Source organism: Arthrobacter sp. P1_D4, assembly GCF_056406115.1.
Genome location: NZ_JBFUAU010000002.1, coordinates 283,313 through 340,983 on the forward strand (window position 1 = coordinate 283,313; position 57,671 = coordinate 340,983).

Sequence of the window (57,671 nt, forward strand, 5' to 3'; positions counted from 1 at the left end):
GGCGCGTACTACGTGCGCGCATCTACAATCCACAAAATCAGGATGACCCGGCGGAACGCTTGCTGTGACGCCGTGCTCTTGGCCTGCATTCCATAATGCCGGCGAAGCGGTTTGCCTGACCGACTCACTATCCACAACGGAGCCCCTACTACATGACCATCACCTCCACCGAGAAGCCCGGTACCCCCGTAGTCGCCATTAACGACATCGGTACCGCTGAGGACTTCCTCGCAGCTGTCGACGCCACCATCAAGTACTTCAACGACGGAGACCTCGTCGAAGGTACCGTCGTCAAGGTCGACCGCGACGAAGTCCTGCTCGACATCGGTTACAAGACCGAAGGTGTCATTCCCTCCCGCGAGCTTTCCATCAAGCACGACGTTGACCCCGGAGACGTCGTCTCCGTTGGCGATCAGGTCGAAGCCCTGGTGCTCACCAAGGAAGACAAAGAAGGCCGCCTGATCCTCTCCAAGAAGCGTGCTCAGTACGAGCGTGCCTGGGGCGACATCGAGAAGGTCAAGGAAGAAGACGGTGTTGTCACCGGTACCGTCATCGAGGTTGTCAAGGGTGGTCTTATCCTCGACATCGGTCTGCGCGGCTTCCTGCCCGCATCCCTCGTCGAGATGCGCCGTGTGCGCGACCTCGCTCCGTACATCGGTCAGCAGATCGAAGCCAAGATCATCGAGCTGGACAAGAACCGCAACAACGTTGTGCTGTCCCGCCGTGCATGGCTCGAGCAGACCCAGTCCGAGGTCCGCTCCACGTTCCTCAACAAGCTGGAAAAGGGCCAGGTCCGTCCCGGCGTCGTTTCCTCCATCGTCAACTTCGGTGCCTTCGTGGACCTGGGCGGCGTAGACGGCCTGGTTCACGTTTCCGAGCTGTCCTGGAAGCACATCGACCACCCGTCCGAGGTCGTCGAAGTTGGCCAGGAAGTCACCGTCGAGGTTCTCGAGGTCGACCTGGACCGCGAGCGCGTCTCCCTGTCGCTCAAGGCAACGCAGGAAGATCCGTGGCAGACCTTCGCCCGCACCCACGCCCTCGGCCAGGTTGTTCCGGGTAAGGTCACCAAGCTCGTTCCGTTCGGCGCGTTCGTTCGCGTTGAAGACGGCATCGAAGGCCTGGTCCACATCTCCGAGCTCGCCGTGCGCCACGTTGAGCTGGCCGAGCAGGTTGTCTCCGTTGGTGACGAGCTGTTCGTCAAGGTCATCGACATCGACCTCGAACGCCGCCGCATCTCGCTCTCCCTCAAGCAGGCCAACGAGGGCGTCGACGCCGACAGCACCGAATTCGATCCGGCTCTCTACGGCATGGCCGCAGAGTACGACGAAGAGGGCAACTACAAGTACCCGGAGGGCTTCGACCCGGAGTCCAACGAGTGGCTTGAAGGCTACGAGAACCAGCGCGCAGCCTGGGAGCAGCAGTACGCTGACGCCCAGACCCGCTGGGAAGCACACAAGAAGCAGGTTGCCCAGCACGCTGCCGACGACGCTGCAGCTGCAACGTCCGGCGAGAGCGATTCCGGCACCACCAGCTACTCCTCCGAGCCGGCTGCAACCGAGACCGGTGCAGGCACGCTTGCTTCGGACGAGGCTCTTGCCGCTCTGCGCGAGAAGCTGACCGGCAACTAATTGCCCGTGATCCTCAAGGAGTCCGCTCCCTGAGGCCAGGCAGTTTGTAGCTTGAAGGTGGCCGTCCCCTTGGGGGCGGCCACCTTTCTTTGTGGCCCGGGGGGACATGCCCATTTTTGAAGCCTTCCCTCCGGGGACATGTCCATTCTTGAAGCCCTCCCTCCGGGGGACATGCCCATTCTTAGAGCCGGGCCGTGGACATTTGTGGATTGTGCCCAGTCCTGGCCCCGTTCGCGGGACATGTCCAGTGCGGGGAGGCCCCGCCATGCCCTGGCGCCGGACATGAGCCGCGGTTGCCCGGACCACCGGACATGCCCATTATTGAAGCCCTCCCTCCGGGGACATGCCCACTTTTGAAGCCCTCCCTCCGGGGACATGCCCGTTTTTCGAGCCGGGCCGTGGACATTTGCGGATTCGGCCCAGTCCTGGCCCTGGGCGCGGGATATGTCCAGCGCCGGGTGCCCGCATCGTGCGTTGGCCGCCGGACATGCCCATTCCTGGCCCTGGGCACCGGGCTGCCGTTGCACGCGCTTCCTGCTTGTCAGGACAGGCACTGGGCCGCGCCATGGAATGTAGGCTCCGTGACGGCAGCCAGGCGCTGACGACGGAGGGCATGTCCAGTGGTGGGAGGGAGCCCGGAACCGGCCCCGGATGCCATGCCGTCAGCGCAGCGGGATCTTCGCTATGACCGGCACCGTATGCGTCTGCGAGGCGGCACCGGTCACCAGTTCGGCGCCCGCGTACTTCAGTAACGCGAGGGCTCCCACGTTGCCGGCCGTCGTCTCGGCCACCAGGACGGCTGCCCCGGCCGACGCGGCGCGAGCCTTTACGAGGCGCAGCGCCTCGCGGCCCACACCCCGGCCGCGGAAGCTCCGGGCGAGCCAGATGCCGGTTTCCAGCGCCCGGCCGCCACCTGCACCAGCTTCGGCGCCATCACTCGGCCCGGCGTAGCCGCCACCCCCCGCAACAGCCCCAGCGCCACCCCCTGGCCCAGCCCCGCCGCCACCTGGCCCAGCCCCGGCGGCACCAACAGCCCCGGCGCCACCCCCTGGCCCAGCCCCGCCGCCACCTGGCCCAGCCCCGGCGGCACCAACAGCCCCGGCGCCACCACCGGCCCAGCCCTCATCCGCTGCCGCCGGCTCAGGGTCCATCCGCCTGAGGCGCACGGACCCTGCCATCTGCCCGTCGCAGCTGATGGCCCACGTCTTCTGCCCCGCGGGACCGTCCAGGCCGGCTGAGGCGGCGCGGTGGAATTCGCGGAACCAGCTGATCCGGTCGGTGTTCCAGCCGGCGGTCGTGCCCAGCGGCGGGGTGACCTCGTCGGCGTCGGCGTCCCGGAGCGCAAGTTCCAGGAGCTGTTCGAGCACGTCCTCGCTGACGTCAAGCAGCGCGACCGCGGGCACGGGCTCAGCTGATGGGCACATCGATCCACTCCGTTTCTCCGGGCAGCAGCGACGCGCTGCCGGCCGACATGGCGGCCACGCGGTCCGCGGCCCGGACCAGTTCTTCCGGATCATCCGGCAGCGCCAGCCTCAGGACAGTAGTCTGCGCCTCGTAACGGGTTTCGGCCATGACATACCCCGCGGCGCGCAGATCGTTCTCGAGCCGCCCGGCCACGGCGTGCTGTACGGGCACAGAGCAAATGCGCAGCCGGCGGCGCTGGACGAGGGGAGCGAGGTCCAGCGCTCCGGACACCGATTCGGAATAGGCCCGCACCAGGCCGCCGGCACCCAGGAGAATGCCGCCGAAATAGCGCACGACGACGACGGCGACGTCGCTGAGATCGGCGACGCCGGGTGCGGTCTCCCGCTTCAGCAGCGCCTCGAGCATGGGGATGCCCGCGGTGCCGGACGGCTCGCCGTCGTCGTTGGACCGCTGGATGTCCCGGTCGGGGCCGAGCACGAAGGCGAAGCAGTGGTGCCGGGCGTCATGGAATTCCCGGCGCAAGCTGCCCAGGACGGCCCGGGCGGCGGCCTCGTCCGCCGTGCGGGCCAGCACGGTGATGAAACGGGACCGCTTGACCTCGATTTCGTGCCGAAACCCGGGCCCTGCGGCAGGGGTGGTGTAGACGGCCGTCCTGCTCTCGGGGGATTCCGCCGCATCTGCCACCGGTTCAGTTTAGTCTGGTGAGGTGTTGAAGATCGGGTTGACCGGCGGAATCGCCTCAGGGAAGTCCATGGTTGCCGCGCGCCTGCGCGACCTTGGAGCAGTGCTTGTCGACGCCGACGCGTTGGCCCGGGAGGTCGTGGAACCTGGTACGCCCGGGCTGGCCAGTGTGGTGGAGACCTTCGGTGCTGCCGTCCTGACCCCGGAAGGCCGGCTGGACCGGGCCCGGCTCGGTGCCCTGGTCTTCGGTGATCCGGAGCGCCTGGCCGTGCTGAACGGCATCGTCCACCCCTTGGTGCGGGAGCGCGCCGCGGCGATGGTCGCCGCCGCCCCGGCCGGCGCCGTCGTGGTCCAGGACATCCCGCTCCTGGTCGAAACCGGGCAAGGGAAGAACTTCCATCTGGTGGTCGTGGTGGATGCCCCCGACGACGTCCGGGTCCGCCGCATGGCCGAACACCGCAACATGACCGCCGACGAGGCGCGCGCCCGGATGGCAGCCCAGGCGGGCCGCGAGGACCGGCTGGCCGCCGCGGACGTCGTGCTGGACAACTCGGGCACCCCGGAGGACCTCCGGCACACGGTCGACGCGGTGTGGGAGGAGCGGCTGAGGCCGTTCGCACTGAACCTCAAGGAGCAAAGGATCGCCCCGCGGACGGCGGGGCCGGTCCTCGCCCCGGCCGATCCGGCCTGGGCAGCGCAGGCCGCCCGGCTGATCGCCCGGCTGCGGGCAGCGGTCCCGCAGGATGTCCTGGCCCTCGACCACCTCGGGTCCACGGCCGTCCCAGGCCTCGACGCCAAAGATGTGATCGACCTCCAACTCAGCGTCCGGGACCTCGACGCCGCGGACCGGATCGCGCCGCTGTTGGCCGACGCAGGATTCCCGCGCTGGCCCGGCATCATCGCCGACAACCCGAAGCCCTCGCACCCGGACCCTGCTGACTGGGGCAAGAGGCTGCACGGCAACGCCGACCCCGGCCGGCCGGTGAATCTCCACCTCCGCGCGGCCGGCTCGCCGGGCTGGCGGTACGCGCTGTGCTTCCGTGACTGGCTGCGCGCCGATCCCGAAGCCCGGGCGGACTATGTCGCCGAAAAGCAACGGGTCGCCGGGCTGCACGGCGTCGACAAGTCCACCGCCGGCTACGCGGCCGACAAGGAGGGCTGGTTCACCGAGTATGCCTGGCCCCGGATGGAAGCGTGGGTGCAGCGCACGGGATGGCAACCGCCGTCGTACGCGGACGACGCCGGAGCAGACGACGCCGGTGAAAGCACCGCCGGCGGCGCCACCGCAACGGCGCCTGCCGCCGACCCCGGTACTGCCCAAAGCTGAATCAGGGCATCCTGTCACAGCCCGGCGGTAGATTAGGTACATGAGTCTTGCCCAGGAAATCAACCGTGTCGTGGCGCCCTTCGAGGTGATCAGCGAGTTCCAGCCGGCGGGTGACCAGCCGGCTGCCATCGCCGAACTGACCGAGCGCATCAAGAACGGTGAAAAAGACGTCGTGCTGCTCGGCGCCACCGGTACCGGTAAGAGCGCGACCACAGCCTGGCTGATCGAGCAGGTCCAGCGCCCCACCCTGGTGATGGTGCAGAACAAGACCCTCGCCGCGCAGCTGGCCAACGAATTCCGTGAACTGCTGCCGAACAACGCGGTGGAATACTTCGTGTCCTACTACGACTACTACCAGCCGGAGGCCTACGTCGCCCAGACGGACACCTTCATCGAGAAGGACTCCTCCGTCAACGAGGAAGTCGAACGGCTCCGCCACTCCGCGACCAACGCGCTGCTGACCCGCCGCGACGTGATCGTGGTTGCCACCGTCTCCTGCATCTACGGCCTCGGCACCCCGGAAGAATACATCGCCGGGATGGTGACCCTCCGCAAGGGGGCTGAGATGAACCGTGACGACCTGCTCCGGAAGTTCGTCTCCATGCAGTACACCCGCAACGACATGGACTTCCACCGCGGCACGTTCCGGGTCCGCGGGGACACCGTGGAAATCATCCCGATGTACGAGGAACTGGCGATCCGGATCGAGTTTTTCGGTGACGAGATCGAAAATATCCAGACCCTGCACCCGCTGACCGGCGAGGTGCTCCGGGACGAGAACGAAATGTACGTCTTCCCCGCCTCGCACTACGTCGCCGGTCCGGAACGGATGGGCCGGGCGATCAAGCGGATCGAAGACGAACTGGCCGAGCGCCTCGCCGTGCTGGAAAGCCAGAACAAGCTGGTCGAGGCCCAACGGCTCCGGATGCGCACCACCTATGACCTGGAAATGATGCAGCAGATGGGGTTCTGCAATGGCATCGAGAACTATTCCTCGCACATCGACGGCCGGGCCCGCGGGACCGCGCCGCACTGCCTGATCGACTACTTCCCGGATGACTTCCTCCTGGTGATCGATGAGTCCCACGTCACCGTGCCGCAGATCGGCGCCATGTATGAGGGCGACATGTCCCGCAAACGGAACCTCGTGGACCACGGCTTCCGGCTGCCCTCGGCGATGGACAACCGCCCGCTCAAATGGGACGAGTTCCAGGACCGCGTGGGCCAGACGGTCTACCTCTCCGCGACGCCGGGCAAGTACGAGCTCGGCAAGTCCGACGGCTTCGTCCAGCAGATCATCCGCCCCACCGGCCTGATCGACCCCGAGGTTGTCGTCAAGCCCACGAAGGGGCAGATCGATGACCTGCTGGGCGAAATCCGGACCCGCACCGCGAAGAACGAACGGGTCCTGGTCACCACCCTGACCAAGCGGATGGCCGAGGACCTGACGGACTACCTGCTGGGCCATGGCGTGAAGGTGGAATACCTGCACTCCGACGTCGACACCCTCCGCCGCGTAGAACTCCTGCGCGAACTGCGGATGGGTGTCTTCGACGTCCTCGTCGGCATCAACCTGCTCCGTGAAGGCCTGGACCTCCCGGAGGTGTCGCTGGTCAGCATCCTGGACGCGGACAAGGAAGGCTTCCTGCGCTCCTCGACGTCCCTGATCCAGACCATCGGGCGTGCCGCCCGGAACGTCTCCGGCCAGGTGCACATGTACGCGGACCGGATCACCGACTCGATGGCCCATGCCATCGACGAGACCAACCGCCGCCGCGCCATCCAGGTGGCGTACAACACGGAGAACGGGATCGATCCCCAGCCGCTCCGGAAGAAGATCGCGGACATCACTGACCAGCTGGCCAAGGAAGACGCGGATACCCGCGAGCTGCTGGCCGCGGCCGGGAAGAACCGCGGGAAGGGCAAGGGCACCGCGCTCATCCGTGCGGACGGGCTCGCCGCCGCGCCAGCCGAGGACCTCGTCGGGCTGATCGAACAGCTGACCGAACAGATGCACGCCGCAGCGGGGGAGCTGCAGTTCGAACTGGCCGCCCGGTTGCGCGACGAGGTGGGGGAATTGAAGAAGGAACTGCGGCAAATGCAATCCGCGGGGCACGCCTAGGGTAAACTCGGTCAAACGTAGGGGAGTATCCCAAACGCTACGATCGTCAACACGCACGGCTACGATGCCGCGCCGGGCGTAGCGGGCAGCCAGGCAGCGTTATGCGGCGGCGGTCGGAGAGACTTACACCGCTGAGCTGTACCCTACGAAAGGTATTTCCCCCGTGCCCGAGCTTCCCCTGTGGTTCGAGATCGGCTCGTTTGTCGTCCTCGGCGTCATTCTGGCCATCGACCTGCTGATGGTCCTCAAACGCCCGCATGAGCCCTCCATGAAAGAAGCCGGACTGTGGGTCGCGTTTTACGTGGCCCTGGCCCTGGTCTTCGCCGGCGCCATGTTCGCCTTCACCGGCCCGGAATTCGGCGGCCAGTTCATCGCCGGCTGGGTGACCGAATACAGCCTGAGCATCGACAACCTGTTCGTCTTCATCATCATCATGGCGCGCTTCTCGGTACCGAGAAAGTATCAGCAGGAAGTGCTCATGGTGGGCATCATCATTGCCCTGATCCTCCGCGGCATCTTCATCATGCTCGGCGCGATCGTGATCGAGCAGTTCAGCTGGGTCTTCTACATCTTCGGCGCCTTCCTGCTCTGGACCGCCTGGAAGCAGGCCCAGGACGAGGGCGAGGACGAGGAAGACAAGGAAAACCCGCTGATCGCCCGGATCCGCCGGGTCCTGCCGATGTCCGAGAAGTTCGACGGCGGCAAGCTCCGCACCGTCGTCGACGGCAAGAAGGTGTTCACCCCGATGCTGATCGTCTTCGTGACCATCGGCATGACGGACCTGCTCTTCGCGGTCGACTCCATTCCGGCCATCTTCGGCCTCACCCAGAGCGCCTTCATCGTCTTCACCGCCAACATCTTTGCCCTCATGGGGCTGCGCCAGCTGTACTTCCTGCTCGGCGGCCTCATGAACCGGCTCATCTACCTCAAGCACGCCCTGTCCGTGATCCTCGCGTTCATCGGTGTGAAGCTCGTCCTGCACGCCATGCACGTCAACGAGCTGCCCTTTATCAACGGCGGCCAGCACATCGAATGGGCGCCCGAGATCCCCACCTACGTCTCGCTCGGTGTGATCATCGGCACCATCGTCGTCGCGGTGGTCGCCAGCCTGATGAGCTCCAAGGCGTCCAAGTCGAAGCTGGATGCCCGGCTGGAAGAGGACTCCCGCAAGAGTCTGAGCGACGTCGACTAGAACCAAACTGCCGGGGTGAGAGTGCAGGACACACCCCGCGGCGCATAGCAGTACGGCGCCGGACCCTCACGGGTCCGGCGCCGTACCTGTCTAAGCCGTACCTGCTAAGCCGGGCGCCATCGGCCCCGTGCCTGGCTGCGGCCGGGTCACCGTCGGGCGGAACGGGCCATCCCCAGCAGGCGCCCGAAGATCGCCTCGCCGTCGTCCGCGATGCCGTCGTGGTGGAAGTCTCCGGTTTCCCAGACCTGCAGGCCCCGGACCGCGGCCGCCGTCTCCAGGGACAGCTCCCGGTCCACGTAGATGTCGTCGGTGTAGACGGCCGCGGCGACGGGCACGGTGTTCAGCGCCAGTCGCTCCGGGTCGTAGAGGGGTGCCCAGTCGTCCTTTTCGGCCAGGAGCCGGGCCACGTCCTGCAGCGGGTGCAGGGCCGGGTCCTGCTCGAAATACCAGGGGTACACCATTTCCCCGGTCAGAAGCGGTTCGCCGGCGTCGGGGCGGAACTCGGGGAATTCCTCCAGCACGCGCCAGGCGGCCCAGTTCGTGGCACCGTCCTGGCCGTAAATGGATTCGTGCATCAACGCGTACAACGGGTTCGCGGCCCGGGACACGAGGCCCCTGACCTGCTCCAGGAAGGCGTCGGAGAGACGGTCGCCGCCCGGTGTGGCCACGAAGGCGTCCTCGAGCAGGTGGTGCAGTGCGTCCACCCGGGTGTTGCCGCCCAGGAACGAGCCCACCATCTGGAACCGTTCGACCGTGAGCCGGCCGCCGTCGGGCAGGACCTCCTCCGTTTCCCGCAGGTGCCGGGCGATCCGGGTGACGATGGCCCGGTCCTCGGGATACCAGTCAAAGTATTCGGCGTTCCGGGCCGCGACCCGCTGGAACGTGGCCCGGTACACACGGTCGGCGGAGCCGCCCAGCGGGGCCAGCCCGCCCGTCACGAGGACCTCGCGCAGCCCCTCGGGGGCGAAGGACAGGTAGCTGAGCGCGCAGAATCCGCCGTAGCTCTGGCCGTAGATGGTCCACGGGGCCGAGTCCAGGGCCGCCCGGATGGCTTCGGCGTCGGCGACGATCGAGTCGGCGCGGAAGTGCGTCAGGTAGTCAGCCTGCTCCGCGTCGGTGCCGCGCAGCGGCAGCGTGTTGCGGTCGACGGGCGAGGACAGGCCGGTGCCGCGCTGGTCCAGCATGAGGATCCGGAAGTCCTTGGCGGCGGCCTTGCTCCAGCCACCCAGCGACGGGAACCGGTTTCCACGCCCGCCGGGACCGCCCTGCAGGAAAAGCAGCCAGGGCAGCCCGGCGGCCTCTGCCTCGCTGTGTTCGGTGGACACGTATTCGCGGGCGAACACGGAGATGGTTTCGCCGCGGCGCCCCGCCTCGCTGAAGTGGTCCAGGGGGACCTGGAAGTAGTGTTCCGCGGTCCGCATTCCCCGGTAGGTGTGGCGCGCCCGGACGCTGTGCGGAATTTTGCGCCCGTCGCTGGAGGCAGTCTCCAGCAGGGAGGCTCCCATGAGCCCCGTCATTGGGAGATCAGCCACGGGTTGCCGCCTCGCGGGAACCCGAGCTGGAGCCGGCGGGGGAGCCGGCGCCGGCAACTTCCGGGCGGTCGCCGAAGGCCGTCAGCGCCGCTCCGGTGAGGCGGAAGGTGGACCATTCCTCCATCGGCAGGGCGCCAAGCTTCTTGTAGAAGTTGATGGAGGGCTCGTTCCAGTCCAGGACACTCCATTCGACGCGCGCGTAGCCCCGGTCAACGGCGGTCGCCGCCAGGTGCTGCAGCAGTGCCTTGCCGTGGCCCTCGCCGCGGGCCTCCGGCCGGACGTAGAGGTCCTCGAGGTAGATCCCGTGGACGCCCTCCCACGTGGAGTAGTTCAGGAACCAGAGGGCGAAGCCGCGGACCTCGCCCGCGGAGTTCTCCGCCATGGTGGCGAAGACCTTGGGATGCTCGCCAAAGAGGACCTCGGTAAGCATCCCGGGGGTGTTCCGGACGGCGTCCGGTTCCTTCTCGTAGAGGGCGAGGTCGTGGATCATCTGCAGGATGGCAGGAACGTCATGCGCCGTGGCAGGCCGGATTACACTCATTGTCCGAGTTTACCCGCGGCGCGATGGCCCAGGCTGGGGTACCGGCGCCGGCGACGGCCGCCCCCGTGCCGTCCCGCCCCCGTGCCGTCCCGCTTAGAGCCGGTTGACGTCCGTGACGCGGACGACGGCGGTCCCGGACTCGTCCGAGGCCGCCAGGTCGACGTCGGCGGAGATGCCCCAGTCGTGGTTGCGGGCGGGGTCATCGAAGATCTGCCGCACCTTCCACACCCCGGGTTCCTCGGTGATGATCAGCAGCCCGGGACCGCGGGCATCCGGTCCGGTGCCGATGTCGTTGTGCTCATCAAAGTAGTCATCGAGGGCATCTTCCCAGCGCTCGGCGTCCCAGCCGGAGCCGGCGTCGAGCTCGCCCAGGGCGGTGGCGGCCTCATCGGCGAACAGCTCCACGCGGCGGAACATCTCGTTGCGCACCATCACCCGGAAGGCCCGGATGTTGGAGGTCAGCGACGGCGGCGGGGGCGGGGGAGCGTCATGCGGTGTGGGCGCCGCGCCGGAAGTGAGCTCTTCCCATTCGTCCAGCAGGCTGGAGTCCACCTGCCGGACCAGTTCGCCCAGCCAGGCGATGAGGTCCTCCAGGTCCTCGCGGAGGGCATCCTGCGGGACCGTCTGGCGGAGCGCCTTGAAACCGTCGGCGAGGTAGCGCAGCACGATCCCCTCCGAGCGGGCGAGGCCGTAGAACTGGACGAACTCGCCGAAGTTCATGGCGCGCTCGTACATGTCCCGGACCACGGACTTGGGCGCGAGCTCGAAGTCGCCGATCCACGGCGCGGCCTTGCGGTAGACGTCGAAGGCCTCGCCGAGGATCTCGGCGAGCGGCTGCGGGTAGGTGACCTCCTCGAGCATCGCCATCCGCTGGTCGTACTCGATGCCGTCGGCCTTCATCGCCGCGATCGCCTCGCCGCGCGCCTTCTTCTGCTGTGCCGAGAGGATCTGCCGCGGCTTCTCCAGGGTGGCCTCGATCACCGACACCACGTCCAGGGCGTACGACGGCGACTCCGGGTCCAGCAGCTCCAGCGCCGCCAGCGCGAACGGGGACAGCGGCTGGTTGAGGGCAAAGTTTGCCTGCAGATGGACCGTGAGCCGGACCGTGCGGCCGTCGGCACCCTGCTCCGCGGCCGGGATCCGCTCCACGACGCCGGCCGCGAGCAGCTCGCGGTAGATTCCCAGGGCCTTCTTCATGAGCCGCAGCTGGGCCGGACGGGTCTCGTGGTTTTCGGTGAGCAGGCGGCGGGCGGCCTGGAACGGGTCGCCGGGGCGTTCCATCAGGTTCATCAGCATCGCATGCGTCACGGTGAAACTCGAGGTCAGCGGATCGGGAACGGACTCGACCAGCCGCTTGTACGTCGGTTCGCCCCAGGACACGAAGCCTTCCGGGGGCTTCTTCTTGACCACCTGGCGCAGCTTCTTCTGGTCGTCGCCGAACTTGGCCGTGGCCTTGGCCATCGCCTTCACGTTTTCCGTCACGTGCTCCGGGGCCTGGACCACAACGGTTCCTGCGGTGTCATAGCCGGCGCGGCCGGCGCGGCCGGCGATCTGGTGGAACTCACGGGAGTTCAGCAGCCGGGTGCGGACGCCGTCGTATTTGCTCAGTGCTGTGAGCAGCACGGTGCGGATGGGCACGTTGATGCCCACCCCGAGCGTATCCGTGCCGCAGATGACCTTCAGCAGGCCGGCCTGGGCAAGCTGTTCGACCAGCCGGCGGTACTTCGGCAGCATGCCGGCGTGGTGAACGCCGATCCCGTGCCGGACCAGGCGGTTGAGGGTCTTGCCGAAGCCTGCGGCGAAGCGGAACCCGGCAATGAGCTCGGCAATCTTGTCTTTTTCCTCGCGGGTGCAGACGTTGATGCTCATCAGGTTCTGGGCCCGGTCGATCGCCTCGACCTGGCTGAAGTGGACCACGTAGACCGGGACCTGCTTGGTGGCGAGCAGCTCCTCGAGGGTCTCGTGCACCGGCGCCTGTTCGTAGTAGTAGTGCAGCGGGATGGGGCGTTCCGCGGAACTGACGGTCGTCGTCGTGCGGCCGGTCAGGTCGCTGAGGCCGTCCTCGAACCGGCTGACATCGCCGAGCGTCGCCGACATCAGCAGGAACTGCGCCTGGGGCAGTTCAAGCAGCGGCACCTGCCACGCCCAGCCGCGCTGCGGGTCCGAGTAGAAGTGGAACTCGTCCATGATCACGGCACCGAGCTGCGCCGCAGAACCTTCACGCAGGGCGATGTTGGCCAGGATCTCGGCCGTGCAGCAGATTATCGGGGCGTCCTGGTTCACGCCGGAGTCGCCGGTGATCATGCCAACGTTGTCGGCGCCGAAGATCTCACAGAGGGCGAAGAACTTTTCCGAGACGAGGGCCTTGATCGGGGCGGTGTAGTAGCTCCGCTGCCCGCGGGCCATGGCCTGGAAGTGCGCGGCGATGGCAACGAGGGATTTCCCGGACCCGGTCGGGGTGGCCAGGATGACGTTTGAGCCGGCAGCCAGCTCCATGATCGCCTCGTCCTGGGCCGTGTACAGGGCAAGGCCGCGGGTCTCGGTCCACTCGACAAACCGGGTGTAGAGCTCGTCCGGGTCCAGGCCCGTCCTGCCGGGGATACGGGCGGCCGGGGCGGGGAGCTGATCAACGAGTTTCATTGCTGTCCAGCTTAGTGCCCGTGTGGTAGCCGCGGCACCGCACGCAGTGCAGGCGCGCGCCGTGAGCCGCCCGCAGCGCAGGCGGCTTCCTTGGCTGGCCCACGGGCCGGGACTAGGCTTCGGTTAGGACAATGTGCCGGGAACTGGAGGCAGCCATGAAGTGGGATCCGGAGAAATATGTGCAGTTCGGGGACTACCGGGACAGACCATTTTTTGATCTGACCGGTCGGATTCACGCCGAAGCCCCGCGGCACGTGGTGGACCTCGGCTGCGGTCCCGGCAACCTGACCGCGACGCTCGCGGACCGCTGGCCGGGCGCGCAGGTGGTGGGTCTGGATTCGTCGCCGGAAATGCTGGCCACTTCCAAGGACCACGCAGCCGCGGCGGCCAATCTTTCCTACGAGCTGGCCGACATTGAGCACTGGCTGCCGTCCGGGGACACGGACGTCGTCGTCACCAACGCGGCCCTGCAGTGGGTGCCCGGCCACCGAAAGCTCCTGCCCCTATGGCTCGATGCCCTCAAACCGGGCGCCTGGTTCGCGCTGCAGGTGCCGGGGAACTTCAACGCCCCGTCGCACACCCTGATGCGGGAGCTGGCCGATTCCCCGGCCTGGGCGGGGCGGCTCGCCGGGGTGCTCCGCCACGACGACGTGGTGGGGGAGGCAGCGGAATATCTGGAGATCATGCTCGACGCCGGTTGTGCCGCCGACGCCTGGGAGACCACGTACCTTCAGCTGCTCCCGGGCGCCAACCCCGTTTTGGAGTGGGTCCGCGGCACCGGACTCAGGCCGGTCCTCGCGGCCCTCCCCGACGACGAGGCCAGGAAGTTCGAGGCCGAGTATTCGGCACGGCTGGACGACGCATATCCGGCAGGCCGGCACGGGACGGTCTTCCCGTTCCGCCGCACGTTCGCGGTGGCGCAGAAAACCGGGTAGGCGGCGTGTCTGCCGCATGACACGAAGCACTCCTGAATGGGGCTTACAATGACGTGGCGGTGTGGGGCGGCCGTTAGGCTGATCACCATTCCGGGCCCTGGGCTAGTAATGGAGGTTCAGTGCTTATAGGCCTGATGTCGCGGCTGTTGTCCGCGCATAAGGGGACCGTGCTGGCCATCGTCGTGCTGCAGCTCGTGCAAGCCACCGCCAACCTGCTCCTGCCCACCCTGAATGCCGCGATCATCGACGACGGCATCATCGGCGGGGACACCGGGGAGATCCTCCACCTCGGGGCCTGGATGGCCGGAATCGCTGCCGTCCAGGTGATCACGGCCGTCGCGGCCGGATATCTGGGCGCCGTGGTCGCCATGGAGATCGGCGGCCAGCTGCGCGGGGAGCTCTTCGCGAAGGTGCAGTCCTTCTCATCCCAGGAGGTGGGCCTTTTCGGTGCGCCCAGCCTCGTGACCCGGGCCACCAACGACGTCGCCCAGATCCAAAACCTCGCTGTCCTAATATTCATCATGTTGATTGCCGCGCCGGCGATCTTCATCGGCGGCATCGTGCTGGCCGTGCACCAGGACGTGGTGCTGTCCTGGATTGTGGTCGTGGTGATCCCGGTCCTGACGGTGATCATGACGGTGATCGTCCGCCGCCTGATTCCCCTGTACCGCCAGGGCCAGGGCCTCCTGGACCGGATCGGCCGGGTGCTGCGGGAGCAGATCATCGGTGCGAATGTCATCCGCGGCTTTGTCCGGCAGGACCACGAGGTCCGCCGGTTCGATGAAGCCAACAAGGACCTCACCCGGAACAATCTGCAGTCCGCTCTCCTCGTGGCGGCGATGATGCCGATGATCATGTTCGTGGTCAACATCTCGTCCGTGTTCGTGGTGTGGTTCGGCGGCCATCGCATCGACGCCGGCGAAATGCGGCTGGGGGCGCTGACGGCGTTCATCGCCTACATCCTGCAGATCCTGATTGCCATCATGATGGCGATGTACGTCTTCATGACCGCCCCCCGGGCGGCGGCCTGCGCGGAACGGATCCGCGAGGTGCTGGACACGGAACCGGCCATCGCGGATCCGGCCGTTCCCGCCGGGGCCGGCCCTGCCACCATTCCACCCGGGGGGGCCGGTGTGGCGGGCACCGCCGGTGCGGCCGCCGTCGCCGGCGCCCCCGGCCGCTCCGGCGCTGTCGAGTTCCGGAACGTGTCCTTCGCCTACCCCGGCGCCGAAGCACCCGTGCTGGACGGCGTCTCCTTCACCGCCAGGGCCGGTACCACGACGGCGATCATCGGCGCGACCGGCAGCGGCAAGACGACACTCCTGAACCTGCTGCCCCGTTTCCTCGACACGACGGCCGGAGAGATCAGCATCGGCGGGGAGAACGTGCGGGCGATGCCCCTGGACGTCCTGCGCGGCCTGATCGCAATAGTCCCGCAGCAGTCCTACCTGTTCGCGGACACGGTCGCGGGGAACCTCCGGTTCGGGGCGCCCGCCGCGAACGAGCCCGAAATATGGCAGGCGCTCGAAGCTGCCCAGGCCGCCGACTTTGTCCGCGCCCTGCCGCTCGGGCTCGACACGCCCGTAAGCCAGGGCGGCACGAACTTCTCCGGCGGCGAACGGCAGCGCCTGTGCATCGCGCGGGCCCTGCTCAAGCGGGCCCCCGCCTACCTTTTCGATGACAGTTTCTCGGCTCTGGACTACGGCACCGACGTCAGGCTCCGGGCGGCGGTCGAGCCGCTGCTGCGCTCGGCGACCGTGCTGATCGTGGCCGAGCGGGTGTCAACAATCGTGGACGCCGGGCTGATCCTCGTACTGGAGGCCGGCCGGGTCGTCGCGCAGGGCACGCACAGCGAACTCATGGAGTCCTCGCCCAGCTACCAGGAAATTGCCGCGTCCCAGCTGGTGCTGGAGGAAGCCCCGTGAGCCGCGCGCGGGCACACCGCGCCGGGACCGTTGCGGGACCCGGCGTGCCGGAGCGCATCAAATGGCACACCGCCGCCCGACTGCTGGGCCTGCTGCTGCCGCTGAAGTGGCGGATGGCCGGCGTCATCGCCGCGACCTGCGCGTTCGTGACACTCAACGTAGCGGCGCCCAAGGTGCTGGGCGACGCCACCGACGTCGTCGTCGACGGCTTCCTGGGCGGCTCCCTCGACGAGCAACAGCTGGCCGAGCGGCTGCTGGCCGTTTCGGCCATGTACGTCGGGGCGTCGCTGTTCAGCTGGATTCAGGGCAGCCTGACCGCCACCGCGGTGCAGCGCCTCAGCTACGGCCTCCGCGGCTCCGTGGAACAAAAACTCCATGTGCTGCCGTCCAGCCATTTCGAGGAACAGCGCCGCGGCGACGTGCTCAGCCGGGCCACGAACGACGTCGACAATATCTCCCAGTCGCTCAACCAGCTCCTCAACCAGCTCATCATGGCCGTCCTGATGCTCTCGGCCGCTCTCGCCATGATGCTGTGGCTCTCGCCGCTGCTGGCACTGATCGCGATCCTCTCGGTGCCTGTGTCCACGATGATCACAGTGCTCGTGGCCCGGCACTCCCAGCCGCACTTCAAGGAGCAGTGGAGCAGCACGGGGGCACTGCACGCCCAACTCGAGGAATTCTTCACCGGGCATGAAGTCGTCAAGGCCTTCGGCCGGCAGGAAGAGTCGGCGGCAAGCTTCCGGGAGCGCAACGAGAAGCTCACGCGATCGAGCACCCGCGCCCAGTATTTGTCCGGCATCGTGCAGCCGCTGCTGGTGTTTGTCGCCAACCTCAACTACATCGCGATTGCTGTTGTGGGGGCGCTGCAGGTCACCGCGGGGCTCTTGACGATCGGCGGCATCCAGGCCTTTGTCCAGTTCTCCCGTCTCTTTAGCCAGCCGGTGAGCCAGATCGGCGGCATGCTGACCCTCGTGCAGTCCTGCCTGGCCTCGGCGGAGCGGGTGTTTGAGTTGCTGGACGCCCCGGAGATCCCTGCGGACAGCGCCGTGCCGGCGGTCTCGGCCAACGGCGCCGGCAAGCTGCAAGGCGCCACGGCCGCGCGAAAGCTCCATGTCCCGCGCAAATCCTCCAACGGACGCAAAGCCCCTGCCCCGGGCACGCCCGGCGACCTGCTGGATCCCGGCGCAGTGGCGGGCCGGGTCACGTTCGAGCACGTCAGCTTCAGCTACAGCCCCGGCACCCCCGTGGTGAAGGACCTCTCCTTCACGGTGGACCCGGGACAGACCGTGGCGATCGTGGGACACACCGGTGCCGGCAAGACCACCGTGGTCAACCTCCTGATGCGCTTCTACGAACTCGACTCCGGCCGGATCCTGGTGGACTCGACGGACATCGCCACCATCCCGCGGGACGAGCTGCGGCGCGCCTTCGGAATCGTCCTGCAGGATGCCTGGCTGTTTACCGGCAGCATCCGGGAGAACATCGAATACGGCCGGCCCGGCGCCACCGAAGCCGATATCGTCGCGGCGGCCCGCGCCAGCCACGTGGACCAGTTTGTCCGGTCCCTGCCGGCCGGCTACGCCACGATGCTCGGCAACGACGGCGACTCCCTGAGCCGGGGCCAGCGCCAGCTCGTCTCGATCGCACGGGCGCAGCTCGCCGGGCGCAGCATCATGGTGCTGGATGAGGCGACGAGCTCCGTCGACAGCCGCACTGAGGTGCAGATCCGGCATGCCATGGAGCGGCTGCGGCACGGTCACACAAGCTTCGTGATCGCGCACCGTTTGTCCACGGTCCGGGACGCTGATCTAATTCTCGTCATGGACCACGGACGAATCGTTGAACACGGCACCCACCAGCAGCTTGTGGCCCGGCAGGGGCTCTACAAGGATTTGTACGAGGCCCAGTTCGCCGGCCGCGAACAGGTCCCGGCCGTCCAGGAGGCCGAACAGTGAGCCCCGCGGACGCGGCGGGGGAGCGTTTTCCCGGATCCTGGCGGACCAATCCGGCCAGCTCCGTCCCGCTCTTCGAACAGCTGCGGCTCTACGTGATCGAACGCGCCGACAGCGGCACACTCGCGCCGGGCACCAGGCTTCCGGCCGTGCGGAGCCTCGCCGGCGAACTGGGCGTCGCCCCGCACACCGTGGCGCGGGCCTACAAGGAACTCGAGGCCGCCGGCGTCGTAGTGACGAAGGGCCGCAACGGGACCGTGGTGTGTGCCCGCGATGCCGCCTGGAGTTCGCTGTCCGCCGCCGCCGCCGAGTTCGCCGCCGCCGCCAAAGCCCAGGGCGCCAGTTTCGCCGAGGCCGTGCAGCTGCTGGCCGCCGCCTACGACCGCCAATAGCACATCCGGCGCCGCCCGTGGCGCGCGGAATAGTTTTTCGAAGAAGTTTTCGATTAGCATTAGATTCGTGCCTAAAGCTGTAGCTGAAGATCCAGCCGTTGAAGTCCATTCCGTCGTCGAGCCGCTGGCAGTCCGGGATGCGGCCCCGTCCCGCCCCGTCCTGAAGCGTCCGGACATGACGCGCCTCGTCGTCAAGGGCGCCCGCGAGCACAACCTGCGCAACGTGGACCTGGACCTGCCGCGTGATGCCATGATCGTGTTCACCGGCCTGTCCGGCTCCGGAAAGTCCTCCCTCGCGTTCGACACCATCTTCGCCGAGGGCCAGCGCCGCTACGTCGAATCCCTCTCCGCCTACGCCCGGCAGTTCCTGGGCCAGGTGGACAAGCCCGACGTCGACTTCATCGAGGGCCTCTCGCCGGCGGTGTCCATCGACCAGAAGTCCACGTCCAAGAACCCGCGCTCGACCGTGGGAACCATCACCGAGATTTACGACTACATGCGCCTGCTCTGGGCCCGTGTGGGCCGGCCGCACTGCCCCGTCTGCGGGGAGCCCGTGACCAAGCAGACCCCGCAGCAGATCGTCGACCAGCTGCTCGAACTCCCGGACGGCACCCGCTTCCAGGTGCTGGCACCCGTGGTCCGCGGCCGCAAGGGCGAATTCGTGGACCTCTTCAAGGAACTCACCGCCAAGGGCTACTCGCGGGCCCGGGTGGACGGCGAGCTCGTCCACCTGAGTGATCCGCCGAAGCTGGGCAAGCAGTTCAAGCACACCATCGAAGTGGTGGTGGACCGCCTCGTCGTCAAGGAAGGCATCAGCCAGCGCCTGACCGACTCGGTCGAAACCGCCCTCGGACTGGCGGAGGGCCGCATATTGGCCGAATTCGTCGACCTCGAAGCAGACGATCCCGAGCGGATCAGGGCGTTCTCAGAACACCTGGCTTGCCCCAACGAGCACCCCCTGGCGATCGATGAGATCGAGCCCCGCTCCTTCTCATTCAACAACCCTTTCGGCGCCTGCAGCGCGTGCAGCGGCATCGGCACCAAGCTGGAGGTCGACGAGGAACTCCTCATCCCCAACCCCGAGCTCTCGCTCTCCGAGGGGGCCATTGCGCCGTGGTCCCTGGGCACCGCCACCACGGAGTACTGGAACCGGCTGCTGGCCGGCCTGGCCGAGGAACTCGGCTTCTCCATGACGACGGCGTGGGAGAAGCTCGACACCGACGTCCGGCAGACCGTCCTGCACGGCAAGGACCACAAGGTGGTGGTGCAATACCGCAACCGCTTCGGCCGTGAACGCAAGTACAGCACCGGCTTTGAGGGCGTCGTGCAGTACGTCCACCGCAAGCATGGCGAGACCGATTCCGACTATGCGCGCGACCGCTACGAGGAATACATGCGCCAGGTCCCGTGCCCGGCCTGCAACGGTGCCCGGCTGAACCCTGCGTCGCTCTCGGTGCTGATCAACGGCAAGTCAATCGCCGAGGTCGCCGCGCTGCCCATGCGGGAATGCGCCGGCTTCCTCGAAAACCTCGTCCTCACCGGCCGCGAGGCCCAGATCGCCCACCAGGTCCTCAAGGAAATCCAGGCCCGCCTGACCTTCCTCCTCGACGTCGGACTCGAGTACCTGAACCTGGAGCGGCCCTCCGGCACCCTGTCCGGCGGCGAAGCCCAGCGCATCCGTCTGGCCACCCAGATCGGCTCCGGCCTCGTGGGCGTGCTGTACGTCCTCGACGAGCCCTCGATCGGCCTGCACCAGCGGGACAACCGCCGCCTGATCGAGACACTCACCCGGCTCCGGGACCTCGGCAACACCCTGATCGTCGTGGAGCATGACGAGGACACCATCCACGAGGCCGACTGGGTGGTGGACATCGGACCGGGCGCCGGCGAGCACGGCGGCATGGTGGTCCATTCCGGGTCCTACCAGGAGCTGCTGGAAAACACGGACTCGCTCACCGGCGACTACCTCTCCGGCCGGCGGAAAATCGAGATCCCGAAGAAGCGGCGCAAATACGACAAGAAGCGCGAGCTCAAGGTGGTCGGGGCGAAGGAGAACAACCTCCTGAACATCGACGCCAGTTTCCCGCTGGGCCTCTTCACCGCCGTCACCGGCGTCAGCGGCTCGGGCAAGTCCACCCTGGTCAACGAGATCCTCTACAAGGTCCTGGCCAACAAGCTCAACGGCGCCAAGCAGGTGGCCGGCAGGCACAAGTCCGTCCAGGGCCTCGAACACCTGGACAAGGTGGTGCACGTCGACCAGAGCCCCATCGGCCGCACCCCGCGCTCGAACCCGGCCACGTACACCGGCGTGTTCGACAACATCCGAAAGCTCTTCGCCGAAACCACCGAGGCCAAGGTCCGCGGCTACCTGCCGGGCCGGTTCTCATTCAACGTCAAGGGCGGCCGCTGCGAGGCCTGCTCCGGCGACGGCACCCTGAAGATCGAGATGAACTTCCTGCCGGACGTCTACGTCCCCTGCGAGGTCTGCCACGGCGCCCGGTATAACCGCGAAACCCTGGAGGTCCACTACAAGGGCAAGACCATCGCGGACGTGCTGAACATGCCCATCGAGGAAGGGGCCGAGTTCTTCGCGGCCTTCTCGCCGATCGCACGGCACCTCAACACGCTCGTCGACGTCGGCCTTGGCTACGTCCGGCTGGGCCAGCCCGCCACCACGCTCTCCGGCGGCGAGGCCCAGCGCGTGAAGCTCGCAGCCGAGCTCCAGAAACGTTCCAACGGCCGCAGCGTCTACGTCCTGGACGAGCCCACCACGGGCCTGCACTTCGAGGACATCCGCAAGCTCCTCATGGTGCTCCAGGGCCTCGTGGAGAAGGGCAACACGGTGATCACGATCGAACACAACCTCGACGTCATCAAGAGCGCCGACTGGATCGTGGACCTTGGCCCCGACGGCGGGTCCGGTGGCGGCCGTGTGGTCGCCTCCGGCACCCCCGAGCAGGTGGCCAAGTCGAGCGAGAGCCACACGGCCGCGTTCCTCGCCGAGCTCCTCGCCTGAACACCGGCCGCCAGGGACCGTGCGGCGGGGCAGGTAAGCTTCCGCCGCGCGCGTCCCCGCCCCACAGGGTTTTCACCGGATGTATCCGCTGATGTATCGCGTGATGTATTCCCGATGTATTCCCGTAGGAGCATGCGAATTTCTGGCAACAGCACACTCGTGAGAAACTAAGCCGGTGACGCATACAACAGTGCCCGTGATCTTCGACCTTGACGGCACTCTTGTCGATCCCGCCGGGGGTATTACCGACGGTATCGCCGCGGCCCTCATCGAGCTTGGCCTGCCGGTTCCGGACAAGTCCCGGATGGACGCCATGATTGGGCCCAAGCTCAGCCATTCCCTGACGGAAATCGCCGGCGTTCCGGCCGCACAGCTGGAAGACGCCATCCGCATCTACCGGGCGCACTACGCATCCACAGGAATAGCGCAGAGCAGGCTGTACCCGGGAATCCGCGGCCTCCTCGAGGACTTCGTCGCCGCGGGGCGGCCCATCGCCGTCGCGACCCAGAAGCCGGAAGGGCTTGCCCGCACTGTCCTGGCGCACCACGGCATCGCCGGACTCTTCCACAGCATCCGGGGCTCCGCCGCCGACGAGGCCGCCAGCCCGGGAGCGGGCTCGGTGCCCGACGGCTCCGTTCCCGCAGGCTCTGTTCCCGAAGGCAAGGCCGGCATCGTCGCCGCCGCGCTCTCGGACCTCGCTGCCGCGGACCCTGCGGCCGCCGGCCGGGCCGTGATGGTGGGGGACCGGGCGCAGGACGTCGCCGGGGCCGCTGCGAACGGACTGGCCTGCATCGGCGTAGGCTGGGGGTTTGCGCCCGACGGCGAACTGCACGCGGCCGGTGCCGTCGAGATCGTGCACAACACCGAGGCGCTTCACGCGACGATCAACCGGCTCTCCGAACGCCCGGGGACCACAGCCCTGAACGAGGTGCACACCGATGGCAATGTTTGACGCAATCCGCTGGACCACGCGGGGGCTGGTAACCACCACGTGCCGTCCCACGGTCATCGGCCTGGAAAACGTGCCCAAGGACGGACCGTTCATCGTGGCACCGAACCACCTCTCGTTCCTGGACAGCGTGATCGTCCAGGCGCTCATGCCGCGGCCCGTGGCCTTCTTCGCGAAGGCTGAGTACTTCACCACCGGCGGCATCAAAGGCAAAGCCATGAAGTCCTTCTTCGAGGCTGTGGGCTCCATTCCGGTGGAACGCGGCGAGCAGGCGGCGAGCGTCCAGGCGCTGAAGACGCTGCTGGACATCCTCGACTCCGGCAAGGGCGTGGGAATCTATCCAGAAGGCACCCGCTCCCGCGACGGCATCCTGTACCGCGGCCGCACCGGCGTCGGCTGGCTGGCCCTGACCACCGGCGCGCCCGTAATCCCGGTGGGCCTGATCGGCACCGAACACCTGCAGCCCGCGGACAGCAAGTCCGTCAAACCGCAGCACTTCACCATGAAGGTCGGCGAGCCGCTGTACTTCGAGAAGACCGGACCGGACCATTCCCTGCCGGCCCGCCGCCAGGTCACGGACCGCATCATGGACGCAATCGCGGACCTGAGCGGCCAGGAACGCTCCACCAGCTACAACCAGAGCAAGTCGGCCGAATAGCGCGCCTGCTCCCGGCGCCCGCCGGGCATGCTGCGGTGCACGTGCAACGGCACCGCCGGCGGCTCAGTAGACTTGATGTGTGGCAGATCCAGTGAGTTACCGACCCCAGACGGGTGAAATTCCGACCAATCCGGGCGTGTACCGCTTCCGCGATCCGCACGGCCGGGTCATCTACGTCGGTAAGGCCAAGAACCTCCGTGCCCGGCTGAACACCTATTTCGCCAATCCCGCCGGGCTCATGCCCAAAACCTATGCGATGGTCCACACGGCCAGCAGCGTTGAATGGACCGTGGTGGGCAGCGAACTCGAGTCGCTGCAGCTGGAATACACCTGGATCAAGGAATTCACGCCCCGCTTCAACGTGATGTTCAGGGACGACAAAAGCTACCCGTACCTCGCCGTGACGATGGGGGAGAAGTACCCGCGCGTCCAGGTGCTGCGCGGCGACCGGCGCAAGGGGACCCGGTACTTCGGCCCGTATACCGCCGGCGCGATCCGGGACACCATGGACACCCTGCTGCGCGTGTTCCCGGTCCGCAGCTGCAGCGCCGGGGTGCTGAAGCGCGCCGAAGCCAGCGGCCGGCCCTGCCTGCTCGGCTACATCGACAAATGTTCCGCGCCGTGCGTCGGCCGGATCTCCGCCGCCGACCACCGCGCCCTGGCCGAGGATTTCTGCACGTTCATGGGCGGCGAAGCCAAGCCCTTCGTCAACCGGCTGGAACGGGAGATGGCCGCGGCAGTCGCCGAGCTCGACTACGAACGCGCGGCCCGGCTGCGGGACGACATCGTGGCGCTGAAGAAGGTCTTCGAACGTAACGCCGTCGTCCTGGCCGAGGGCACGGACGCCGACGTCTTCGCCCTGCACGAAGACGAGCTCGAGGCCGCCGTGCAGGTCTTCCACGTCCGGGGCGGACGGATCCGTGGCCAACGCGGCTGGGTGGTGGAAAAAGTCGAGGACTCCACCACCCCGGAACTGGTCGAACACCTGCTCCAGCAGGTCTACGGCGAGGAAGCCGGGCTCCAGGGCAGGTTGCCCCGGGAAGTGCTGGTGCCTGTCGAGCCCAGCAACGCCCCGGAGCTCGCGCAATGGCTCAGCGGCCTGCGCGGGGCCCGGGTGGACATCCGCGTGCCCCAGCGCGGAGACAAGGCCGCCCTCCTGTCCACGGTCCGTGAAAACGCCGAGCACGCCCTCAAACTTCACAAGTCCCGGCGCGCCGGCGACCTCACCATGCGCTCCCAGGCCCTGCAGGAAATCCAGGAAGCGCTCGAGCTTCCTGTGGCGCTGCTGAGGATCGAGTGCTTCGACATCTCACACGTTCAGGGCACCAACGTGGTCGGCTCCATGGTGGTGGTCGAGGACGGCCTGCCGAAAAAGTCCGACTACCGGAAGTTCGCCGTGACCGGCGCCGCGGCCACTGACGACACGGCGGCCATGCATGATGTGCTGACCCGGCGGTTCCGGCACTATCTTCAAGAAAAAGACGAGCAGGCGGCGGCCGCGGCCAAACCGGCGCACCAGGCCGCTCTGGACGCGGCAACCGCCGCGGCGGTCGCGGACTCCACGACGCCAACACCGCGGAGCAAATTCGCCTACCCGCCCAACCTCGTCGTCGTCGACGGCGGCAAACCGCAGGTCAATGCCGCCGCAAGGGCGCTGGAAGAGCTCGGCATCGAGGACGTGTATGTGGTCGGCCTGGCCAAACGGCTCGAAGAGGTGTGGCTGCCGGACAGCGATTTCCCGGTGATCCTGCCACGCGCCTCGGCCGGCCTGTATCTGCTGCAGCGGATCCGCGATGAGGCCCACCGCTTCGCCATCACCTTCCACCGGCAAAAGCGCGGCAAGGCCATGACGGCCTCCGCCCTGGACAGCGTGCCCGGGCTGGGCGAATCCAAGCGCAAGGCCCTCCTGGCGGAGTTCGGCTCCGTCAAGGGGATCAAAGCCGCGACGCAGGACGAACTCACCGGCGCCAAGGGGATTGGCCCCTCCCTCGCCGCCGCGATCGTCCGGCACTTCGCTGGCGGCGGCGTCGAGGAAGCCGCCCCGGTTCCTGCCGTCAACATGACCACCGGCGAAATCCTCGACGCTTAGCTAGTGCCGCCAAACTTAGCTAGGGTAAAGACTTGGGTACGGCACGGCAGCGGCATCACCGCGGCCGGCGCGCAAACCTGACAAACAGCAAATCGCACAGGCAGAGATGGGGCTTCACTGATGGCAGAGTCGACGGCAGGATCCGAGACGGATGCGGACGGCATGACACCCGTCAAACCCGTCGAGGCTGAACTGCTCGTGGTGACCGGAATGTCGGGAGCCGGCCGCAGCACCGCCTCGGACGCCCTTGAGGACCATGGCTGGTATGTCGTGGAAAACCTGCCGCCGCAGATGCTCGGCACGCTCGCCGAACTGGTGTCCCGGACGCCGCACTCCATGTCCAAGCTCGCCGTCGTGATGGACGTCCGGAGCAAGGAACTGTTCGTCGACATGCGCGCGGCGCTCCGCGCCCTGGAAGCCACCGGCGTGAGCTTCCGCGTGCTGTTCCTCGACGCCAACGACGACGTCCTGGTGCGCCGCTTTGAGCAGGGCCGCAGGCCCCACCCGCTCCAGGGCGGCGGCCGGATCCTGGACGGCATCGCCGCCGAGCGCGAGCTGGTCCGTGAATTGAAGGACACCGCCGACATCGTCCTGGACACGTCCTCCCTCAACGTCCATGGCCTCGCCACCGCCATCACCGAGCTCTTCAGCGAGACCGGGCCGGTGGCGCTGCGGCTGAACGTCATGAGCTTTGGCTTTAAGTACGGGCTGCCGGTGGATGCCAACTTCGTGGCCGATGCCCGCTTCATCCCCAACCCGCACTGGGTGCCGCAGCTGCGCCCGCACACCGGACTGGACAAGGACGTCAGCGACTATGTGCTGGAGGCCCAGGGCGTCAGCGACTTCGTGGAACGCTACGTCCTGGCCCTTGAACCTGTCCTGGACGGGTACCGGCGGGAGAACAAGCACTACGCCACCATCGCCGTGGGCTGCACCGGCGGCAAGCACCGCTCCGTGGCGGTCGCCGTCGAGCTCTCCCGGAGGCTGGCGCAGTATCCGCGCGTCACGGTGACCACGACGCACCGGGACCTGGGCCGCGAGTAATGGCGCTGCTGACCGGCCCGCTGCCCCTTGTCCCGCCCGCCAGCGCGGCCTTCGCCAGCCAGCAGGACAAAGGCCCGTCCGTCGTCGCGCTCGGCGGCGGCCACGGCCTCTCCGCTTCGCTGTCGGCCCTGCGCCTGCTGACCTCCGAACTCACCGCGGTCGTCACGGTCGCGGACGACGGCGGATCCTCCGGCCGGCTCCGCGAAGAGTACGGCGTCCTTCCGCCCGGTGATCTCCGGATGGCCCTGTCCGCGCTGTGCGACGACACCGACTGGGGCCGCACGTGGCGCGACGTCATGCAGCACCGCTTCGCCCCCGGCAAAGGCCGCGGCGGCTCCCTCGATGAGCACGCGATGGGCAACCTCCTGATCGTCACGCTCTGGGAGCTCCTGGGCGACACCGTCGCAGGCCTGAAGTGGGCCGGCGCCCTGCTCGGCGCGCGCGGCGAAGTCCTGCCGATGTCCAGCGTCCCGCTGACCATCGAGGGCCAGGTCCGGGTCACCGCCCCGGACGGCGCCACGGCACTGCAGACGCTCACCGGCCAGGCCAAGTGCGCGGTGGCAGGGTCCCTGGAGCACGTCCGGCTCTTGCCTGAGAACGCTCCGGCCTGCACCGAGGCACTGACGGCGATCGAGCTGGCCGACTGGGTGATCCTCGGGCCGGGCTCCTGGTACACGTCCGTGCTGCCGCACCTGTTGCTGCCCGAAATGCGCGAGGCCCTCGCCAACACGGCTGCCCGCCGGTGCCTGACCATGAACCTGGCCACAGATACCAAGGAGACGGCCGGCATGTCCGCCGCCGACCACCTCCGGGTGCTGCGCGAATATGCGCCGGAGTTCACGATCGACGTCATCCTGGCCGACCCGGCGTCGGTGCAGAACCTGCCCGACTTCGAGGCGGCGGCAGGAATGCTCGGTGCCGAGGTGGTCTTGGGTAAAGTGGGGGCGTCTGGTCGCCGTCCGGTCCACGATCCGTTGCGGCTGGCGACGGCGTATCACGATATTTTCGGGAATAGTTAGGAAAGGTGCCATGGCACTGACAGCATCAGTCAAGGAAGAACTTTCCCGTCTGGATATCAAGAAGTCCTCAGTCCGCAAGGCCGAGGTATCGGCGATGCTCCGCTTCGCCGGCGGGCTGCACATCATCTCGGGCCGGATTGTGATCGAGGCCGAAGTCGACCTCGCATCGACCGCCCGGCGGCTGCGCGCCGCCATCGCCGAGGTGTACGGCCACCAGAGCGAGATCATCGTCGTCTCCGGCGGCGGCCTGCGCCGCGGCAGCCGCTACGTGGTGCGGGTGGTGCGCGACGGTGAGGCCCTCGCCCGCCAGACCGGACTCCTGGACGCGCGGGGGCGGCCCGTGCGCGGCCTTCCGTCGGTAGTGGTGAACGGCTCCGCCGCGGACGCCGAAGCTGTCTGGCGCGGTGCGTTCCTGGTCCACGGCTCGCTCACCGAGCCCGGCCGCTCCTCGGCCATGGAAGTCACCTGCCCCGGCCCCGAATCGGCCCTGGCCCTCGTCGGCGCCGCCCGCCGCCTGGGTATTCAGGCCAAGGCCCGCGAGGTCAGGGGAGTGGACCGCGTGGTGATCCGCGACGGCGACACGATCGCCGCGCTGCTGACGCGCATGGGTGCCCACGACGCGCTGATGGTCTGGGAAGAACGCCGCATGCGCAAGGAAGTCCGCGCCACGGCCAACCGGCTCGCCAACTTCGATGACGCGAACCTGCGCCGTTCCGCGCAGGCCGCCGTGGCCGCCGGTGCCCGGGTGGACCGCGCCCTGGAAATCCTGGGCGACGACGTCCCGGACCACCTGAAGTATGCCGGTGAGCTCCGGGTCGCGCACAAACAGGCCAGCCTGGACGAGCTGGGCCGGCTCGCCGACCCCGTCATGACCAAGGACGCCATCGCCGGCCGGATCCGCCGGCTGCTGGCCATGGCGGACAAACGGGCCCAGGACCTCGGCATCCCGGGCACGGAAGCCAATGTGACGCCGGAAATGCTCGACGACTAGCCCGCCCCTAGAATCAACAGCAGGAATATCCCGGGGAATGAAATATCCGGGAGCCGCGGCTGGTTGTCGCGGTTGGACCCACCGCAATTTTCCGGATGCCCCGCATCCGGATGCACGATCGAAAGAGTTACCGAACCGGACAACCCGTCCACGACATTGGAGGAATTTGTGACCGAGTACGTACTGCCCGAGCTCGACTATGACTACGCAGCGCTGGAACCGCACATCTCCGCGAGGATCATGGAGCTGCACCACAGCAAGCACCACGCCGCCTATGTGGCCGGCGCCAACAACGCTCTGGCCCAGCTGGCCGAGGCGCGCGAAAAGGGCGACTTCGCCAACATCAACCGCCTCTCCAAGGACCTCGCGTTCCACACCGGCGGGCACATCAACCACTCCGTCTTCTGGAAGAACCTCTCACCGGACGGTGGCGACAAGCCCGAGGGCGAGCTCGCGGCGGCCATTGACGACGCCTTCGGCTCGTTCGACGCGTTCCGTGCGCAGTTCAGCGCCGCGGCATTGGGCCTGCAGGGCTCCGGCTGGGGCTTCCTGGCCTACGAGCCCATCGGCGGCAACCTGGTCATCGAGCAGCTCTACGATCAGCAGGGCAACGTCGCACTCGGCACCACCCCGCTGCTGATGCTGGACATGTGGGAGCACGCCTTCTACCTGGACTACGTCAACGTCAAGGCTGACTACGTCAAGGCCTTCTGGAACATCGTGAACTGGGCCGACGTCGCCAAGCGCTTCGACGCCGCGCGCAAGAACGCGACGGGTCTCATCACCCTCTAGGCAGGTCCCTATACCCTGCACAGGGTGACGGAATCGACTTGTGTTTGTAACAAACCTCACATTACGGGCCCTTCGGCCCGAAATGTGGACGGACTGCCCCTGCACTTGCGGGGGCAGTCCCGGTTAAACGTAAGATGGATCACGGAAGGCGGTTAGCCTTCAGCAATGTGGCTGGTCGCCCTCCGATCTGGTAATTATCTCTGCCCAATGGCGTGCGGGATCTGTTAGTTGGCTTGAACGCCTTCTCAACTAGTCGTGCTCGCAAGAGCACCAAGGAGACTGAAAACGTGACGACCCGTATTGGCATCAACGGCTTTGGCCGTATCGGCCGCAACTACTTCCGCGCCGCCCTCGCACAGGGCGCAGACCTTGAGATCGTTGCGGTCAACGACCTCACCAGCCCGGAAGCCCTCGCTCACCTCTTCAAGTACGACTCCGTGGGCGGCCGCCTGGCCGAAACCATCGAGGTCAAGGACGGCAACATCGTCGTCGACGGCAACATCATCAAGGTCCTCGCCGAACGTGACCCCGCGAAGCTGCCCTGGGGCGAGCTCGGCGTCGACATCGTCATCGAGTCCACCGGCTTCTTCACGAAGGCCGCCGATGCGCAGAAGCACATCGACGCCGGCGCCAAGAAGGTCCTGATCTCCGCCCCCGCGTCGGATGAGGACATCACGATCGTGATGGGCGTCAATGACGGCTTGTACGACAACGCCACGCACCACATCATCTCCAACGCCTCCTGCACCACCAACTGCCTCGGCCCGCTGGCCAAGGTCATCAATGACGCCTTCGGCATCGAGCGTGGCCTGATGACCACCATCCACGCCTACACCGCCGACCAGAACCTGCAGGACGGCCCGCACAAGGACCTCCGCCGCGCCCGCGCCGCCGCCATCAACATGGTGCCCACCTCCACCGGTGCCGCCAAGGCAATCGGCCTGGTCCTGCCGGAGCTCAAGGGCAAGCTCGACGGCTACGCCATCCGCGTGCCCGTTCCCACCGGCTCCGCCACGGACCTGACCGTCACGGTTTCCCGCGAGACCACGGTCGCCGAAGTCAACGCCGCCCTCAAGGCAGCATCGGAGACCGAGGAGCTCAGGGGCCTGCTGACCTACACCGACGAGCCGATCGTCTCCTCCGACATCGTCGGCGACCCGGCATCGTCCATCTTCGATTCCGGCCTGACCAAGGTGATCGGCGACCAGGTCAAGGTTGTGTCCTGGTATGACAACGAGTGGGGTTACTCCAACCGCCTCGTGGACCTCACGGAGCTTGTAGCGTCCAAGCTGGGCTAGGGTAAGACTCATGACATTTCACACCCTCAACGAACTGATCGCTGATGGTGTCCGCGGGCGGTACGTTCTGGTCAGAAGTGACCTGAACGTGCCGCTCGACGGCTCTACAGTGACTGACGACGGCCGCATCAAGGCCTCCCTGCCAGTGCTGGCGAAGCTCACGGACGCCGGTGCCCGCGTGCTGGTCACAGCACACCTCGGCCGCCCCAAGGGCGCCCCGGAGGAGAAGTACTCCCTCAAGCCCGCAGCCGCACGGCTGGCAGAGCTTGCCGGGTTCAAGGTCTCACTTGCCGCCGACACCGTCGGCGAGTCGGCCAAGGAGCTCTCCGCGGCGCTGCAGGACGGCGAAGTGCTGGTTCTGGAAAACGTGCGCTTCGACGCGCGGGAGACCTCCAAGGACGACGCCGAGCGCGGCGCCTTCGCGGACGAGCTGGTCGCCCTCACCGGCGACAACGGCGCCTTCGTCGATGATGCCTTCGGTGCGGTGCACCGCAAGCACGCCAGCGTGTACGACGTCGCAACGCGGCTGCCGTCCTACCAGGGCGACCTTGTCCGCACGGAGGTCGAGGTGTTGCGCAAGCTCACCACGGACACCCAGCGGCCCTACGTCGTTGTCCTCGGCGGTTCCAAGGTCTCCGACAAGCTCGCTGTGATCGACAACCTCCTGGGCAAGGCGGACACGATCCTGGTGGGCGGCGGCATGCTGTTCACCTTCCTCGCCGCCGCGGGTCACAAGGTCGCGGGCAGCCTGCTCGAAGAGGACCAGATCCCGGTCGTCCAGGACTACCTGAAGCGCGCCGCCGACGCCGGTACCGAGTTCGTCGTGCCCACCGATGTTGTGGTGGCGGGCAAGTTCGCCGCCGACGCCGAGCACGAGACCGTTGCGGCCGACGCCATCGAGTCGGGCAGCTTCGGAGCCCAGGGCATCGGGCTGGACATCGGGCCGGTCTCGGCAGCGGCGTTCGCGGAACGGATCAAGGGCGCCCGGACGGTGTTCTGGAACGGGCCCATGGGCGTGTTCGAATTCGCGGCCTTCGCCGGCGGTACCCGGGCCATCGCCCAGGCCCTGACCGAGACGGACGCGTTCACCGTGGTTGGCGGCGGCGACTCGGCGGCAGCGGTCCGGACACTCGGCTTCGCCGATGAGGCGTTCGGCCACATTTCCACCGGCGGCGGCGCAAGTCTGGAGTACCTTGAAGGCAAGGAACTCCCCGGCCTGAGCGTCCTGGACCGTTAGAAGCACTGACCGCTAAAAGCACCGGCATTTGAGCCGGCAGGGCGCCCTCCGCAGGGAACCGGGCGCCCTGCCGGCTGCTCCCACACACCAAGAACTCCTGGAGATCACGTGACCACGTCAACCAACGGTAAATTCGACCGCAAGCCCTTCATCGCCGGCAACTGGAAGATGAACATGGACCACGTCCAGGGCATCACCCTCCTGCAGAAGCTCGCGTGGACCCTGTCCGACGCCAAGCACGACTACAGCCGGGTGGAGGTCGCCGTCTTCCCGCCGTTCACGGATCTCCGCGGCGTCCAGACCCTGGTCCAGGGCGACGAACTCGCCGTCGTCTATGGTGGCCAGGACCTTTCCCAGTTCGACTCCGGCGCCTACACGGGCGACATTTCCGGCCAGTTCCTCGCCAAGCTTGCCTGCAGCTACGTCCTGGTCGGCCACAGCGAACGCCGCACCATCCACAACGAGTCCGACGCCGTGCTCAACGCCAAGACCAAAGCCGCCTTCCGGCACGGCATCACCCCGGTCCTCTGCGTCGGTGAAGGCCTGGAGATCCGGCAGGCCGGCACCCACGTGGACCACACCCTCGCCCAGCTGCGCGCCTGCGTCGAAGGCCTCACCCCGGAGCAGGCCGCCGAACTCGTAGTTGCCTACGAGCCCGTGTGGGCCATCGGCACCGGCGAGGTCGCGGGCCCGGAGGACGCGCAGGAAATGTGCGCCGCCATCCGTGCCGAACTGTCCACCCTCTTCGGAGCAGACGTCGCCGCCAAGACCCGCCTGCTGTACGGCGGCTCGGTCAAGGCCAACAACGCGGCCTCGATCCTGAAGGAGCGCGACGTCGACGGCTTGCTGGTCGGCGGTGCCAGCCTGTACGCTGCCGAGTTTGCTAATATTGTCAGGTTCGAGAGTCACCTGTTGACGGATTAGTCCGGACACAGCCTGACCCCCGCAATCCAATCCTTCTGAAAGGCCGTCGTGGACGTTCTTCATGTCATTCTGCAGGTCCTCCTGGGCATCACCAGCCTCCTGCTGACGTTGCTCATCCTGCTCCATAAGGGACGCGGAGGCGGCCTGTCCGACATGTTCGGCGGCGGCATGAGCTCGGGCCTGAGCTCCTCCGGCGTCGCGGAACGGAACCTCAACCGGTTCACGGTCATCCTGGGAATCACCTGGGGCGTGGTGATCATCGCCCTCGGGCTGCTCATGCGGTTCAGCACAGGCGCCGATTCCTAGGACGCCCGTTTCGAAAACTTCATATGGGGTCCTTATGGCCCTCCCGGCATCGGGAACTCACGAACTACACTGTGGCTGTCGTCTTGCACTTCCACCAGCTACGTAGCCAGGAGTTCCCGATGCTGCATTCTGCTTCCGGATTCAAAGGAATCCGTGTGGGCGCCACCGAGGGGGCCACTCCCCGCCATGAACCACTGAACGGGGCCGGCGTACGCCAGCCCCGTATTCGTGTAGCTTTCCGGTGCGCCAAGGGCCATGAAACCTCGCTCGTGTTCGCACAGCTGCCGGAGGAACAGATCCCCGGAGTTTGGGACTGCCGGCGCTGCGGCGGCACCGCAACCCGCGACGAATCAAAGTTTGCCCTGGAGGAAACGCCAACAGAGGGCTTCAAGACGCATCTGGAATACGTTAAAGAACGGCGCTCCAGCCAGGACGCCGAAGACGTGCTGGCTGGAGCGCTGGAACGTCTACGCTCCGGACGGACCCTTCCGGACGAGCTGCTCCGGGACCCGTGAGGCCGCGTCCTCGTCAATCAGCCACAGCGTTTCCCGGCGGCCGCGCGGCCCCGCGGCGGGCACCTGCACGGGATTGGCGCCGGCCAGGGCGAGCCCTACGGCGCCGGCCTTGTCGTCACCGGCCACCACCATCCACACCTCGGATGCCGTGTTGATCGCCGGCAACGTCAGCGACACCCGCGCCGGCGGCGGCTTGGGGGAGTTGCGGACGCCCACGACGGTCAATTCCTTCTCCCGGATACCGGCCTGCTCCGGGAAGAGCGAGGCGACGTGCGCGTCCGGCCCCACACCGAGGAGGACGATGTCCAGGCGGGGGAGCCGCGCAGGCTGTTCCGGCCTGTCGTCGGACATGTCAGCGGCGTGCTCGGCGGCCGCCGCCTCGGCGAGCCGGCGGGCATAGTCGGCCGCGGCGTCGTCCGGGCTGTCGAAGTCATCGGTGGAACCGGGCACATGGACGCGCGCCGGATCAACATCGATGTGGGACAGGAGGGCGTCCTGGGCCTGGCGGGCGTTGCGCTCGGCGTCGCCGGCCGCCATGAAGCGCTCGTCACCCCACCAGAAGTTCACCTTGGACCAGTCAACGGCCCGCGCCGCGGGCGATTCGGCCACTGCCTTGAGCGAGCCGATGCCCATCGTTCCCCCGGTAAGCACCACCGTGGCCTCGCCGTGCCGGTCCTGGATATCCACCAGCTTGGTAATCAGGCGGGCTGCGATCGCCGCCATCAGAACGGTCGAGTCAGGATGGATGCTTACTCTCGGGTCAGCGCTCACTGGGACGGACACTCCTTAGATTGGTACGCGGCAGTCCCATAGTAATCACTTCACCGAAGACTTCGTCCGGGTCGAGGCGTCGGAGTTCTTCGGCCAGGCAGTCCTTGAGGCTGCGGCGGGGCAGTGAGATCCGCTGGGCGGGCTGGCCGGGCTGGGTCAGTTCGGCTATGGTGAGCCCGGGCCGGAAGAGCTGGATGTCGCCGCCGGGCCGGGTCAGCCGGACGCGCCGGATGCCGGTTCCGGCCGGATCCGCCACGATCGTCACGGGCACGTCCAGGGCCAGGGTGAGCCAGGCTGCGAGAAGCACGGTGCTGGGGGAGTCCGAGGCGCCCTCGACGGCCACGGCCGTGACCGGCGAGTCGTCCACCTGGTCCAGGACCGCGGCCAGCTGGATGCGCCAGTTGGTCAGCCGGGTCCAAGCCAGGTCCGTGTCGCCGGCCTTGTACGTGCGGCGGATGTTCTCCAGCGCCGCGACCGGGTCCGCTTCGTTGGCCGAGTCGGTGATCCGGCGGTGCGCGATGCCCCCGACCGAGGTCTGGCACGCGTTCCTGGGCGCGCCGTGCGGCCACCAGGCCACGATCGGGGCGTCCGGGAGCAGCAGGGCCGCGACGAGGGATTCGCTTTCCTCTGCCAGTTCGCCGTAGCCGCGCAGCAGGATCACCTCGGAGGCGCCGGCGTCGCCGCCGACGCGGATCTGGGCGTCCAGCCGGGTCGGGGCCGAGGCCCCGGCGTCGGCGAGGACGATGATCCGGCACGGGTGTTCCCGGCTGGCCTCGTTGGCGGCCTCGATGGCCTCCTCTTCCAGCCCGGAGCGGGTGACGACCACGAGGGTCAGGACGCGGCCCAGGGCGATCACGCCGCCCTGCTCGCGCAGGGCCATGATCTTCTTGGAAATCTTGGAGGTGGTGGTGTCGGGAAGATCTACGATCATGGCCTTCTCCAGGTTCGTCCGTCGCGGGCAAGGAGCTCATCGGCCGAGGCAGGGCCCCAGCTTCCGGGAGCGTAGGGCTGGGGCTGTTCGTCCAGGCCGGCCCAGTATTCCTCGAAGGGATCCAGGATCTTCCAGGACAGCTCAACTTCCTGGTGCCGGGGGAACAGCGGCGGCTCGCCCAGGAGCACATCCAGGATCAGGCGTTCATAGGCTTCGGGGCTGGACTCGGTGAAGGAGTGGCCGTAGCCGAAGTCCATGGTGACGTCGCGGACCTCCATCTGGGTGCCCGGGACCTTGGAACCGAACCGGATCGTGGCGCCCTCGTCAGGCTGGACCCGGATCACCACGGCGTTCTGGCCGAAGTCGTCCTCGCCGTGGTCAGTGAAGAGCAGGTTTGGTGCGCGCTTGAACACGACGGCGATCTCCGTCACCCGGCGCCCCAGCCGCTTGCCGGCGCGCAGGTAGAACGGCGCGCCGGACCAGCGGCGGGTGTTGATGTCCACCCGGATCGCGGCGAACGTCTCGGTCTTGGAATCGGCCGGGATGCCCTCCTCCTCCAGGTACCCGAGGACTTCCTCGCCGCCCTGCCAGCCGCCGGTGAACTGCCCGCGGGCGGAGTGGGAGGAGAGGTCCTCGGGGAGCCGGACGGCGGCGAGGACCTTTTCCTTCTCGGCACGCAGGTCGTCCGCGTTGAAGGAGATCGGTTCTTCCATCGCCGTCAGGGCCAGCAGCTGCAGCAGGTGGTTCTGGATGACGTCGCGGGCCGCGCCCACGCCGTCGTAGTAGCCTGCCCGGCCTCCGGTCCCGATGTCCTCGGCCATGGTGATCTGGACGTGGTCCACATAGTTGGCGTTCCAGAGCGGCTCGAAGAGCTGGTTGGCGAAGCGCAGTGCCAGGATGTTCTGCACCGTCTCCTTGCCCAGGTAGTGGTCGATCCGGAACACCGCGTCCGGCGGGAACACCGACTCGACGATGTCGTTGAGCTGCCGGGCCGACTCGAGGTCGTGTCCGAACGGCTTTTCGATCACCACGCGGCGCCAGTTGTCGCCCGCGGCCTGGGCCAGGCCGTGCTTGGAGAGCTGACGGCAGACCTGCTCGAAGGCCTTCGGCGGGATCGAGAGGTAGAACGCGTGGTTTCCCCGCGTCCCGCGCTGTTCGTCGAGCTCATCGATCGTGTCGGAGAGCCGCTTGAATGCCTCGTCGTCGTCGAACTCGCCCTGCACGAAGCGGATGCCCTCGGAGAGCTGCTTCCAGACCGTTTCGTCGAACGGGGTGCGGGCGTACGCCTTGACGGACTCCTTGACCTCCGCGGCGAAGTCCTCGTTCTCCCACTCGCGGCGGGCAAAGCCCACCAGCGCGAAGCTCGGCGGCAACAGCCCGCGGTTGGCAAGGTCATACACGGCGGGCATGAGCTTCTTGCGGGCGAGGTCCCCGGTCACCCCGAACAGGACCAGCGACGCCGGTCCGGCAATACGGTTCAGACGGCGGTCACGGGGGTCCCGGAGCGGATTGCGCCCCCGGCCGGCCGTGTTCCTGCCGCCGATGTAGGTTTCTGGCATGGTTGCGTGGGTGCCTTAGCTTTCAGTGGAGGATACTGCCTGGCCGGCAAGGGAGGTGACGAGCTCCTGGAGCTGCTTCACACCCGCGGCGCGGTCGGCCAGGTGCAGCCGGAGGACGGGACGGCCGTGCTCGGACAGGACCTGGGCATCGCCCGCGGCCTGCGCCGAGATCAGCTCGCCGAACGTGAACGGCCGGTCCGGGATGGCCAGGTCAGCCGCGGATGCGGCCGTGACCTGCAGGAAAACGCCGATCGCGGGTCCGCCCTTGTGGAACTGGCCGGTGGAGTGCAGGAACCGCGGGCCCCAGCCAAAGGTGACCGGGCGTCCGCTGACCGCGGCCAGTTCGTCCCGGACGCCTTCGAAGCTGGCATAGGCCAGCCGGTCGAAATAGGCCTGGACGCTGAGGTAGTTGTCCGGGCCGAGTTCGCTGAGCAGGGCGCTGACAGCCTCAGCCGCGGTGCCGGCGTCACCGAGCCATTCCCCGCCGCGGACCTCGATCGCGCCGTCGGTGAAATTCGCCGGCGTCGGTGCGGGCTGTGCGTCCAGCAGGCCGCGGGCGGCGATCTTCGCTGCCTCGACGTCCGGCTGGTCGAACGGGTTGATGCCGAGCAGGCGGCCGGCCACGGCGGTGGCGAATTCCCACACCATCATCTGCGTGGCCAGGCCGCCGGCGATGGCGACCTCGTTCTCGCCGAGCTGCACGTCGGCATCCGCCGCGACGAGCCTGATGACCAGGACATCGGGGGCGCCCAGAGTGGCTTCCGGGGAGGCAGGACCGGCGACGACCGGCAGCACGCCTGTGCCGAGCTTGCCCGTGGATTCGGCGATGAGCTGCTCGGCCCAGTCGGCGAAGCCCACGATCCCGGATCCGTCCTCCGCGATGACGATCTTGTTGCGCAGCGGGCTGGTGCCGCCCAGGGCGGTGCCGAGAGCGAGGCCGATGTTGTCCTCCGAGTCCTCATTGAGGATCTCGGCGGCTTCTTCGGCCTCATCCAGGAAAGCCTGGATGTCGACGCCGGCCAGCCCGCACGGGACCAGCCCGAAGGCGGTCAGGGCCGAGAAACGGCCGCCGACGTTCGGATCTGCATTGAAGACGGCGCGGTAGCCCGCCTCCCGGGACGCCTTGTCCAGCGGCGACCCCGGGTCGGTGACGATGATGATGCGGCTCTTCGCATCGATCCCGGCATCGGTGAACGCCTGCTCGAAGATCCGGCGCTGCGAATCCGTTTCCACAGTGGAGCCGGACTTGGACGAAACCACGATCGCGGTTTCGTCCAGCCGGTCCGCCACCGCGGCACTGACCTGTTCGGGGTCGGTGCTGTCCAGAACAGTCAGCTCGACGCCAGCGGTGCCCGCAATGACTTCAGGCGCCAGCGAAGAACCGCCCATCCCGCAGAGGACGATCCGCGTTACGCCCTCGGCCTTCAGCGCGTCGCGGAGTTCGAGAATGTCGCCGACCAGCGGCTGGGAGACGGAAGCCGCCTCGACCCAGCCCAGCCGGACAGCGGATTCCTGCTCTGCTTCCGGACCCCACAGGGTGTGGTCCTTCGCGAAGATCCGGGTGGCAATGCGGTCTCCCAGCAGTGCCGGGAGGTGCTGCTCATGTGCCTGGTGGGCTGCGCCGGTGGCGTCGTAGCTGAGTGTGCTCATGGTGGGTTAGGAAGCCTTCCGTGCAGAGGCCAGGGCGCCTTCGACGTCGCCCAGCAGTTCCTTCCAGCTGGCCACGAACTTGTCCAGGCCTTCGGATTCGAGCAGGGCGACGACGTCGTTGTAGGAAATCCCCAGCGCGTCGAGGGAGTTCAGCGTGGCGTTGGCGTCGTCGTAGCCGCGGGTGACGGTGTCGCCCGTGACGGTGCCGTGGTCGAACGTCGCGTCGAGCGTCTTCTCCGGCATGGTGTTGACGACGCCGGGGGCAACGAGTTCGGTGACGTAGAGCGTGTCCGGGTAGGCCGGGTCCTTCACGCCGGTGGAGGCCCACAGGGGGCGCTGCGGCAGGGCGCCGGCCTCGGCCAGCAGTGCCCAGCGTTCGGTGGAGAAAAGCTCCTCGTAGACCTGGTAGGCCAGACGCGCGTTGGCCAGGCCGGCCTTGCCCTTGAGTGCCTTGGCTTCCTCGGTGCCGATGGCGTTGAGGCGCTTGTCGATTTCGGCATCGACGCGGGAGACGAAGAAGGACGCGACCGAGTGGATCGTGGACAGGTCGTGGCCGTTGTCCTTGGCCTGCTCGAGCCCGGACTGGAAAGCGTTGATCACGGCGCGGTAGCGTTCCAGCGAGAAGATCAGGGTCACGTTGACGCTGATGCCCTCGGCCAGGGTGGCGGTGATCGCCTCGAGGCCTTCGAGGGTGGCCGGGATCTTGATCAGGACGTTGTCCTTGTTGACCTTCTTGTACAGGTGCTTCGCTTCGGCGATGGTGCCGGCGGTGTCCCAGGCCAGGCGGGGGTCGACCTCGATGGAGACGCGGCCGTCGACGCCCTTGGTGGCCGCGGCGACCGGGGCGAACAGGTCGCAGGCGTCGGCGACGTCGGTGGTCGTGATTTCGAAGACGGTCTCTTCGACGGTGGCGCCGGCGGCGGCCTGGGCGGCGATCACGGCGTCGTAGTCGTGGCCGGCGGTGATGGCGGCGTGGAAGATCGACGGGTTGGTGGTGACACCAACGACGTTCTTCTCTTCGATCAGCTTGCGCAGGGTGCCTGTCTGCAGGCGGCCGCGGGAGAGGTCGTCGAGCCAGATCGAGACGCCGGCGTCGGAGAGCTGCTGGGTGGGGGTAGTCATTTCATAACTCCTGGAAATCATGGGTTCCGGGGGCACAGCGTCCCCCGGAACCGTGGTGGTGGATCAGTTGGTGAGGCCGGCGAGGGATTCCTTCGCGGCGGCGGCGACTGCTTCTGCCGTGATGCCGAATTCCTGGAAGAGGCGCTTGTAGTCCGCGGACGCGCCGAAGTGCTCCAGGGAGATGGAACGGCCGGCGTCGCCGACGAATTCCTTCCAGCCCAGGGCCAGTCCGGCTTCGACCGAGACGCGTGCCTTCACGGCCGGGGGCAGCACGGCGTCGCGGTAGGCGGCGTCCTGCTTGTTGAACCATTCCACGCAGGGCATGGACACCACACGGGTGGGGATGCCCTCCGCCTGCAGCGCTTCGCGGGCGTTGACGGCGAGCTGGACCTCGGAGCCGGTGCCGATCAGGATGACCTGGGCTTCGGCGGTGGAGCCGTCCTCCGACGCCTCGGCAAGGACGTAGCCGCCCTTCTCGACGCCGGCGGTGGAGCCGAAGGTGTCGCCGTCGGCGACGCCGGTGCCGCGGGCGTAGGTGGGGATGTTCTGCCGGGTCAGGACGATGCCGGCGGGGTTTTCGTGGTTTTCCAGCATGGCCTTCCAGGCCGCGGCGACCTCGTTTGCATCTCCCGGACGGACGACGTCCAGGCCCGGGATGGCGCGGAGGGAAGCGAGCTGCTCAACGGGCTGGTGCGTGGGGCCGTCCTCGCCCAGACCGATCGAGTCGTGCGTCCAGACATACAGCGACGGGACGCCCATGAGGGCGCCGAGCCGGATCGCGGGGCGCTGGTAGTCGGAGAAGATCAGGAAGGTTCCGGAGAAAGCCCGGGTGCGCCCGTGCAGGGAGATGCCGTTCACGATCGACGCCGCGGCGTGCTCGCGGATGCCGAAGTGCAGGACCCGGCCGTAGGGGTTGCCCTTCCACGCCGCGGTGGACCGGGACGTCGGGATGAATGAGGGCGAGCCCTCGATCGTGGTGTTGTTCGACTCCGCGAGGTCGGCGGAGCCGCCCCAGAGTTCGGGCATGACCGGGCCGATCGCGTTCAGGACCTTCCCGGAGGCGGCCCGGGTGGAGACGTCCTTGCCGGCTTCGAAGACCGGCAGGGCCGCTTCGAAGTCGCCCGGGAGCTTCTTCGCTTCGACGCGTTCCAGCAGTGCAGCGGACTCGGGGTTGCCGGCCTGCCACGCCTCGAACGAGGCCTGCCAGTCGGCGCGGGCGGCCGCGCCGCGGTCCTGCACGGCACGGGCGTGGGCCAGGACGTCCTCGTCGACCTGGAAGGCGCGTTCCGGGTCGAAGCCCAGGACCTTCTTCAGGGCTGCGACTTCCTCAGCGCCGAGGGCGGAGCCGTGGATCTTGCCGGTGTTCTGCTTCTTCGGCGCCGGGTACCCGATGATGGTCCGCAGGGAGATGATGGAGGGCTTGCCGGTTTCGGCCTTCGCGGCGAGCAGTGCGGCGTGCAATTCCTGGACGTCTTCGACGTATTCGCCGGTCCGGGTCCAGTCGACCCGCTGGGTGTGCCAGCCGTAGGCCTCGTAGCGGGCCAGGACGTCCTCGGTGAACGCCACATCCGTGTCGTCCTCGATCGAGATGTGGTTCTCGTCGTAGATCACCACGAGGTTGCCCAGTTCCTGGTGACCGGCGAGTGAGGACGCCTCGGAGGTGACGCCTTCCTGCAGGTCGCCGTCGGAGGCGATCACCCAGACGGTGTGGTCGAACGGGCTCGTGCCGGCGGGAGCGTCGGCGTCGAACAGGCCGCGCATCCGGCGCTGGGAATAGGCGAAGCCGACCGCGGACGCCAGGCCCTGGCCCAGCGGGCCGGTGGTGATCTCCACGCCCTTGGTGTGCTTGTACTCCGGGTGGCCCGGGGTCAGCGAGCCCCAGGTCCGCAGCGCCTCCAGGTCCTTCAGTTCCAGGCCGTAGCCGGAGAGGAACAGCTGGATGTACAGGGTCAGGGACGTGTGCCCGGGGGACAGGACGAACCGGTCGCGGCCCAGCCAGTCCGGATTCGCCGGGTCGTGGCGCATCAGCTTCTGGAACAACAAATAAGCGGCCGGAGCCAGGCTCATCGCCGTCCCCGGGTGGCCGTTTCCGACCTTCTCCACCGCATCCGCGGCCAGCACCCGGACGGTGTCCACCGCGCGCTGGTCCAAGTCAGTCCATGACAGTTCTTGCTCTTCCAAATGTGGCACGAAAACCGGGCCCCTCTCTGTGCTGACGGCCGGCGGTACGTTCTTTTCCCGCCCGGGCACAGTTCGGTGCCCGCTGCGGTTCGTACCAGCCGTTCACCATCGAAACGTTGATCTATCATTCAGACGCAGATGCAGAGCCGCGTGTTCCGGCAAGTGCCTAAATGCGTGCCCGTGTGCGCTGATCTAATGACAGCCTAGTCCCATTCCACTTTGTGGTCAGCGTATATCTCACCAATTGGACCTGATTTCGCTTATATGAATCACCGTCCGCCGCGGCGCCGGTGAGCCGGCGTTAACGCGCCGGAATCATGGCGCGGCGTTCGGCGGCCGTCCGGCCCGGAGCTCCACGGTATGATGGGTGGTGGCCTTCGACTGGGGCAAGGACACGGGTGTGCGCCGAGCGCGGAGCCCGGTCTGCAGCACAGTGCGTTGCGAAATCCACCCGGGGCTGCCCAGCCAGACAGAACTGCACAGCCAGACAGAACAGAGTGACTGCCACCGTGAGCACAACTAATACGCCGCTGAACGCCTCCCCGGCCTCGGGAAGAATGGGCTTCGGCCGCAAAGCCAAGGCCTACCTGGCGCTCACGAAACCCCGCGTGATCGAGCTCCTGCTCGTCAGCACGCTGCCCACCATGATCTATGCCGAACGCGGCTTCCCGTCGATCGGCCTGATCCTCGCGACGCTGGTGGGCGGCGCGTTCGCGGCAGGTTCCGCCGGCGCCTTCAACTGTTACATCGACCGCGACATCGACAAGCTCATGCACCGCACGGAGAACCGGCCCCTGGTCACCGGTGAGGTCACACCCCGCGAAGCCCTCATCTTCTCCTGGCTGCTGGGCGCGGCGGCGATCGCCATCCTCTGGTTCGGGGCCAACCCGCTCGCCGCGTGGCTCGGGCTCGGCGCCATCGTCTTCTACGTGGTCATCTACACCATGATCCTGAAGCGGCGCACGGCCCAGAACATTGTTTGGGGCGGCGCCGCCGGGTGCTTCCCGGTCCTGATCGCCTGGGCCGCCGTCACCGACACCGTCGAGTGGCCCGCCGTCGTGCTGTTCATGGTGATTTTCCTCTGGACCCCGCCGCACTATTGGCCGCTGTCGATGCGCTACGGCGAGGACTACCGCAACGCCAACGTGCCGATGCTGGGCGCCATCGCCGGTGCGAAGGTGGTGTCGGTGCAGGTGGTCCTCTACGCCTGGGCCATGGTGGCGTGTTCGCTGCTGATGATCCCGGCCGGTGGTGCCGGCTGGGTCTACACGGTGACCGCCGTCGGCGCCGGTGCCTGGTTCCTGTACGAGTCGCACGCCCTGTACAACCGCGCCCAGGCCGGCGACGTTTCCAACAAGGGAGCCATGAAGGTCTTCCACGGCTCCATCAGCTACCTGACCCTGCTCTTCATTGCCCTGGCCGTCGACCCGTTCGTCGGCTCGGCCGTCATGGGCGGCTGATTCCCCCGTTCATCTGCCTGACGCTCCCTCACCACTGGTGGGGGAGCGTCAGCTGTATCAGGGGGACGGTCCTTTTCGGTCCCGGGGTATCCTTACGAACCGGCCAAGCGACACAACCCCAGGGGGAGCCCGTGATCAACCGCAGCGACGTACTTCAGGCGCAGAACCGCATCAGTGGCCACGTGCGGCGCACACCGTTGCTCCGCGGGGGTACCGCTGCCGCCCCGCTGTGGTTCAAATGTGAGTTCCTGCAGCACACGGGCGTCTTCAAGGCCCGCGGCGCCTTCAACCGCCAGCTCGCCGCCCGGGAGCGCGGGGAGCTGGACCCGGCCGTCGGCGTGGTGGCGGCGTCAGGCGGCAACGCGGGTTTGGCGAACGCGTACGCCGCCGCGGCCCTCGGTGTGCCGGCGACGGTGTTCGTCCCGGAGAACGCCCCGCGGGTAAAGGTCGAGCGTCTCCTCGCGTACAACGCCACGGTCCGGCAGGTCGGCGCCGAGTACGCGGAGGCGTTCGCGGCCGCAATGCACTACGTGGAAGATACCGGCGCCCTGTTCTGCCATGCGTACGACCAGCTGGAAATCGCGGCAGGCGCGGGCACCCTGGCCGAGGAAATGCTTGAGGACGAGCCCGGCATCGACACGATCGTCGTCGCCGTCGGCGGCGGCGGACTCTATGCGGGCGTGGCGGCAGCTGCCGAGGGCCGGGCCCGCATCGTCGCGGTCGAGCCCTTCACCATCCCCACGCTGCACGCGGCCCTCGACGCCGGCCGCCCGGTCGATGTGGCGGTTTCGGGCGTCGCCGCGGATTCCCTCGGGGCCAGGCGCGTGGGTGGGATCGCCTTCAGCATCGCCTCACGCGTCCCGCCGGCCTCTGTGCTGGTGGACGACGCCGCCATCGTCGCCGCACGGTCACAATTGTGGAGCGATTACCGGATCCCCGCCGAATACGGGGCTGCGGCTGCGTTCGCGGCGCTCACGTCAGGGGCTTACACACCCGCCGAAGGGGAACGCGTCGCGGTGATCGTCTGCGGGGCTAACACCGACGCCTGCACGCTGGAGAACGACCCGCGCAGCGACTGAAGGGTGCCGACTGAACTCTGCCGACTGAAGTGTGCCAACTGAACTCTGGCGACTAACCGTGCCGACTAACCGTGCCGGGAAGCGGCGCTGACGGCCTGCTGCCGGTCCGGATGGTAGCGCGCAGAATAGTGCTGGTCGAAGCGGGTCCGCGCGATCCGCCCGAGCCGTTCGACGGTGTGCCAGCTGATGACCGCAATGACCAGGGTCACCACGATGGCCGACACCGCAATGAGCGGCGGCAGATCGGCCGTGGAGCCGCCGTTGAGCCAGAGAATGACGGCGTAGTTCCAGAGGTACGCGGCGTAGGAGACGGTGCCCAGCAGCTGCACCGGGCGCGTCCACTTCGGCATCACTGCGGTTCGGGAGGCGGCCAGTGCGACCAGGACGGCCGCGGCGGCCATGGCCAGCGGGCCGCCAATGAACATGAAGGCCGGCGTTTCGTTGGCCTTCGGGAAGTAGATCAGCGCGGCCAGGACGGTGACGGAACCGAGCAGGGCCGCACGCCTGAGCCAGCGGCCGGTGAACCAGTTGAACACATGGACCCTGTACAACCGCAGGGCCGAACCGATGATCAGGCCCAGGCCCCACGTGGTCGGCAGCGCGTAGACCAGCGAGTGAAGTTGCGGGGCCAGGGTCACCATTGCCAGCACACTGGCCGACATGAGGAACAGCGCGACGGCGGCGGACCAGCCAATCAGCCGTCCCTGGCGGTTGCGCCGCAGCGCGAGCACCAGCAGCGCGGGCCAGATCAGGTAGAACTGTTCTTCCACCGCCAGCGTCCAGAGCGGTCCGATCGCCATGCTGACGTCGAACGGCAGGGGGAGGTCTTTGAGGTAGCCAAGACCGGCTAGGACCGTGTAGCCCACGATTCCCTTGGACCGGTCACCGAGGACGTCGGTGGCCAATTCGACGATCGCGTATACGCCCAGGAGAGAGACCAGTGCCGGCACCAGCCGGAAGGCCCTGTGCGCATAGAAGCGTCCGTAACGAATTTTTCGGTGCCGTTCGATATCGCCGACCAGCACGTTGGTGATCAGGTAACCGCTCAACACGAAGAAGGCAATGACACCCACGATGCCGGCGCCCTGGAATATGCCGGGCCAGGAATGTCCGAGCAGGACCGCGCCCACGGCGGCACCGCGAAGAACGTCCAGGCCGTCCAGCCGCGGGCGCTTTGCAGTATGTTGGACCGTCTGTGCGGGCCTTTCGCGGACTAGTAACGCCACATATCCTCCGGTGCCTCTGTCTGGCCGGTTCCGATTCCAGCTGCATCAAGGCAAAACCGCGCCGTCCGTCTATCCATGGATGCGATTGCGGCGCCAGTTCTGCGCCCTATCCAGTATTCCCGCCCTGGCTGGACGAAACCTGACGCCAGCTCTGTGGCTGCCCGGCTCTGCGGCTGCCCAGCTAAAGGGCGGGCCCGAAAAGGGGCCACAGCATCCAGTATTCCGAAATCTTTCCCGTTTGGACAAGTGACTGGCCAGTAACCTGGCGTCGAGGGGGACGCCTTAAGGCTTCTTTAGAGATTGTGGGCCACCAGCTCCAGCCCGATTACCAGCAGGCTTAACACGACTTCGGCGAACATGATGGCGGCCTTGTGACGGAGCGGGATCTCGAGGCGGCGGATCGCGAGGAACCCGACGATGCCGAGCGAGACAACCAGAACAGCGACTGCCCACCCGAGGGCAACGGCCGTCGACCACAGACCAAGGCCGGCTGCCGTGAGGAGGAGCAGCGGGGTGACCAGGACGCCGAGGCCGCCCGCGCTGACCGTGATCATGTGGTGCAGCTCGTCGCCGGTGGGGAGCTTCGAATGAACAGTCAGGTGGCTCAGGAGGTCGGCGACGAAAATCCCCAGCAGGGAGCCGATCACCACGATGCTGAGCGTCGCCGCCGCTGCCAGCGGCGTGGTCTCGTCCGCGTGACTCCGAAGCGCCAGCACCACGGCCAGGCTCGTGAAGATGATGTACACGCGTTCTTTGAGGCTCGCCGCGCGCTGGCGGGCTGAGGGTGAAGGAGGCACGGTCGGTTCTGTCGCTTGCATCAGAGAAGGCCTTCCGGTCAGCGTCACGGGAACGAACGAGGAAAACCCACGGCCGCGACGATCCATGTCCATGCCATCCCATAGTCCACCCGGAAATCCCGTCAAGGCCAGCCCCCGGGAGGTGAATGCGGTACTGGTCATTGTTGCCGCAGCGCCCGTACGAGTGCCCAGACAGCAACAGACAGCAAACGCGGGGCCACTTACGGCCCGTCCGGGCGTGCCGGAAGGGCCGTAAGCGACCCCGCGATGCTTTTGTTCAGGGTGCTGCGGCTGGTTAGTCCACCGGGTTAATCCACCGGGCTGTAGCGGGCGAGGTCTGCGGCGTTGGTCGCCGCGCTCATCAGCAGCGCCGCCGCCAGCATGTGAGCGCCGACGAGCAGCGCCGGGATGCCGTTGTAGTACTGCGTGAAGCCGATTGTGGCCTGCAGCACCGTGACGCCCAGGAGCATGAACACCGAGGAGCGGAACGGCCCCTGAATCCGGCCGCGGACCACCAGGACCAACGCGAACAGCGCGCCGGCGGTCACCAGGTAGGCGGGCACGGCGTGGATGTGCGCGAACAGGTCCCAGTCGAGGTCGTTGCGCGGGGCGTTCGCGTCCCCGGCATGCGGACCGGCGCCGGTCACTACCACACCGAGGCAGACCGCGACGGCCGAGAGGACCGCGACGGCGGTCATCACCGGGCGGGCAACGCCCGGCAGGGCGGGAAGCTGCACGGTCCGGGCCTTGCCCGTGCGGTCGTAGGCCCGGTTCACCAGAAGGGTCGCGAGGACCACGAGGGCCATGGACACGAGGAAGTGCAGGCCCACGACCCACGGGTTCAGCTGGGTCAGCACCGTTATGCCGCCGATGACGGCCTGGGCCGGGATGCTTGCGAGCAGGCCGAGGGCCAGCAGGAAGAGGTCGCGGCGCTCCTTGCGGAGGTTCCACAGATAGACCAGCATCATCACGGCGACGGCCGCCAGCGCAAACGTCAGGAGCCGGTTGCCGAATTCGATGATTCCGTGGATCCCCATTTCCGGGGTGGTCGCCAGGGATCCCTCCGTGCAGCGCGGCCACGTGGGACAGCCAAGGCCCGAGGCCGTCAGGCGGACGGCGCCGCCGGTCACCACCAGGACGATCTGGCCAATGAGGGACAGCACGGCCAGCCGCCTGACCGTCTTATCGACGCGGACCGGCAGCCGGGAGGTGATTCCGGAGACAATCCGGGGAGTTCGTGACGCCGTGCTCACAGTTTTCTCAATTCCACTTAAACCAACGGGTTGCTGCGCCGCCGGCGATCGCCGTCCAGAGCAGCAGGACAAGAACGGCGGCACCATTGACGCTGCCGTACAGGAAAGCATCCCTCAGCGCCTGGCCCAGCGCGCCGGAGGGGAGGAAATGCACCACGGCCTGGGCCAGCGCCGGGATCCGTTCGGCCGGAATCACGATTCCGCCCAGCGCGCCAAGCAGGATCCAGAGCAGGTTGGTGATGGCCAGGGTCGCCTCCGGCCGCACTGTCCCGGCGACCAGCAGCCCGAGTGCCGTGAAAGCGGCGGCGCCGAGCACCAGGATGGCCAGCCCGGGCAGCCAGCCCGCGGGATTGGGCTGCCAGCCCAGCAGCAGGGCCACGGCGGTCACGATGAGCACCTGCAGGAACAGCACCGCCAGGACGGCCAGGACCTTCCCCGCAATCAGGCCGGTGCGGCCCAGGGGTGTCGTGGAAAGAAAGCGCAGGACGCCGTAGCGGCGGTCGAAGCCGGTGGAGATGCCCTGCCCGGTGAAGGCTGTGGACATGGCGCACAGTGCCAGGATGCCGGGGACGGCGACATTGATGCGGCTCGAACCGAGTCCGTCCAGCAGGGGAGTCACGGTCAGGCCGACCATGGCCAGCAGCGGCAGCACTATCGCGAGGATCAGCTGCTCGCCGTTCCTGAGCATGGTGACTGTCTCGTACTGCCCCTGCAGCAGGATGCGGCGCAGCAGGGACGCGGGGGCGCTGCCATGTGCGGCGGGGGGCGCGCCGGCACGGCGTGCGCTCTCCAGCGGGGCGCCACCAGTTACGCGGGTCATCGGATCTCCCTTCCGGAGATGTCCAGGAAGACGTCCTCGAGGCTGCGCGCTTCAAGGCTCAGGGAGCTGGGCATGATCCCGCGCTGGGCCCACCACGCGGTGATCGCGGCGAGGTCGGCGGGGGTCAGGGCTCCGGTCACGGCGTAACTGCCGGCCCGCGCCTCGGTGACGTCGACGCCGTCGGGCAGCACGCCGGCGAAGTCCAGGCCGGGTTCGGTTTCGAACAACAAGGTGCGGATGTGCTGCGATGCGTCGCCGGCCGGGAGCTGGTGGCGCAGGAGCTGGGCGACGGTGCCCTCGGCGACGTTGCGGCCGGCGTCGATGATGTAGACGTAGTCCGCCAGCCGCTGGGCGTCGTCCATCAGGTGCGTCGTCAGGATGATGCCCATGCCGCTGTTCCGCAGTTCGGAGATGAGATCGAAGACCATTTGGCGGGACTGCGGGTCGAGGCCCGCGCTGGGCTCGTCGAGGAACAGGACCTCCGGATTGCCGACCAGCGCCGCGGCCAGGGCGAGGCGCTGTTTCTGGCCGCCGGACAGGCGCCGCACGTTGGTGCGGCTGAAGGAGTCGATGCCCAGGCGGCCGATGAGTTCATCCACCGGCCACGGGTCCTGGTACATGCCGGCGATGTGCCGCAGCAGGGGGATGGGCCGGGCCGACGGCGGCAGGCCGCCGTCCTGCAGCATCACGCCCACCCGGGCACGGAGGCCCGCGCCGGCCGAATCCGGATCGTGGCCGAGTAGGCTGATGGCGCCGGCGGTGCGCTTTTGCAGCCCCTGGGCGCATTCGATGGTGGTGGTCTTGCCCGCGCCATTGGCGCCGAGCAGGGCCGTGACTTGGCCGCGTTCGGCGATGAGGGAAAGGCCGCTGACCACGCGCAGCATCTTGCCGTCGAGGGTGGGCAGTGGACCAACATCCTTGACAAGCCCGCTGATGGTCAATACGGGGGATTCGGGAGATCGCACCACAGCATTCTACGCGATGTAGTACGTCGGCCCCCCGGCGGGGCGGTCCCGCAGGCAAGCCATGCCTTACTGGAATGCCGGACTAAATTACGACATGATTGTGTTGTGTATTCCATGAGCGCCCCTGTGTCCGGAACTACGGTGTCCGGAGCCGCTGTGTCCGGAGCCGCTGCGTCCGCAGTCCCGTCCGGGCGCGGCGCCGCGCGCGTCAGGCCTGCCCGGGCACACGTGGCTGCCGTTCCGGACGCCGTTACCGCGGCGGCCGGCACCCACACGCACGACGCCGAAGAGCGCACGCGCGACCGCGTCCTGAACGCGGTGCTGGAACACGGACCCATCAGCGCAGCCGAACTTGGCGACCTCCTGGGCTTCACTCCGGCCGCCGTGCGCCGCCACCTGGACCACCTCGCGCGCACCGGCGTGATTGAGGTCAAGCGGGTTGCCCGCGCCGGTGCCGGCGCCGGACGGCCCGCCCGCCGCTACGTCCTGAGCTCCCAGGGCCAGTCGAACCTGGGCAACGACTACCTCGACATCGCCTCCGTGGCGCTGCGCCGGCTCGGCGAGGCGGCCGGCCCCGAGGCAGTGCGGCAGTTCGCCGTCGAGCGGTTCGCCGACATGGAGCGCCGCTACGCGCCGGAGATCGAGCAGGCAGGACCGGACATCACGGCCCGCGCCCAGGCTCTCTCCGCGGCGCTGAGCCGCGACGGGTTCGTCGCCTCGGCGCAGTCGATCGAAGCCAAGGCCCCGCTCCCGGCGGCGCTCTCCAGCGTCCAGCTCTGCCAGGGGCACTGCCCCATCCAGCACCTGGCTGCCCAGTTCCCCGTGTTCTGCGACGTGGAGACCGACGTGTTCTCCCGGCTGGTCGGCGTCGATGTGCGCCGGCTGTCCACCCTGGCGCGCGGCGGGCACGTCTGCACCACCCACATACCTACGGGCCGTCCGGCCGCCGTCGGGACTCCCAGTCCCGCCGCACCGGTCAACCCGGACGAAGTATCCAACCATCTCCAAGAAAGGCCGTGATGACGGACCAACTATCAGAGAAGAAGGTTGCTGGCTCTACTGTGATTTCGGAGATTCTGGAAAAGAATCCCGAGCTCCACGGAATTGGCACCTATGAGTACGGCTGGGCCGACAAGAACGACGTCGGGGCCAACGCCCGCCGCGGCATCGACGAAGACGTTGTTCGCGATATTTCGGCCAAGAAGAACGAGCCGGAATGGATGCTCGACCTCCGGCTCAAGGGCCTGAAGTACTTCGACCGCAAGCCCATGCCCACCTGGGGCGCGGACCTGTCCGGCATCGACTTCGACAACATCAAGTACTTCGTGCGCTCCACCGAGAAGCAGGCCGCCACCTGGGAAGACCTGCCCGAGGACATCCGGAACACCTACGAGAAGCTGGGCATCCCGGAAGCCGAGCGCAGCCGCCTCGTCTCCGGCGTCGCCGCCCAGTACGAGTCTGAAGTGGTCTACCACCAGATCCGCGAGGACCTGGAAGCCCAGGGCGTCATCTTCCTGGACACCGACACCGCGCTGCGCGAGCACCCGGAGATCTTCCAGGAGTACTTCGGCACCATCATCCCGGTGGGCGATAACAAGTTCGCGTCGCTGAACACGGCCGTCTGGTCCGGCGGTTCCTTCGTGTACGTGCCCAAGGGCGTCCACGTGGACATCCCGCTGCAGGCCTACTTCCGCATCAACACGGAAAACATGGGCCAGTTCGAGCGCACGCTGATCATCGCCGACGAGGACTCCTACGTCCACTACATCGAAGGCTGCACCGCGCCGATCTACACCTCGGACTCGCTGCACTCCGCCGTCGTGGAAATCATCGTGAAGAAGGGCGCCCGCGTCCGCTACACGACCATCCAGAACTGGTCCACCAACGTGTACAACCTGGTGACCAAGCGCGCCATCTGCGAAGAGGGCGCCACCATGGAGTGGATCGATGGCAACATCGGCTCCAAGGTCACCATGAAGTACCCGGCCGTCTACCTCGTGGGCGAAGGCGCCAAGGGCGAGACCCTGTCCATCGCGTTCGCCGGCGAAGGCCAGCACCAGGACACCGGCTCCAAGATGGTCCACATCGCGCCCAACACCAAGAGCTCGATCATCTCCAAGTCCGTGGCCCGCGGCGGCGGCCGTGCTGCCTACCGCGGCCTGGTCCAGGTCCGCGAAGGCGCCAAGCACTCGGCCAACACGGTCCGCTGCGACGCCCTCCTGGTGGACACCATCAGCCGGTCGGATACCTACCCGTACATTGACATCCGCGAGGACGACGTCACGATGGGCCACGAGGCCACGGTCTCGCGGGTCAGCGAGGAGCAGTTGTTTTACCTGATGTCCCGCGGCATGCGCGAAGACGAGGCCATGGCGATGATCGTCCGCGGCTTCATCGAGCCGATTGCCCGCGAACTGCCGATGGAATACGCCCTCGAGCTGAACCGACTGATTGAACTGCAGATGGAAGGATCGGTCGGTTAATGACTGACATCACTACTGAAAAGGCCCGCATCGGCGCGCCCTCAGCCCAGCCGTTCATCAACGGCTTCACAGAGGAAGGCGAAAGCCTCTCACCGCTGAACGCCGCGGAGTCCAAGGCGCCGCTGGCCGGCGAGGCCGTCAAGCGTCACTCGCACGGCGGCGGTGTCGGCGTACCGGACAGCTCACGCGCCGGCCGCCTGACCTCCTACAAGCTGGCGGACTTCAAACCGCTGACCGGCATGGAGGAGGACTGGCGCTTCACCCCGCTCAAGCGCCTCCGCGGCCTGCACACCCAGGTCCTCACCGGTGCGGCGCCGGCCGTGAGCGTCACCGCTCCGGACAGCGTCCGGGTCGAGACCGTCGGCCGTGACGACCGCCGGATCGGCTCCGCCGCCATCCCCGAGGACCGCGTCTCCGCGAACGCCTGGGAGAACTTCGCCGAGGCCACTGTCATCACGGTCCCGTCCGAGGTCGAGGTGGAGGGCGAGGTCAGCGTGCTGCTGACCGGCCAGGGCACCGAAGCTTCCGCACAGCACGTCGTGATCGTCGCGGAACGGTTCTCCAAGTCCGTCGTCGTCCTGGACCACCAGGGCACCGCCGTCGTCTCGGAAAACATCGAAATCCTCGTTGAGGAGGGCGCGCAGCTGACCGTCATCTCGCTCCAGGAATGGAACGACGACGCCGTCCACGCTTCCTCCCAGCAGGCGAAGCTCGGCCGCGACGCGAAGTTCAAGCACATTGTGGTCAGCCTCGGCGGCGACCTCGTGCGCGTCACGCCCTCGGCACGCTTCACCGCCCCGGGCGCCGAAGTGGAACTGTTCGGCCTGTACTTCGCCGACGCCGGCCAGCACCTCGAGCAGCGCCTGTTCGTGGACCACGCCGTGGCCAACTGCAAGTCCAACGTCCTGTACAAGGGCGCCCTGCAGGGCCGCAACGCGCACACCGTGTGGGTCGGTGACGTTCTGATCCGCAAGGAAGCAGAAGGCACCGACACCTACGAGGCCAACCGCAACCTGGTCCTGACCGACGGTGCCCGCGCCGATTCCGTGCCGAACCTTGAGATTGAGACCGGCCTGATCGCCGGCGCCGGCCACGCCAGCGCCACCGGACGATTCGATGATCAGCACCTGTTCTACCTGATGGCCCGTGGCATCCCGGAAGAGGTGGCCCGCCGCCTGGTGGTCCGCGGGTTCCTGAACGAGATCATCCAGAAGATCAATGTTCCGGCCATCGAAGAGCGCCTCACGGAAGCCGTCGAGCGCGAACTCGCGGCGACCAACCACTAGTGCGCAGCACCAGAGAACACGGACGACATCAATGACTGAACAGCCAAAGGGCGAGCTAGTCTGCAACGCCAGCGAGATCCAACTCAAGCAGGCGCTGCGGATCCTGATCGACGACTACCCGGTGGCGATCGTGAAGGACTCGATGGGGGAGATCCACGCCATCGGCGACACCTGCTCGCACGCGGACATCTCCCTCTCCGAAGGAGAAGTCGAAGGCTGCAAGATCGAGTGCTGGGGCCACGGCTCCCAGTTCGACCTGCGCAGCGGCGAGCCACTCCAGCTGCCGGCCTATGATCCCGTTCCCGTGTTTGCCGTGACCGTCCTGGATGACGAGGTCTACGTGGACTTCACCAACGTCCTGAACGGCGCCGAGGCTCCCACCTTCAGCTAGCTGCCTGCAGCCGGCATCCCGCACAAGAAAACTTATCGCCAAGAAAACGCACAGTGCCGAGGGCACGGTGCAGAGGAGAACAAGACACATGTCGACTCTTGAGATCAAGGACCTGCACGTCAGCATTGACACCGAGCAGGGCACCAAGGAAATCCTGAAGGGCGTCAGCCTGACCATCAGGACCGGCGAGACGCACGCCATCATGGGCCCCAACGGCTCCGGCAAGTCCACGCTGGCGTCCACCATCGCCGGGCACCCGCGCTACAACGTCACCTCCGGCACGATCACCCTCGACGGTGAAGACGTCCTCGCCATGAGCGTCGACGAGCGCGCCCGCGCCGGCCTGTTCCTGGCCATGCAGTACCCCGTCGAGGTCCCGGGCGTGAGCATGACCAACTTCCTGCGCACCGCCAAGACAGCGATCGACGGCGAAGCCCCCAAGCTGCGCACGTGGACCAAGGACGTCAAGGCCGCCATGGCGCAGCTGCGCATCGACGCCGACTTCACCCAGCGCAACGTCAACGAAGGCTTTTCCGGCGGCGAGAAGAAGCGCGTCGAGATCCTCCAGCTCGAGCTCTTCAAGCCGAAGTTCGCCATCCTCGACGAGACCGACTCCGGCCTGGACGTCGACGCGCTCAAGGTTGTCTCCGAGGGCGTCAACCGCGCCCACGGCGAAGGCAACATGGGCACCCTGCTCATCACGCACTACACCCGGATCCTGCGCTACATCAAGCCGGACTTCGTGCACGTGTTCGTCGATGGCCAGGTTGTGGAAGAGGGCGGCCCGGAGCTCGCCGACCGCCTCGAAGACGAAGGCTACGACCGCTACGCCACCGGCGCAGGGGCGGCCACCATCGCTGCCGCCTCGGCTGCAGCCCAGGCGTAGTTAGGACTCCGCAATGACCGAACTCAATGTGGCCCGAACGGGCCTCGAGGATGTCGAAGAGGCGCTCAAGGATGTGATCGACCCGGAACTCGGGGTGAACATCGTCGATCTGGGCCTGCTCTACGGTCTGAAATACTCCGACGACGACGGCGCCCTGCTGATCGACATGACGCTCACCACCGCCGCATGCCCGCTCACCGACGTGATCGAGGAGCAGGTCGGCAAGGCCCTGGACGGGATCGTCGACGATTGGCGGCTCAACTGGGTGTGGATGCCGCCATGGGGTCCGGAACGGATCACCGAGGACGGCCGCGACCAGATGCGCGCCCTGGGCTTCAACATCTAGATCCGCACCACAGCTTTACCGCACGTCCGGGCCGGCATGGCCCGGGCGTGAACGACGGCGGCCCCACCTCATTGAGGCGCCACGCCACAGCCGCGGCCCTCCGATGCCGGCAAGGACTTCGTGGTTGTCGAGGACAGCGGCGAGTTCTCCTACTACAGCTCCCGGGAAGCCCTGCTGGCCGACTTCGAATATGTCGGCGAAGCTCCGTGCATCATGGACCGCAGCGCCGCCACGTTCCGCCTGGAGCTGGACGAGAACCGCCACCTGCGCATGGGACCGCCCCTGGGATCGGTGGAGTTCCACTGGCTGCGCCAGGCCCTCGCCGAGGCGCGCGATGTGCATCCCGAGTCCCACCGGCTGCAGCGGGTCGACCCCGTCGGGCTCGCCGGGCTCGTGGCCGGACTGTTCGAGACGCTGCAGCTGGAACGCGGAACCGATGCTGAGCTGGGGCTTTGGAGCCTGGACATCGACGGTCTGGCGACGCGGCGCAATGCGCTGGCCGACGTCGACCGCCTCCTGGCCGGAAACGACCGCCTGGACTCGGTCCTGGTGACCGACCCCTTCGGGCACCAGTACCGGCCCGTGTGGCACGCTAAGCACCGGCACCTGGGCCACGCCGGATTCCTCAGCTATGTCGAGGTCCCGGTCCGGCGCCGGCCGCGCGGGTGAGGCCTCGGGTGTAGGCCAGAGAGTCGGGACCAGAGGGCTGGGACCAGGGGGGCTGGGGCTAAGGCGTTGCCACCGCGAATGTGTCGCACTTGTTGATGTCCCCGGTGGTGTACCCCTGGTAGAACCACTTCTGCCGCTGGGCACTTGACCCGTGGGTCCATGCCTCCGGTGAGACGCGGCCCGTGGCGGCCTTCTGGATACGGTCATCACCGACGGCCGAGGCCGCCGACAGGGCGTCCTTCACGTCCTGGTCAGTGAAGGGGTCGAGATAGGGCTGGCCGGTCTTGGGATCCGCCTGCGTTGTTGCATAGTGGGCCCACAGCCCCGCGTAACAGTCGGCCTGGAGCTCAACCCGGACACCCCCGGAACCGGGTCCCTGCGGATCCTGTTGCGCCCGGTCGAGGTCGCCAAGCAGGTTCTGGACGTGGTGGCCGAATTCGTGGGCCACCACATATTCCTGCGCCAGGGGGCCGCCGGAGGAGCCAAACCGGTCCACCAGCTCCTGGAAGAAGCCGGGATCGAAGTATGCCGTGGTGTCGACGGGGCAGTAGAACGGCCCCACGTCCGAGGTGGCGGCGCCGCAGCCGGTGTTGGTTCCGCCGGTGAAGATCACCGCCTTCGGCCGCGGGTACTTAGTGTTGTACTGGGCCAGGTAGGCCGGCCAGAAGGCGTTCAGACTGTTGACCGTTCCGGTGATCCTGCAGTCGAGGCGGGCGTCGGCGTCGGCGCCGGTCTGGCAGGCGGGGGCAGAGCCCTGGCTCTGCGTCTGGGGCTCCTGGACGGTGCCGGCCAGACCCTCGAGAAGCTGGGGATTGATGCCAAAGAGGGCTGCCAGCAGGAGGATGATGCCGCCGCCGATCCCGCCGCCGATCATCGGGCCGCGGCCCATCCCGCGACGGTCCTGGACTTGTGACGGGTCCAGCGGGGCGTTGTCGTTAAAGCTCATGGAGTCACAATATCCCGCACACGCAGCCGCGGCGCCCGGCAACGCTAAAGTTGGTTCGATGCCTTTTCTCGACAGACTCCAGCGCTGGGCCGATGACCGTCCCGACGAGACAGCCGTCGTCGTGGCCGGAGACCACCTCAGCTGGTCCGGCCTGCGGGACAAAGCGGCGGCCCTGGTGCCCTCGGCACCGGCCATCACCGTGCTGTCCGAACAAAATTCAACCCACTTCGCCGTAGCGTTCGCCGCGGCCGTCGCTGGTGAGCGGCAGTGCGCCGTGTTGGACCCGGCCTGGCCCCAGCAACTCCAGGACGGCATCACCGCCTGCATCGCCGGGTCGGAAACGCGTCCGGCGCGTGCAGTTCCCGGGCCGGGGACCGGGCTCGCCGACGGGCCGCCGGAGACCTCGTTCCTGGTCGGTCTGACGTCCGGCACCACCTCGGTGCCCAAAGCGTTCACCCGCTCGCGGCGGTCCTGGCAGGAATCCTTCGAGGCCTCCATTGAATTCTTCGCACTGACGCAGGACGACAAGTCCCTGGCTCCCGGACCGCTCGCGGCAAGCCTAAACCTCTATGCCCTCGCCGAATGCCTGTACGCCGGCGCCGAGTTCCACAGCCTGGACCACTTCGATGTCGGCGCCGCCCACGCGGCCGTCAGCCACGACGGCATCACCCGCCTGGTCCTGGTGCCCACCATGCTCCGGCTGCTCAGCGAGCGGGGCCTGGCCGGCGGTGTCGATGCCTCCGGCATCCGCAGCATCATCTGCGCCGGTTCCAAGCTGGACGCCCGGACGCTGGAGGCGGCCCGGCGCTGGGCCCCCAACGCGACCATTTTCGAGTACTACGGCGCCTCCGAGCTTAGCTTCGTCTCGGGCGCCGGGTTGCGTCCGGGCGAGCCCGTCGAGCCTGGCGGGACCGGCATCGGAAAGCCCTTTCCCGGCGTCGAAATCCGCATCCTCGACGACGACGGCGCCGAACTCCAGGACGGCAGCGACGGCAACATCTGCGTCCGCAGCGGCATGGTCAGCAACGGCTACCTGTGGGGTGACGACGGCCAGGCGCTGCGCTGTTTCGACGGCTGGTACACCGTGGGGGACCAGGGCTACCTCTCCGACGGGACCCTGCACATGCTGGGCCGCCGCTCCGACATGATCATCACCGCCGGCACCAACGTCTACCCGCATGAGGTTGAGATGGCGCTGGCCTCCGTCCCGGGCGTCGCGGCGGCCGTGGCGGCCGGCATGCTTGACGATCTTCGCGGCCAGCGCGTCGTGGCCGGCGTCGTGCCCTCGCACGGAGCGGTCACCGCCACCCAGCTGCGGTCCGGGATCGACGATGTGCTGGCCCGGAACAAGCGCCCCCTGGAGTACTTCGTGCTGACGGAGCTGCCCCTGACGGACCGCGGCAAAATCAGCCGGCAGCTGCTGCTGGACTGGGTGGCGCGGAACGATCCCAGGATCCGGCGTCTTGGCTGAGCCGCGCGCGGGCAGCGGGCCGGCAGCACCCGGGCAGCCGCTCCGCGGAACGTCGTTCCCCCGGCGGTCTGTTCCCGGGCTGTCTTTCCCGGGGCTGCTGCCTGAGGACAGGCAGCCGGTCATCATCGCCGCGCGCCGGACGCCGCTGTGCCGCGCCAACGGGGCACTGAAGAAGCTCCGCGCCCACGAACTCCTGGCTCCGGTGCTCCGCAGCCTGCTCGCCGATGCCGGCGACGGCACCGGGGAATC

49 protein-coding genes (1 of these 49 cut by a window edge) are annotated in these 57,671 nt (G+C 67.5%); 32 read left to right on the forward strand and 17 right to left on the reverse strand.

Going from position 1 to position 57,671, the window contains the following annotated elements:
• The first annotated feature begins 152 nt into the window (after window positions 1–152).
• Entirely contained in the window at window positions 153–1,628 is a 1,476-nt protein-coding gene (gene rpsA / locus AC1D0A_RS02240) for a 30S ribosomal protein S1 (protein ID WP_026537355.1), read from the forward strand.
• Between the two features lie 662 nt (window positions 1,629–2,290).
• Here rpsA and AC1D0A_RS02245 read toward each other — a convergent pair.
• Together AC1D0A_RS02245 and AC1D0A_RS02250 are read right to left on the reverse strand one after the other, a co-directional pair.
• Entirely contained in the window at window positions 2,291–3,052 is a 762-nt protein-coding gene (locus AC1D0A_RS02245) for a GNAT family N-acetyltransferase (RefSeq protein ID WP_476945101.1), read from the reverse strand.
• Window positions 3,036–3,737, reverse strand: coding sequence for an IMPACT family protein (locus AC1D0A_RS02250; RefSeq protein ID WP_476945102.1), 702 nt, complete (start codon window positions 3,735–3,737; stop codon window positions 3,036–3,038). The genes AC1D0A_RS02245 and AC1D0A_RS02250 overlap by 17 nt, the downstream gene beginning before the upstream one ends.
• Window positions 3,738–3,759: 22 nt before the next feature.
• On the opposite strand from AC1D0A_RS02250, the gene coaE reads away from it, so the two are divergent.
• The 3 genes from coaE to AC1D0A_RS02265 all read left to right on the forward strand — a co-directional run bounded on the left by coaE (window position 3,760) and on the right by AC1D0A_RS02265 (window position 8,375).
• Window positions 3,760–5,061, forward strand: a complete 1,302-nt coding sequence (gene coaE, locus AC1D0A_RS02255; protein WP_476944539.1) for a dephospho-CoA kinase — start codon at window positions 3,760–3,762, stop codon at window positions 5,059–5,061.
• A 40-nt stretch (window positions 5,062–5,101) separates the two neighbouring features.
• Window positions 5,102–7,183: an excinuclease ABC subunit UvrB gene (gene uvrB, locus AC1D0A_RS02260; RefSeq protein WP_476944538.1), complete on the forward strand. Its 2,082-nt coding sequence runs from the start codon at window positions 5,102–5,104 to the stop codon at window positions 7,181–7,183.
• A gap of 163 nt (window positions 7,184–7,346) precedes the next feature.
• Window positions 7,347–8,375 (forward strand): TerC family protein, encoded by a 1,029-nt coding sequence (locus tag AC1D0A_RS02265; RefSeq protein ID WP_028276830.1) that lies wholly within the window; start codon window positions 7,347–7,349, stop codon window positions 8,373–8,375.
• 146 nt (window positions 8,376–8,521) lie between these two features.
• On the opposite strand, the gene AC1D0A_RS02270 is transcribed toward AC1D0A_RS02265, so the two are convergent.
• The 3 genes from AC1D0A_RS02270 to AC1D0A_RS02280 form a co-directional block, all read right to left on the reverse strand.
• The gene (locus AC1D0A_RS02270; RefSeq protein ID WP_476945246.1) at window positions 8,522–9,880 is read right to left on the reverse strand and encodes an alpha/beta fold hydrolase; all 1,359 of its coding nucleotides are present in this window, start codon (window positions 9,878–9,880) and stop codon (window positions 8,522–8,524) included.
• A gap of 19 nt (window positions 9,881–9,899) precedes the next feature.
• Complete coding sequence (locus AC1D0A_RS02275) at window positions 9,900–10,448, reverse strand: N-acetyltransferase family protein (protein ID WP_476944051.1); 549 nt, start codon at window positions 10,446–10,448, stop codon at window positions 9,900–9,902.
• Between the two features lie 93 nt (window positions 10,449–10,541).
• On the reverse strand, window positions 10,542–13,088 hold the full coding sequence (locus tag AC1D0A_RS02280) for a DEAD/DEAH box helicase (protein ID WP_476945103.1): 2,547 nt from the start codon (window positions 13,086–13,088) through the stop codon (window positions 10,542–10,544).
• A 155-nt stretch (window positions 13,089–13,243) separates the two neighbouring features.
• Between AC1D0A_RS02280 and AC1D0A_RS02285 the strand changes: the two genes are divergently transcribed.
• The 17 genes from AC1D0A_RS02285 to AC1D0A_RS02365 all read left to right on the forward strand — a co-directional run bounded on the left by AC1D0A_RS02285 (window position 13,244) and on the right by AC1D0A_RS02365 (window position 33,130).
• Window positions 13,244–14,023 carry a trans-aconitate 2-methyltransferase gene (locus tag AC1D0A_RS02285; RefSeq protein WP_459384816.1) on the forward strand — a complete coding sequence of 260 codons (780 nt, stop codon included), beginning with the start codon at window positions 13,244–13,246 and terminating at the stop codon, window positions 14,021–14,023.
• A gap of 134 nt (window positions 14,024–14,157) precedes the next feature.
• Window positions 14,158–15,948 carry an ABC transporter ATP-binding protein gene (locus AC1D0A_RS02290; protein WP_476945247.1) on the forward strand — a complete coding sequence of 597 codons (1,791 nt, stop codon included), beginning with the start codon at window positions 14,158–14,160 and terminating at the stop codon, window positions 15,946–15,948.
• 113 nt (window positions 15,949–16,061) lie between these two features.
• Window positions 16,062–17,903: an ABC transporter ATP-binding protein gene (locus tag AC1D0A_RS02295; protein ID WP_459385994.1), complete on the forward strand. Its 1,842-nt coding sequence runs from the start codon at window positions 16,062–16,064 to the stop codon at window positions 17,901–17,903.
• Entirely contained in the window at window positions 17,900–18,292 is a 393-nt protein-coding gene (locus AC1D0A_RS02300) for a GntR family transcriptional regulator (protein WP_476945104.1), read from the forward strand. The genes AC1D0A_RS02295 and AC1D0A_RS02300 overlap by 4 nt, the downstream gene beginning before the upstream one ends.
• 67 nt (window positions 18,293–18,359) lie before the next feature.
• Window positions 18,360–21,308 carry an excinuclease ABC subunit UvrA gene (uvrA, locus tag AC1D0A_RS02305; protein WP_028276836.1) on the forward strand — a complete coding sequence of 983 codons (2,949 nt, stop codon included), beginning with the start codon at window positions 18,360–18,362 and terminating at the stop codon, window positions 21,306–21,308.
• Window positions 21,309–21,483: 175 nt separating this feature from the next.
• Window positions 21,484–22,260, forward strand: a complete 777-nt coding sequence (locus AC1D0A_RS02310) for an HAD hydrolase-like protein (RefSeq protein WP_476945105.1) — start codon at window positions 21,484–21,486, stop codon at window positions 22,258–22,260.
• On the forward strand, window positions 22,247–22,915 hold the full coding sequence (locus AC1D0A_RS02315; RefSeq protein WP_026266350.1) for a lysophospholipid acyltransferase family protein: 669 nt from the start codon (window positions 22,247–22,249) through the stop codon (window positions 22,913–22,915). The genes AC1D0A_RS02310 and AC1D0A_RS02315 overlap by 14 nt, the downstream gene beginning before the upstream one ends.
• A gap of 79 nt (window positions 22,916–22,994) precedes the next feature.
• Window positions 22,995–25,004 (forward strand): excinuclease ABC subunit UvrC, encoded by a 2,010-nt coding sequence (gene uvrC, locus AC1D0A_RS02320; RefSeq protein ID WP_476945106.1) that lies wholly within the window; start codon window positions 22,995–22,997, stop codon window positions 25,002–25,004.
• Window positions 25,005–25,124: 120 nt separating this feature from the next.
• Window positions 25,125–26,048, forward strand: a complete 924-nt coding sequence (gene rapZ, locus AC1D0A_RS02325; RefSeq protein ID WP_018773001.1) for an RNase adapter RapZ — start codon at window positions 25,125–25,127, stop codon at window positions 26,046–26,048.
• Complete coding sequence (locus AC1D0A_RS02330) at window positions 26,048–27,067, forward strand: gluconeogenesis factor YvcK family protein (RefSeq protein WP_028276839.1); 1,020 nt, start codon at window positions 26,048–26,050, stop codon at window positions 27,065–27,067. Before rapZ ends, AC1D0A_RS02330 begins: the two co-directional genes overlap by 1 nt.
• Before the next feature lie 10 nt (window positions 27,068–27,077).
• The gene (gene whiA, locus AC1D0A_RS02335) at window positions 27,078–28,058 is read left to right on the forward strand and encodes a DNA-binding protein WhiA (protein WP_018772999.1); all 981 of its coding nucleotides are present in this window, start codon (window positions 27,078–27,080) and stop codon (window positions 28,056–28,058) included.
• 168 nt (window positions 28,059–28,226) lie between these two features.
• Window positions 28,227–28,850, forward strand: a complete 624-nt coding sequence (locus AC1D0A_RS02340) for a superoxide dismutase (protein WP_243177729.1) — start codon at window positions 28,227–28,229, stop codon at window positions 28,848–28,850.
• Window positions 28,851–29,137: 287 nt separating this feature from the next.
• Window positions 29,138–30,148: a type I glyceraldehyde-3-phosphate dehydrogenase gene (gene gap / locus AC1D0A_RS02345; RefSeq protein WP_028276841.1), complete on the forward strand. Its 1,011-nt coding sequence runs from the start codon at window positions 29,138–29,140 to the stop codon at window positions 30,146–30,148.
• A 10-nt stretch (window positions 30,149–30,158) separates the two neighbouring features.
• Window positions 30,159–31,385: a phosphoglycerate kinase gene (locus AC1D0A_RS02350; RefSeq protein WP_243177727.1), complete on the forward strand. Its 1,227-nt coding sequence runs from the start codon at window positions 30,159–30,161 to the stop codon at window positions 31,383–31,385.
• Window positions 31,386–31,493: 108 nt separating this feature from the next.
• Window positions 31,494–32,309, forward strand: a complete 816-nt coding sequence (gene tpiA, locus AC1D0A_RS02355; protein WP_476945107.1) for a triose-phosphate isomerase — start codon at window positions 31,494–31,496, stop codon at window positions 32,307–32,309.
• Window positions 32,310–32,357: 48 nt separating this feature from the next.
• A complete protein-coding gene (gene secG, locus AC1D0A_RS02360) occupies window positions 32,358–32,615 on the forward strand; it encodes a preprotein translocase subunit SecG (protein WP_018772994.1) in 258 nt (85 codons plus the stop codon).
• 155 nt (window positions 32,616–32,770) lie between these two features.
• The gene (locus AC1D0A_RS02365) at window positions 32,771–33,130 is read left to right on the forward strand and encodes an RNA polymerase-binding protein RbpA (protein ID WP_343213057.1); all 360 of its coding nucleotides are present in this window, start codon (window positions 32,771–32,773) and stop codon (window positions 33,128–33,130) included.
• On the opposite strand, the gene pgl is transcribed toward AC1D0A_RS02365, so the two are convergent.
• The 6 genes from pgl to tkt form a co-directional block, all read right to left on the reverse strand.
• A complete protein-coding gene (pgl, locus tag AC1D0A_RS02370) occupies window positions 33,083–33,901 on the reverse strand; it encodes a 6-phosphogluconolactonase (protein ID WP_476945108.1) in 819 nt (272 codons plus the stop codon). The genes AC1D0A_RS02365 and pgl overlap by 48 nt on opposite strands.
• Complete coding sequence (locus AC1D0A_RS02375) at window positions 33,891–34,832, reverse strand: glucose-6-phosphate dehydrogenase assembly protein OpcA (protein WP_028275501.1); 942 nt, start codon at window positions 34,830–34,832, stop codon at window positions 33,891–33,893. The genes pgl and AC1D0A_RS02375 overlap by 11 nt, the downstream gene beginning before the upstream one ends.
• Window positions 34,829–36,391: a glucose-6-phosphate dehydrogenase gene (gene zwf / locus AC1D0A_RS02380; protein WP_028275502.1), complete on the reverse strand. Its 1,563-nt coding sequence runs from the start codon at window positions 36,389–36,391 to the stop codon at window positions 34,829–34,831. Before zwf ends, AC1D0A_RS02375 begins: the two co-directional genes overlap by 4 nt.
• 15 nt (window positions 36,392–36,406) lie before the next feature.
• A complete protein-coding gene (locus AC1D0A_RS02385; protein WP_243177722.1) occupies window positions 36,407–38,041 on the reverse strand; it encodes a glucose-6-phosphate isomerase in 1,635 nt (544 codons plus the stop codon).
• A 6-nt stretch (window positions 38,042–38,047) separates the two neighbouring features.
• Window positions 38,048–39,163: a transaldolase gene (tal, locus tag AC1D0A_RS02390; protein ID WP_243177721.1), complete on the reverse strand. Its 1,116-nt coding sequence runs from the start codon at window positions 39,161–39,163 to the stop codon at window positions 38,048–38,050.
• 63 nt (window positions 39,164–39,226) lie between these two features.
• On the reverse strand, window positions 39,227–41,344 hold the full coding sequence (gene tkt / locus AC1D0A_RS02395; RefSeq protein WP_243177719.1) for a transketolase: 2,118 nt from the start codon (window positions 41,342–41,344) through the stop codon (window positions 39,227–39,229).
• Window positions 41,345–41,841: 497 nt separating this feature from the next.
• On the opposite strand from tkt, the gene AC1D0A_RS02400 reads away from it, so the two are divergent.
• The gene (locus AC1D0A_RS02400) at window positions 41,842–42,804 is read left to right on the forward strand and encodes a heme o synthase (RefSeq protein ID WP_243177717.1); all 963 of its coding nucleotides are present in this window, start codon (window positions 41,842–41,844) and stop codon (window positions 42,802–42,804) included.
• A 131-nt stretch (window positions 42,805–42,935) separates the two neighbouring features.
• Window positions 42,936–43,883 (forward strand): threonine/serine dehydratase, encoded by a 948-nt coding sequence (locus tag AC1D0A_RS02405; protein WP_476945109.1) that lies wholly within the window; start codon window positions 42,936–42,938, stop codon window positions 43,881–43,883.
• Between the two features lie 65 nt (window positions 43,884–43,948).
• Here AC1D0A_RS02405 and AC1D0A_RS02410 read toward each other — a convergent pair whose 3' ends face one another.
• The 5 genes from AC1D0A_RS02410 to AC1D0A_RS02430 form a co-directional block, all read right to left on the reverse strand.
• Entirely contained in the window at window positions 43,949–45,109 is a 1,161-nt protein-coding gene (locus AC1D0A_RS02410; protein ID WP_476945110.1) for an acyltransferase family protein, read from the reverse strand.
• A gap of 293 nt (window positions 45,110–45,402) precedes the next feature.
• Complete coding sequence (locus tag AC1D0A_RS02415) at window positions 45,403–45,906, reverse strand: hypothetical protein (RefSeq protein ID WP_476945111.1); 504 nt, start codon at window positions 45,904–45,906, stop codon at window positions 45,403–45,405.
• 308 nt (window positions 45,907–46,214) lie between these two features.
• Window positions 46,215–47,159, reverse strand: a complete 945-nt coding sequence (locus tag AC1D0A_RS02420; protein WP_243177709.1) for a COX15/CtaA family protein — start codon at window positions 47,157–47,159, stop codon at window positions 46,215–46,217.
• Window positions 47,160–47,166: 7 nt separating this feature from the next.
• On the reverse strand, window positions 47,167–47,979 hold the full coding sequence (locus AC1D0A_RS02425; protein WP_243177707.1) for an ABC transporter permease: 813 nt from the start codon (window positions 47,977–47,979) through the stop codon (window positions 47,167–47,169).
• The gene (locus AC1D0A_RS02430) at window positions 47,976–48,944 is read right to left on the reverse strand and encodes an ABC transporter ATP-binding protein (RefSeq protein WP_028275511.1); all 969 of its coding nucleotides are present in this window, start codon (window positions 48,942–48,944) and stop codon (window positions 47,976–47,978) included. The genes AC1D0A_RS02425 and AC1D0A_RS02430 overlap by 4 nt, the downstream gene beginning before the upstream one ends.
• A 114-nt stretch (window positions 48,945–49,058) precedes the next feature.
• Here AC1D0A_RS02430 and AC1D0A_RS02435 point away from each other — a divergent pair, with 114 nt between their 5' ends.
• From AC1D0A_RS02435 to AC1D0A_RS02465, 7 genes are all read left to right on the forward strand, one after another.
• Complete coding sequence (locus AC1D0A_RS02435; RefSeq protein ID WP_476945112.1) at window positions 49,059–49,964, forward strand: helix-turn-helix transcriptional regulator; 906 nt, start codon at window positions 49,059–49,061, stop codon at window positions 49,962–49,964.
• Window positions 49,964–51,427: a Fe-S cluster assembly protein SufB gene (sufB, locus tag AC1D0A_RS02440; protein ID WP_459384802.1), complete on the forward strand. Its 1,464-nt coding sequence runs from the start codon at window positions 49,964–49,966 to the stop codon at window positions 51,425–51,427. Before AC1D0A_RS02435 ends, sufB begins: the two co-directional genes overlap by 1 nt.
• The gene (sufD, locus tag AC1D0A_RS02445) at window positions 51,427–52,713 is read left to right on the forward strand and encodes a Fe-S cluster assembly protein SufD (protein ID WP_476944081.1); all 1,287 of its coding nucleotides are present in this window, start codon (window positions 51,427–51,429) and stop codon (window positions 52,711–52,713) included. The genes sufB and sufD overlap by 1 nt, the downstream gene beginning before the upstream one ends.
• 31 nt (window positions 52,714–52,744) lie before the next feature.
• On the forward strand, window positions 52,745–53,104 hold the full coding sequence (locus AC1D0A_RS02450) for a non-heme iron oxygenase ferredoxin subunit (RefSeq protein ID WP_028275514.1): 360 nt from the start codon (window positions 52,745–52,747) through the stop codon (window positions 53,102–53,104).
• Window positions 53,105–53,192: 88 nt separating this feature from the next.
• Entirely contained in the window at window positions 53,193–53,990 is a 798-nt protein-coding gene (sufC, locus tag AC1D0A_RS02455) for a Fe-S cluster assembly ATPase SufC (RefSeq protein WP_026537381.1), read from the forward strand.
• A gap of 13 nt (window positions 53,991–54,003) precedes the next feature.
• Window positions 54,004–54,336 carry a metal-sulfur cluster assembly factor gene (locus tag AC1D0A_RS02460; RefSeq protein WP_018772973.1) on the forward strand — a complete coding sequence of 111 codons (333 nt, stop codon included), beginning with the start codon at window positions 54,004–54,006 and terminating at the stop codon, window positions 54,334–54,336.
• Between the two features lie 120 nt (window positions 54,337–54,456).
• The gene (locus AC1D0A_RS02465; protein ID WP_476945113.1) at window positions 54,457–55,005 is read left to right on the forward strand and encodes a hypothetical protein; all 549 of its coding nucleotides are present in this window, start codon (window positions 54,457–54,459) and stop codon (window positions 55,003–55,005) included.
• A 58-nt stretch (window positions 55,006–55,063) separates the two neighbouring features.
• Here the strand turns inward: AC1D0A_RS02465 and ypfJ are convergent, their stop codons facing one another.
• On the reverse strand, window positions 55,064–55,951 hold the full coding sequence (ypfJ, locus tag AC1D0A_RS02470) for a KPN_02809 family neutral zinc metallopeptidase (protein WP_459384799.1): 888 nt from the start codon (window positions 55,949–55,951) through the stop codon (window positions 55,064–55,066).
• 58 nt (window positions 55,952–56,009) lie between these two features.
• Here ypfJ and AC1D0A_RS02475 point away from each other — a divergent pair, with 58 nt between their 5' ends.
• Complete coding sequence (locus tag AC1D0A_RS02475) at window positions 56,010–57,422, forward strand: class I adenylate-forming enzyme family protein (protein WP_476945114.1); 1,413 nt, start codon at window positions 56,010–56,012, stop codon at window positions 57,420–57,422.
• 79 nt (window positions 57,423–57,501) lie between these two features.
• Window positions 57,502–57,671 carry the 5' portion of a thiolase family protein gene (locus tag AC1D0A_RS02480; protein WP_476945248.1) on the forward strand. It continues 1,021 nt past the right edge of the window, so the window shows 170 of its 1,191 coding nt (coding positions 1–170); its start codon is at window positions 57,502–57,504; the stop codon falls past the right edge of the window.

Coding starts and splice junctions, on each gene's coding strand:
- rpsA (WP_026537355.1), top strand. CDS start 153: ATGACCATCACCTCCACCGAGAAGCCCGGTACCCCCGTAGTCGCCATT.
- AC1D0A_RS02245 (WP_476945101.1), bottom strand. CDS start 3,052: ATGTGCCCATCAGCTGAGCCCGTGCCCGCGGTCGCGCTGCTTGACGTC.
- uvrB (WP_476944538.1), top strand. CDS start 5,102: ATGAGTCTTGCCCAGGAAATCAACCGTGTCGTGGCGCCCTTCGAGGTG.
- AC1D0A_RS02270 (WP_476945246.1), bottom strand. CDS start 9,880: ATGGGAGCCTCCCTGCTGGAGACTGCCTCCAGCGACGGGCGCAAAATT.
- AC1D0A_RS02275 (WP_476944051.1), bottom strand. CDS start 10,448: ATGAGTGTAATCCGGCCTGCCACGGCGCATGACGTTCCTGCCATCCTG.
- AC1D0A_RS02280 (WP_476945103.1), bottom strand. CDS start 13,088: ATGAAACTCGTTGATCAGCTCCCCGCCCCGGCCGCCCGTATCCCCGGC.
- AC1D0A_RS02285 (WP_459384816.1), top strand. CDS start 13,244: ATGAAGTGGGATCCGGAGAAATATGTGCAGTTCGGGGACTACCGGGAC.
- AC1D0A_RS02290 (WP_476945247.1), top strand. CDS start 14,158: ATGTCGCGGCTGTTGTCCGCGCATAAGGGGACCGTGCTGGCCATCGTC.
- AC1D0A_RS02295 (WP_459385994.1), top strand. CDS start 16,062: ATGGCCGGCGTCATCGCCGCGACCTGCGCGTTCGTGACACTCAACGTA.
- AC1D0A_RS02315 (WP_026266350.1), top strand. CDS start 22,247: ATGGCAATGTTTGACGCAATCCGCTGGACCACGCGGGGGCTGGTAACC.
- rapZ (WP_018773001.1), top strand. CDS start 25,125: ATGGCAGAGTCGACGGCAGGATCCGAGACGGATGCGGACGGCATGACA.
- AC1D0A_RS02330 (WP_028276839.1), top strand. CDS start 26,048: ATGGCGCTGCTGACCGGCCCGCTGCCCCTTGTCCCGCCCGCCAGCGCG.
- whiA (WP_018772999.1), top strand. CDS start 27,078: ATGGCACTGACAGCATCAGTCAAGGAAGAACTTTCCCGTCTGGATATC.
- AC1D0A_RS02350 (WP_243177727.1), top strand. CDS start 30,159: ATGACATTTCACACCCTCAACGAACTGATCGCTGATGGTGTCCGCGGG.
- AC1D0A_RS02375 (WP_028275501.1), bottom strand. CDS start 34,832: ATGATCGTAGATCTTCCCGACACCACCACCTCCAAGATTTCCAAGAAG.
- zwf (WP_028275502.1), bottom strand. CDS start 36,391: ATGCCAGAAACCTACATCGGCGGCAGGAACACGGCCGGCCGGGGGCGC.
- AC1D0A_RS02385 (WP_243177722.1), bottom strand. CDS start 38,041: ATGAGCACACTCAGCTACGACGCCACCGGCGCAGCCCACCAGGCACAT.
- tal (WP_243177721.1), bottom strand. CDS start 39,163: ATGACTACCCCCACCCAGCAGCTCTCCGACGCCGGCGTCTCGATCTGG.
- AC1D0A_RS02425 (WP_243177707.1), bottom strand. CDS start 47,979: ATGACCCGCGTAACTGGTGGCGCCCCGCTGGAGAGCGCACGCCGTGCC.
- AC1D0A_RS02435 (WP_476945112.1), top strand. CDS start 49,059: ATGAGCGCCCCTGTGTCCGGAACTACGGTGTCCGGAGCCGCTGTGTCC.
- sufB (WP_459384802.1), top strand. CDS start 49,964: ATGACGGACCAACTATCAGAGAAGAAGGTTGCTGGCTCTACTGTGATT.
- sufD (WP_476944081.1), top strand. CDS start 51,427: ATGACTGACATCACTACTGAAAAGGCCCGCATCGGCGCGCCCTCAGCC.
- AC1D0A_RS02450 (WP_028275514.1), top strand. CDS start 52,745: ATGACTGAACAGCCAAAGGGCGAGCTAGTCTGCAACGCCAGCGAGATC.
- sufC (WP_026537381.1), top strand. CDS start 53,193: ATGTCGACTCTTGAGATCAAGGACCTGCACGTCAGCATTGACACCGAG.
- AC1D0A_RS02460 (WP_018772973.1), top strand. CDS start 54,004: ATGACCGAACTCAATGTGGCCCGAACGGGCCTCGAGGATGTCGAAGAG.
- ypfJ (WP_459384799.1), bottom strand. CDS start 55,951: ATGAGCTTTAACGACAACGCCCCGCTGGACCCGTCACAAGTCCAGGAC.
- AC1D0A_RS02475 (WP_476945114.1), top strand. CDS start 56,010: ATGCCTTTTCTCGACAGACTCCAGCGCTGGGCCGATGACCGTCCCGAC.